This is a genomic window from Pseudomonas sp. MWU16-30322 (genome assembly GCF_020515535.1).
In the GTDB taxonomy this organism is placed as follows: Bacteria; Pseudomonadota; Gammaproteobacteria; order Pseudomonadales; family Pseudomonadaceae; genus Aquipseudomonas; species Aquipseudomonas fluorescens_H.
The window spans coordinates 1-57,671 of record NZ_JAIWYL010000010.1 but is presented as its reverse complement, the minus strand read 5'-3'; the positions used below and the strand labels follow the sequence as shown (position 1 = coordinate 57,671).

General features: G+C 60.9%; 50 protein-coding genes, 2 tRNA genes and 1 pseudogene (1 of these 53 running past the window's edge). 34 read left to right on the top strand and 19 right to left on the bottom strand.

The annotated features are described in order from the left end of the window. The 5 genes in view from LCH64_RS21020 to LCH64_RS21000 are tightly spaced (at most 52 nt apart) and all read left to right on the top strand, a layout consistent with a single transcriptional unit that may run on beyond the window. Positions 1-752: the 3' portion of an FAD-dependent oxidoreductase gene (locus LCH64_RS21020; RefSeq protein ID WP_226501158.1), read on the top strand. Its footprint begins 496 nt before the window's first position; the window shows 752 of its 1,248 coding nt (coding positions 497-1,248); its start codon lies beyond the left edge, outside the window; the stop codon is at positions 750-752. Continuing rightward, entirely contained in the window at positions 749-1,564 is an 816-nt protein-coding gene (locus tag LCH64_RS21015) for a DUF1365 domain-containing protein (protein ID WP_103485749.1), read from the top strand. The genes LCH64_RS21020 and LCH64_RS21015 overlap by 4 nt, the downstream gene beginning before the upstream one ends. Then, positions 1,551-2,816: a cyclopropane-fatty-acyl-phospholipid synthase family protein gene (locus tag LCH64_RS21010; protein WP_226501157.1), complete on the top strand. Its 1,266-nt coding sequence runs from the start codon at positions 1,551-1,553 to the stop codon at positions 2,814-2,816. The genes LCH64_RS21015 and LCH64_RS21010 overlap by 14 nt, the downstream gene beginning before the upstream one ends. Next, entirely contained in the window at positions 2,809-3,300 is a 492-nt protein-coding gene (locus LCH64_RS21005) for a DUF2878 domain-containing protein (protein ID WP_226501156.1), read from the top strand. Before LCH64_RS21010 ends, LCH64_RS21005 begins: the two co-directional genes overlap by 8 nt. A 52-nt stretch (positions 3,301-3,352) precedes the next feature. Then, positions 3,353-3,658 carry a YkgJ family cysteine cluster protein gene (locus LCH64_RS21000; protein ID WP_007967664.1) on the top strand — a complete coding sequence of 102 codons (306 nt, stop codon included), beginning with the start codon at positions 3,353-3,355 and terminating at the stop codon, positions 3,656-3,658. A gap of 133 nt (positions 3,659-3,791) precedes the next feature. Here LCH64_RS21000 and LCH64_RS20995 read toward each other — a convergent pair whose 3' ends face one another. The 6 genes from LCH64_RS20995 to hemA form a co-directional block, all read right to left on the bottom strand. Next, on the bottom strand, positions 3,792-4,310 hold the full coding sequence (locus LCH64_RS20995) for an acyloxyacyl hydrolase (protein WP_045122633.1): 519 nt from the start codon (positions 4,308-4,310) through the stop codon (positions 3,792-3,794). A 114-nt stretch (positions 4,311-4,424) separates the two neighbouring features. Continuing rightward, positions 4,425-5,216, bottom strand: a complete 792-nt coding sequence (murI, locus tag LCH64_RS20990; protein WP_226501155.1) for a glutamate racemase — start codon at positions 5,214-5,216, stop codon at positions 4,425-4,427. Next, positions 5,209-5,964 (bottom strand): molybdopterin-synthase adenylyltransferase MoeB, encoded by a 756-nt coding sequence (locus LCH64_RS20985; RefSeq protein WP_226501154.1) that lies wholly within the window; start codon positions 5,962-5,964, stop codon positions 5,209-5,211. Before LCH64_RS20985 ends, murI begins: the two co-directional genes overlap by 8 nt. Further along, the gene (gene prmC / locus LCH64_RS20980; RefSeq protein WP_226501153.1) at positions 5,958-6,788 is read right to left on the bottom strand and encodes a peptide chain release factor N(5)-glutamine methyltransferase; all 831 of its coding nucleotides are present in this window, start codon (positions 6,786-6,788) and stop codon (positions 5,958-5,960) included. Before prmC ends, LCH64_RS20985 begins: the two co-directional genes overlap by 7 nt. After that, positions 6,789-7,871, bottom strand: a complete 1,083-nt coding sequence (prfA, locus tag LCH64_RS20975; RefSeq protein WP_103520208.1) for a peptide chain release factor 1 — start codon at positions 7,869-7,871, stop codon at positions 6,789-6,791. Next, positions 7,868-9,154 (bottom strand): glutamyl-tRNA reductase, encoded by a 1,287-nt coding sequence (gene hemA / locus LCH64_RS20970; RefSeq protein ID WP_003228154.1) that lies wholly within the window; start codon positions 9,152-9,154, stop codon positions 7,868-7,870. The genes prfA and hemA overlap by 4 nt, the downstream gene beginning before the upstream one ends. 182 nt (positions 9,155-9,336) lie before the next feature. Here hemA and LCH64_RS20965 point away from each other — a divergent pair, with 182 nt between their 5' ends. The 8 genes from LCH64_RS20965 to ychF all read left to right on the top strand — a co-directional run bounded on the left by LCH64_RS20965 (position 9,337) and on the right by ychF (position 16,257). Continuing rightward, on the top strand, positions 9,337-11,061 hold the full coding sequence (locus LCH64_RS20965) for a tetratricopeptide repeat protein (protein ID WP_003228155.1): 1,725 nt from the start codon (positions 9,337-9,339) through the stop codon (positions 11,059-11,061). Positions 11,062-11,064: 3 nt separating this feature from the next. Beyond that, positions 11,065-11,682, top strand: coding sequence for a lipoprotein insertase outer membrane protein LolB (gene lolB / locus LCH64_RS20960; protein WP_003228156.1), 618 nt, complete (start codon positions 11,065-11,067; stop codon positions 11,680-11,682). Positions 11,683-11,685: 3 nt separating this feature from the next. Next, positions 11,686-12,537: a 4-(cytidine 5'-diphospho)-2-C-methyl-D-erythritol kinase gene (ispE, locus tag LCH64_RS20955; RefSeq protein ID WP_226501152.1), complete on the top strand. Its 852-nt coding sequence runs from the start codon at positions 11,686-11,688 to the stop codon at positions 12,535-12,537. A gap of 37 nt (positions 12,538-12,574) precedes the next feature. Further along, positions 12,575-12,649: transfer RNA gene (locus tag LCH64_RS20950), tRNA-Gln, on the top strand. Between the two features lie 45 nt (positions 12,650-12,694). Beyond that, positions 12,695-13,636, top strand: a complete 942-nt coding sequence (locus LCH64_RS20945) for a ribose-phosphate pyrophosphokinase (protein ID WP_003171603.1) — start codon at positions 12,695-12,697, stop codon at positions 13,634-13,636. 141 nt (positions 13,637-13,777) lie between these two features. Then, positions 13,778-14,380, top strand: a complete 603-nt coding sequence (locus tag LCH64_RS20940) for a 50S ribosomal protein L25/general stress protein Ctc (RefSeq protein ID WP_003228162.1) — start codon at positions 13,778-13,780, stop codon at positions 14,378-14,380. 169 nt (positions 14,381-14,549) lie between these two features. Continuing rightward, positions 14,550-15,134, top strand: coding sequence for an aminoacyl-tRNA hydrolase (pth, locus tag LCH64_RS20935; RefSeq protein ID WP_003228164.1), 585 nt, complete (start codon positions 14,550-14,552; stop codon positions 15,132-15,134). Between the two features lie 22 nt (positions 15,135-15,156). Beyond that, entirely contained in the window at positions 15,157-16,257 is a 1,101-nt protein-coding gene (gene ychF, locus LCH64_RS20930) for a redox-regulated ATPase YchF (protein WP_003228166.1), read from the top strand. Positions 16,258-16,442: 185 nt separating this feature from the next. On the opposite strand, the gene LCH64_RS20925 is transcribed toward ychF, so the two are convergent. After that, entirely contained in the window at positions 16,443-17,660 is a 1,218-nt protein-coding gene (locus LCH64_RS20925) for an MFS transporter (protein ID WP_226501151.1), read from the bottom strand. 442 nt (positions 17,661-18,102) lie between these two features. Here LCH64_RS20925 and LCH64_RS20920 point away from each other — a divergent pair, with 442 nt between their 5' ends. Then, entirely contained in the window at positions 18,103-20,160 is a 2,058-nt protein-coding gene (locus LCH64_RS20920; RefSeq protein ID WP_226501150.1) for a methyl-accepting chemotaxis protein, read from the top strand. Here LCH64_RS20920 and LCH64_RS20915 read toward each other — a convergent pair. Beyond that, a complete protein-coding gene (locus LCH64_RS20915; protein ID WP_226501149.1) occupies positions 20,153-21,055 on the bottom strand; it encodes a LysR substrate-binding domain-containing protein in 903 nt (300 codons plus the stop codon). The two genes, LCH64_RS20920 and LCH64_RS20915, sit on opposite strands and share 8 nt — an antisense overlap. A gap of 227 nt (positions 21,056-21,282) precedes the next feature. On the opposite strand from LCH64_RS20915, the gene LCH64_RS20910 reads away from it, so the two are divergent. The 6 genes from LCH64_RS20910 (at position 21,283) to LCH64_RS20885 (ending at position 26,896) form a co-directional block, all read left to right on the top strand. Continuing rightward, positions 21,283-22,401 carry an ABC transporter ATP-binding protein gene (locus LCH64_RS20910; protein WP_226501148.1) on the top strand — a complete coding sequence of 373 codons (1,119 nt, stop codon included), beginning with the start codon at positions 21,283-21,285 and terminating at the stop codon, positions 22,399-22,401. Positions 22,402-22,416: 15 nt separating this feature from the next. Next, complete coding sequence (locus LCH64_RS20905) at positions 22,417-23,337, top strand: ABC transporter permease (protein ID WP_226501147.1); 921 nt, start codon at positions 22,417-22,419, stop codon at positions 23,335-23,337. After that, a complete protein-coding gene (locus LCH64_RS20900; RefSeq protein ID WP_003228176.1) occupies positions 23,337-24,143 on the top strand; it encodes an ABC transporter permease in 807 nt (268 codons plus the stop codon). The genes LCH64_RS20905 and LCH64_RS20900 overlap by 1 nt, the downstream gene beginning before the upstream one ends. Before the next feature lie 27 nt (positions 24,144-24,170). Further along, positions 24,171-25,217, top strand: coding sequence for an extracellular solute-binding protein (locus tag LCH64_RS20895; RefSeq protein ID WP_226501146.1), 1,047 nt, complete (start codon positions 24,171-24,173; stop codon positions 25,215-25,217). A 61-nt stretch (positions 25,218-25,278) separates the two neighbouring features. Then, positions 25,279-26,733: an amidase gene (locus LCH64_RS20890; protein ID WP_226501145.1), complete on the top strand. Its 1,455-nt coding sequence runs from the start codon at positions 25,279-25,281 to the stop codon at positions 26,731-26,733. Positions 26,734-26,819: 86 nt separating this feature from the next. After that, positions 26,820-26,896, top strand: a tRNA-Met gene (locus LCH64_RS20885). A 105-nt stretch (positions 26,897-27,001) separates the two neighbouring features. Here LCH64_RS20885 and LCH64_RS20880 read toward each other — a convergent pair. Then, on the bottom strand, positions 27,002-28,114 hold the full coding sequence (locus LCH64_RS20880) for a M14 family metallopeptidase (RefSeq protein ID WP_226501144.1): 1,113 nt from the start codon (positions 28,112-28,114) through the stop codon (positions 27,002-27,004). Positions 28,115-28,384: 270 nt separating this feature from the next. Here LCH64_RS20880 and ggt point away from each other — a divergent pair, with 270 nt between their 5' ends. From ggt to LCH64_RS20865, 3 genes and pseudogenes are all read left to right on the top strand, one after another. Beyond that, on the top strand, positions 28,385-30,217 hold the full coding sequence (gene ggt, locus LCH64_RS20875) for a gamma-glutamyltransferase (RefSeq protein ID WP_226501231.1): 1,833 nt from the start codon (positions 28,385-28,387) through the stop codon (positions 30,215-30,217). Positions 30,218-30,612: 395 nt separating this feature from the next. Then, positions 30,613-30,981 carry a DUF6124 family protein gene (locus tag LCH64_RS20870; protein WP_201136587.1) on the top strand — a complete coding sequence of 123 codons (369 nt, stop codon included), beginning with the start codon at positions 30,613-30,615 and terminating at the stop codon, positions 30,979-30,981. 128 nt (positions 30,982-31,109) lie between these two features. Further along, a pseudogene (locus LCH64_RS20865) lies at positions 31,110-31,265 on the top strand (transcriptional regulator); the annotation flags it as partial. Between the two features lie 20 nt (positions 31,266-31,285). Here the strand turns inward: LCH64_RS20865 and LCH64_RS20860 are convergent. From LCH64_RS20860 to LCH64_RS20850, 3 genes are all read right to left on the bottom strand, one after another. Continuing rightward, a complete protein-coding gene (locus LCH64_RS20860; RefSeq protein ID WP_226501143.1) occupies positions 31,286-31,918 on the bottom strand; it encodes a LysE family transporter in 633 nt (210 codons plus the stop codon). A 75-nt stretch (positions 31,919-31,993) separates the two neighbouring features. After that, positions 31,994-32,593, bottom strand: coding sequence for a flavin reductase family protein (locus tag LCH64_RS20855; protein ID WP_226501142.1), 600 nt, complete (start codon positions 32,591-32,593; stop codon positions 31,994-31,996). Between the two features lie 152 nt (positions 32,594-32,745). Then, complete coding sequence (locus LCH64_RS20850; RefSeq protein ID WP_226501141.1) at positions 32,746-34,062, bottom strand: PAS domain-containing methyl-accepting chemotaxis protein; 1,317 nt, start codon at positions 34,060-34,062, stop codon at positions 32,746-32,748. A 239-nt stretch (positions 34,063-34,301) separates the two neighbouring features. On the opposite strand from LCH64_RS20850, the gene LCH64_RS20845 reads away from it, so the two are divergent. Continuing rightward, complete coding sequence (locus LCH64_RS20845) at positions 34,302-35,672, top strand: gluconate:H+ symporter (RefSeq protein ID WP_226501140.1); 1,371 nt, start codon at positions 34,302-34,304, stop codon at positions 35,670-35,672. Between the two features lie 6 nt (positions 35,673-35,678). Here LCH64_RS20845 and LCH64_RS20840 read toward each other — a convergent pair whose 3' ends face one another. Beyond that, positions 35,679-36,992, bottom strand: coding sequence for an MFS transporter (locus LCH64_RS20840; protein ID WP_226501139.1), 1,314 nt, complete (start codon positions 36,990-36,992; stop codon positions 35,679-35,681). A 312-nt stretch (positions 36,993-37,304) separates the two neighbouring features. Between LCH64_RS20840 and LCH64_RS20835 the strand changes: the two genes are divergently transcribed. The 6 genes from LCH64_RS20835 to LCH64_RS20810 all read left to right on the top strand — a co-directional run bounded on the left by LCH64_RS20835 (position 37,305) and on the right by LCH64_RS20810 (position 46,229). After that, positions 37,305-38,723, top strand: a complete 1,419-nt coding sequence (locus LCH64_RS20835; protein WP_027612248.1) for a TIGR00366 family protein — start codon at positions 37,305-37,307, stop codon at positions 38,721-38,723. Between the two features lie 199 nt (positions 38,724-38,922). Beyond that, a complete protein-coding gene (locus LCH64_RS20830; RefSeq protein WP_226501138.1) occupies positions 38,923-40,620 on the top strand; it encodes a molecular chaperone HscC in 1,698 nt (565 codons plus the stop codon). Positions 40,621-40,632: 12 nt separating this feature from the next. Continuing rightward, the gene (locus LCH64_RS20825) at positions 40,633-42,366 is read left to right on the top strand and encodes a J domain-containing protein (protein ID WP_226501137.1); all 1,734 of its coding nucleotides are present in this window, start codon (positions 40,633-40,635) and stop codon (positions 42,364-42,366) included. A gap of 173 nt (positions 42,367-42,539) precedes the next feature. Continuing rightward, positions 42,540-44,234: an acid phosphatase gene (gene acpA, locus LCH64_RS20820; RefSeq protein WP_226501136.1), complete on the top strand. Its 1,695-nt coding sequence runs from the start codon at positions 42,540-42,542 to the stop codon at positions 44,232-44,234. A 120-nt stretch (positions 44,235-44,354) separates the two neighbouring features. Next, positions 44,355-45,536 (top strand): hypothetical protein, encoded by a 1,182-nt coding sequence (locus LCH64_RS20815; RefSeq protein WP_226501135.1) that lies wholly within the window; start codon positions 44,355-44,357, stop codon positions 45,534-45,536. 177 nt (positions 45,537-45,713) lie between these two features. Then, complete coding sequence (locus tag LCH64_RS20810; RefSeq protein WP_226501134.1) at positions 45,714-46,229, top strand: lysine methyltransferase; 516 nt, start codon at positions 45,714-45,716, stop codon at positions 46,227-46,229. A gap of 6 nt (positions 46,230-46,235) precedes the next feature. On the opposite strand, the gene can is transcribed toward LCH64_RS20810, so the two are convergent. Next, positions 46,236-46,880, bottom strand: coding sequence for a carbonate dehydratase (can, locus tag LCH64_RS20805; protein WP_003228196.1), 645 nt, complete (start codon positions 46,878-46,880; stop codon positions 46,236-46,238). Positions 46,881-47,020: 140 nt separating this feature from the next. On the opposite strand from can, the gene LCH64_RS20800 reads away from it, so the two are divergent. Beyond that, a complete protein-coding gene (locus LCH64_RS20800; protein ID WP_003228197.1) occupies positions 47,021-47,425 on the top strand; it encodes a hypothetical protein in 405 nt (134 codons plus the stop codon). Between the two features lie 112 nt (positions 47,426-47,537). Here the strand turns inward: LCH64_RS20800 and rimI are convergent, their stop codons facing one another. Together rimI and LCH64_RS20790 are read right to left on the bottom strand one after the other, a co-directional pair. Beyond that, positions 47,538-47,990: a ribosomal protein S18-alanine N-acetyltransferase gene (gene rimI, locus LCH64_RS20795; RefSeq protein ID WP_003228198.1), complete on the bottom strand. Its 453-nt coding sequence runs from the start codon at positions 47,988-47,990 to the stop codon at positions 47,538-47,540. After that, positions 47,983-48,729, bottom strand: coding sequence for a hypothetical protein (locus LCH64_RS20790; protein WP_003228200.1), 747 nt, complete (start codon positions 48,727-48,729; stop codon positions 47,983-47,985). The genes rimI and LCH64_RS20790 overlap by 8 nt, the downstream gene beginning before the upstream one ends. 232 nt (positions 48,730-48,961) lie before the next feature. Here LCH64_RS20790 and mksB point away from each other — a divergent pair, with 232 nt between their 5' ends. From mksB to mksF, 3 genes are read left to right on the top strand one after another with little or no spacing between them, the layout of a single operon-like run. Then, positions 48,962-50,242 (top strand): Mks condensin complex protein MksB, encoded by a 1,281-nt coding sequence (gene mksB / locus LCH64_RS20785; RefSeq protein WP_003228202.1) that lies wholly within the window; start codon positions 48,962-48,964, stop codon positions 50,240-50,242. Continuing rightward, on the top strand, positions 50,232-50,945 hold the full coding sequence (gene mksE / locus LCH64_RS20780) for an Mks condensin complex protein MksE (protein WP_003228204.1): 714 nt from the start codon (positions 50,232-50,234) through the stop codon (positions 50,943-50,945). The genes mksB and mksE overlap by 11 nt, the downstream gene beginning before the upstream one ends. Beyond that, entirely contained in the window at positions 50,942-53,782 is a 2,841-nt protein-coding gene (gene mksF / locus LCH64_RS20775) for an Mks condensin complex protein MksF (RefSeq protein ID WP_003228206.1), read from the top strand. The genes mksE and mksF overlap by 4 nt, the downstream gene beginning before the upstream one ends. 182 nt (positions 53,783-53,964) lie before the next feature. On the opposite strand, the gene LCH64_RS20770 is transcribed toward mksF, so the two are convergent. The 3 genes from LCH64_RS20770 to LCH64_RS20760 are packed head-to-tail and all read right to left on the bottom strand — an operon-like array spanning position 53,965 to position 57,530. Next, entirely contained in the window at positions 53,965-56,268 is a 2,304-nt protein-coding gene (locus LCH64_RS20770; protein WP_003228208.1) for an MlaD family protein, read from the bottom strand. After that, positions 56,261-56,884 (bottom strand): paraquat-inducible protein A, encoded by a 624-nt coding sequence (locus tag LCH64_RS20765; RefSeq protein ID WP_226501133.1) that lies wholly within the window; start codon positions 56,882-56,884, stop codon positions 56,261-56,263. Before LCH64_RS20765 ends, LCH64_RS20770 begins: the two co-directional genes overlap by 8 nt. Further along, a complete protein-coding gene (locus LCH64_RS20760) occupies positions 56,871-57,530 on the bottom strand; it encodes a paraquat-inducible protein A (protein ID WP_045122636.1) in 660 nt (219 codons plus the stop codon). Before LCH64_RS20760 ends, LCH64_RS20765 begins: the two co-directional genes overlap by 14 nt. Between the last annotated feature and the right edge of the window lie 141 nt (positions 57,531-57,671).

The following is a 57,671-nucleotide window of genomic DNA, read 5'->3' as shown; positions in this document are numbered from 1 at the left end:
TGGGCTCGGCGATCTGGTCGATGCCAATGGCCGAGATGCTCAATTTCCCGCTGCAATTCTTCGTGCGCTTCTTCAAGAATCATGGACTCTTGTCAGTCAGTGATCGCCCGCAATGGCAGGTGATCGAGGGCGGCTCAAGTGCCTATGTCGCACCGCTGACCGCTGCGTTCAAGGACAAGATCCGCCTCAGTTGCCCGGTGACGCGCATCGATCGCGACGAACACGGTGTGGTTATCCACAGCCCGGCCGGCATCGAGCGTTTCGACAAGGTTGTGCTCGCCTGCCACAGCGACCAGGCCCTGCAATTGCTGGCGACGCCAAGCCAGGCGGAACGATCGATCCTCGGTGCCCTGCCCTACGCCGATAACGAAGTGGTGCTGCATACCGATACCCGTCTGCTGCCGACCCGCAAACTGGCGTGGGCCAGCTGGAACTATCGCTTGAGCGGCGCCGGCCATACGCACGCGGCCGTCACCTACGACATGAACATCCTGCAGGGCATTAAGAGCGACACCACGTTCTGCGTCAGCCTCAACCAGAGCGCCGGCATCAGCCCGTCCAAGGTGCTTGCCCGATACACCTACGCCCATCCGCAGTTCAGCCTTACGGCCGTGGCGGCGCAGAACCGTTGGGCCGAACTCGACGGTCAGCAGCACACCCACTACTGCGGCGCCTACTGGGCCAACGGCTTTCATGAGGACGGTGTCGTCAGCGCCTTGCGCGTGGCTGCCGCCTTCGGGGAAAGCTTATGAACAGCGCCCTGTACAGCGGCTGGATCGGCCATCGGCGCTTTTCGCCCAGACGCCACGAATTCCGTTACCGGATCGGACTGCTGTACCTCGATCTGGCGGAACAGGACGCCGTGCTCGGTCTGTCGCCGCTCGCCAGTCGTAGCCGCTTTGCGCCGTTTTCGTTTCGCGAAACCGACTACCTGAAAACCTTCACCGGCAATGGCATGCGCCTGATCGATGCGGTACGCCAGCAAGTCGGTGCCGCCATCGGCCACCAGCCGCAGGGTTCGATCTGTCTGTTGACCCAACCACGCAGTTGGGGTCTGGCGTTCAACCCGGTGAGCTTCTTTTATTGCCACGAGGCCGACGGGCAACTGGCGGCGATTCTCTGCGAAGTCACCAACACGCCGTGGCGCGAGCGTTATCACTACGTGCTGCCGGCCCGCACACCGACCGACCTGCAAGACTTTCACCAGCACTTTGCCGTGGCCAAGGCCTTTCATGTCTCGCCGTTTTTGCCACGCGATCTTGAGTACCGCATGAGCTTCAGCCCGGCGGCGCAAAAGCTCGGCGTGCACATGGCCGACTGGCAGGGTGAGCACAAGCTGTTCGACGCCACGCTCAATCTGCAGCGCGAACCCCTCGACCGCCACAGCCTGCACCGCTACTTGCGACGTTTTCCGTGGATGACCGCGAAAACCTGTCTGGCGATTTACTGGCAAGCCGTGCGCCTGTTGCTCAAGCGTGCCCCGATTTTTGCTCATCAGGCTGCCGACGGCAGCTTTCAAATCGCCACTGTGCCTCCCAAGGAGCACCGCCATGAAATCCTCTAGCCTGTCGGCCAGTCGCTTCAGCACCAACGGTTTGACCGGTTCGCTGCTGCGTCGTGGCGTTTTGCGGCAACTGAGTCAACTCAAACACGGGCAATTGCTGGTGGTCGAGGACGGCGAACGCCTGATGTTCGGTACGCCGGGCAGCCACCTGCTCGGCGAAATCCATGTCCAGGATGCCGCGGTCTGGGGCATGGTCGCCGGCAACGGATCGATTGGCGCTGGCGAAGCGTTTATCCACGGTTACTGGAGTTCGCCGGACCTGACGGCGGTCGTGCGCGTGTTCGTCAGCAACCTCGACGTGCTCGACGCCATGGAGCGCGGTCTGGCCCGCCTCAGCCGGCCGCTGGTGCAAGGCCTGCACTGGCTCAACCGCAACACGCGCAAGGGCTCGCAGAAAAACATCGCCGCGCACTATGACCTCGGCAACGATCTGTTCGAACAGTTTCTCGACCCAACCATGATGTACTCGGCCGCGCAGTTCCTCAGCCCCGAAGACAGCCTGGAACAGGCGCAGTTGAACAAACTGGAACGGATCTGCCAGAAGCTCGCGCTCAAACCCGAGGATCATCTGCTGGAGATCGGCACGGGTTGGGGCAGCATGGCGCTCTACGCCGCGCAGCATTACGGTTGCCGCGTCACCACCACGACACTGTCGAATGAGCAGTACGCGTTCACCGCCAAGCGCATTGAAGCACTGGGGTTGCAGGATCGGGTGACGCTGCTGCTCAAGGACTACCGCGACCTCACCGGCGAATACGACAAACTGGTGTCGATCGAGATGATCGAGGCGGTCGGCCATCGCTTCCTGCCGACCTACTTCAAACAGTGCGCGCACCTGCTCAAGAGCAACGGCCTGATGCTGTTGCAGGCAATCACCATCCGCGAGCAGCGCTACGAGCAGGCCAAGCGCGGCGTCGACTTCATCCAGCGCTACATCTTCCCCGGCGGCGCCCTGCCCTGCGTGCAGAAGATGCTCGAAGTGGTCAGCCGCGAGACCGACATGAACCTGCTGCACATGGAAGACTTCGGCCTGCACTACGCCCGCACCCTGCGCCTGTGGCACGAGAACTTTCGCCGCGCCCATGGCCGGTTGAGCGAGTTGGGTTACGACGATTACTTCCTGCGGCTCTGGGAGTTTTACCTGTGCTACTGCGAAGGCGGGTTCCTCGAGCGCACCATCGGCACCGCGCAATTGCTGCTGGCCAAACCTGCCGCGATGCCAGCGCCGTTGCTCGGGCGCTTCGATGCTTGAGCGGCTGATCAATGCCGTGCTGTTCCAGGTCGGCTGGCTGGCCTGCGTGGTCGGCGGCAACAGTCTGTGGTTGCTGGTGGCGCTGGCGGTGCTGGTGATTCATCTGGGCTGGATCAGCAGTTGGCCGGCGGAGGGCCGCTTGATTCTCAGCGTGGTGATTGTCGGCACAGCGGTGGACAGCCTGTTGCGCGCGGCGGGCGTGTTCGAATTCCAGGATCCGTCGCCGCTGATTCCGCTCTGGCTGATGCTGCTCTGGGCACTGCTTGCCACCACGTTGCGCCATTGCCTGCAATGGACGGCTCGCCCGTGGTGGCTGGCAAGCGCGCTGGGCGCGGTCGGCGGCGCTGTTTCCTATTACGGTGGCGGGCGCCTCGCCGGGGTGCAATTTCCCTATGGGGAAATTCCGACCCTGATCGGCATCGGCCTGCTGTGGGCGGTACTGTTTCCGGTGCTGCACGCGATGGCACGGCGGCTCAGCCACTGAGCGTCTGTCAGGCCTTTCACACAGCCACAGGCGACTGGCTTACACTGGCGCCATGAAAACCATTCCCCACCAGCAAATCACCGAGCCAGCGGTCACGTGTTCGACCTGCGCGGCGTGCTGCTGCCAGCTTGAAGTGATGCTGATCACCGACACTGGCGTGCCCGAACGCTTTATCGATACCGATGAGTGGGGTGGTGAGGTGATGCTGCGTCTGGACGACGGCTGGTGCGCGGCGCTGGACCGCGACAGCATGATGTGCACGATCTACGAGAAACGTCCGCTGATCTGTCGCGAGTTCGAGATGGGCGCGCCGGAGTGCATTGAAGAACGCAAAGGCATTGCCACTGCCTACCGCTGATTTCAACAGCAGCTCAAAACCAATGTGGGAGCGGGCTTGCTCGCGAATGCAGTGTGTCAGTCAATAGTGTTGTCGACTGACACACCGCATTCGCGAGCAAGCCCGCTCCCACAAAGATTTGTGCAAGCTGCAGTTACAAAGGCATCGAGTAATGCAGCGCGTAACTTTCTACACCGTCGTTGTTGCTGTTCAGACCGGCGTTGGAATAGTGCGTCGCGCGGATCCCCACTTCATGTCCGCCGTTGAAACGCAGGCCGAAACCAATACGGTCTTCGAACTGGAAGGACTGACCGATGTTGTTGCTTTCATATTTGGTGTTGGAAAAGGCCGCGACACCAATACCGGCCTCGACATACGGTTTGACCGACTGACCGGCAAACTCGTAAACAAATACCGGCGAGAACGACAGGCTGTTGTTGCTGGAAGTCTTGTCACCTTCCCAGTAAGTGTAAGCGCCGCTCCAGTAACCGGTCAGGCGACCGACGTCGCTTTGCAGCCAGCTCTTGTCCCAATCGAAATTCATGCCCAAGCGATAAGTCATCGTCGAATCGCTGGTTGCCCCCACTGCAAACTCAACGTTTGCCGCTTGTGCAGTAAAACTTTGCCCCATCAGTGCAGCCGCAATCGCGGCCAAGCAGAATAGTCGCTTCACGTTGAAAACTTCCTTTTCCGGAACGATCGTTTTGGTTTTCTAGTAAACCCAGCGGTATAGAAATCGGCGCTTGAGCAGAAGTTCAGCTGACTTTTTAGATATTTCACACTTTTTTTACAAGGTGAATTTTTCAACGTCACCGGCAACTTGGCCCAGCAGGGGCAAGGTTTTGCGAAAGGACTCGGGATCGGCGCTGGTCCAGAATCTGACCGGTTGGTTCGGGCCTTCGGCGAGCAGTTCACGCTCGGCCAGCAGTCGCTGCAATTGACGGGCGACGGCGGCACCGGTGTCGATCAGACTGATGTCGTCCGGGATCATCGACTTGAGCAGCGGCTTGAGAAACGGATAGTGGGTGCAGCCGAGAATGATCGTGTCGCAACCGTTGGCCAGCAGCGGATCGACATAATGCTTGAGCAACGTGCGCAACTCGGCACTGTGCAGATCACCGCTTTCAATCAGTTCCACCAGACCGGGGCACGGCTGGGTGACGACGCGAACGTCTGTGGCAAAGCGATCGAGCAACGCGGCGAACTTGGCACTCTGCAAGGTGCCGGTGGTGGCGAGTACGCCGACCACACCGCTGCGGGTGGCGGCGGCAGCAGGTTTGACCGCGGGTTCCATGCCGACAATCGGCCACTGGGGGAAATCCCGGCGCAGATCGGCAACAGCGGCCACGGTCGCCGTGTTGCAGGCGATCACCAGGGCCTTGGCGCCCTGCTCGCGGAAAAAACCGGCCATCACATTGCAGCGCTGACGGATGAACTCCGGGGTTTTCTCACCGTAGGGGATGTGCCCGCAATCGGCGAAATACAGCAGTGATTCATGGGGCAGCAAGCGCTGGATCTCGGCCAGTACCGACAAGCCGCCGACACCGGAATCGAACACCGCGATCGGTGCCTCACGCATGCTGCGAACCACAGACGCTGCACCCCGGATCGCGCTTGACCCGCAGTTCACGGAAGCGCGAACCCAGGGCATCGATCAACAGCAAACGCCCCACCAGTGGTTCGCCAAAACCGACCAGCACTTTCAAGGCTTCAAGCGCCTGCAGGCTGCCAACCAGCCCCACCAGCGGCCCGACTACACCGGCCTCGCTGCAGGTCAGTTCGGCTTCGCTGCCGTGCCCGTACAGGCAGTGGTAGCACGGACTTTCCGGGCGGCGCGGGTCGAACACCGACAACTGCCCTTCCAGACGAATCGCCGCGCCACTGACCAAGGGTTTGCGCGCCGCCACACACGCGGCGTTGACCGCTTCGCGGGTGGAGAAATTGTCGGAGCAGTCGAGCACCAGATCCACCGCGGCCACAGCGGCGGCCAGGGAATCCTCATCCAGCGCCTGACGATGGGCCACCAGTTGAATCTCCGGATTGATCGCGCTCAGGCGCTTGAGCGCCGAGTCGACCTTGCTCATGCCGACGCTGTCGCTGTCATGAATGATCTGGCGTTGCAGGTTGGTCAGGTCGACCGTATCGAAATCCGCCAGATGCAGTTCACCGACACCGGCCGCCGCCAGATACAGCGCAACCGGCGCACCGAGACCGCCGAGGCCGACGATCAGTACACGACTGTCTTTAAGCTTCAATTGCCCATCGATATCGATGTGTTGCAGCAGAATCTGCCGGCTGTAGCGCAGCAATTCCTGATCATTCAGCACGGCAGGCGCCCCAGGCTGATCCGTTGATGGCCGCCCAGATCGGTGCGGCTGTGGACTTCTTCGAAACCGCGGGTCAGCAACAGATCACGCACGGCTTCGGCTTGATCATAGCCGTGTTCGAGCATCAGCCAGCCGCCGGCTTCGAGATGATCCGGGGCCTGGGCGACGATCAGCCGCAGATCGTCGAGCCCGTCGACACCCGCCACCAGCGCACTGGCCGGTTCGAAGCGCACATCGCCCTCGACCAGATGCGGGTCGGCGGCGGCGATGTACGGCGGGTTGCTGATGATCAGATTGAAACGCTGGCCTTCAAGCGCGCTGAACCAGTGGCTGCTCAGCACCGTGGCGTTGTTCAGGTTCAAGCGCTGGCGATTGCGTTCGGCGAGGGCCACGGCTTCCAGTACACGATCCACCGCCGTGACCTTCCACGCCGGTCGCTCACTGGCGAGGGCCAAGGCAATCGCGCCGCTGCCGGTACCCAGATCGAGAACGTTCGCCGGCGTTGCCGCCAGCAGTTCCAGCGCGGCCTCGACCAGCAATTCGGTATCCGGACGCGGGATCAGTGTGTGCGGAGCGACTTCCAGATCGAGCTTCCAGAACCCCTGCTGACCAAGAATGTAGGCCACCGGCTCACCGCCACGGCGCCGTTGCAGGTACTCGGTAAAAATCAGCACCGCTTCGCTGGGCACAATGCGCTCGGGCCAGGTGTGCAGGAAACTGCGCGGTTTGCCCAGTGCCGCAGCCAGGAGCAGTTCGGCATCCAGACGCGCCGTCGGCGAGTCCGGCAGTTCGGCGGCGCGCAACAGACTGGCAATGATGGTCATTTATTCACCTATCGCTGCAAGTTGGTCGGCCTGGTATTCGGCCAGCAAAGGCTCGATCACCGCTTCAACGCCACCGGCGAGGATTTCATCAAGGGAGTACAGGGTCAGGTTGACGCGATGGTCGGTGACCCGGCCCTGGGCAAAGTTGTACGTGCGAATGCGCTCGGAGCGGTCGCCGGAACCCACGAGCAATTTACGTTCGCTGGCAATCGCATTGGCGGCAGCAGCGGTCTGCTGGTCGTTGAGCTTGGCCGACAACCAGGCCATCGCCCGGGCACGGTTCTTGTGCTGGGAACGTTCTTCCTGGCATTCGACCACGATGCCGGTCGGCAAGTGGGTAATGCGGATCGCCGAGTCGGTCTTGTTCACGTGCTGACCACCGGCCCCGGAAGAACGGTAGGTGTCGACGCGCAGATCCGCCGGGTTGATCTCGATCGCTTCCTGCTCGTCCGGCTCAGGCAATACCGCCACGGTACAGGCCGAAGTGTGGATGCGGCCCTGGGATTCGGTGGCCGGCACGCGCTGCACACGGTGCGCGCCAGACTCGAACTTCAGCTTGCCGTAGACATTGTCGCCTTCGACCCGGGCAATAACTTCTTTATAGCCGCCGTGTTCGCCCTCGTTTTCCGAGAGGATTTCCACGCGCCAGCCACGGCGCTCGGCGTAACGCGAGTACATGCGGAACAGGTCGCCGGAGAAGATCGCCGCCTCGTCGCCACCGGTGCCGGCGCGGATCTCGAGAAACACGTTGCGACCGTCGTTCGGGTCCTTGGGCAGCAGCATGCGTTGCAGATCGGATTCCAGGGTGATCAACAGCTCTTTGGCTTCGCGGACTTCTTCCACGGCCATTTCACGCATGTCCGGGTCGTTGTCCTTGAGCAGTGCCTGGGCACTCTCCAGATCATTTTGTACGCCGAGCAGCTTTTTATAAGCGGCGACGACCGGCTCGACTTCGGCGTATTCCTTGGAATAAGCGCGAAATCTGGCCTGATCGGAAATGACTTCAGCGTCGCCAAGCAGCGCAGTCAGTTCCTCGAATCGGTCCTGGAGGATGTCCAGCTTGTTGAGCAGTGACGCTTTCATTGCGGTTTTTTATCCGAAAAACTATCCGGTGAGCCCTCAAGGGCAAAGAGTTCCTGGGCCATGGCCAGCGCATCGAGGCGGCCTTCGGCAGAAAGCTTTTTCAGTTGCACGCTTGGAGCATGCAGCAGTTTATTGGTCAGGCCGCGAGCCAGTTGCCCGAGCACATCTTCGGCGTTGCCGCCGTTGGCCAGCAGACGCAGGGCTTTTTGCAGCTCCTCGTCGCGCAGGCGCTCGCTCTGTTGCCGATAGGCCTTGAGCACATCGACCGCGGCCAGCTCGCGCAGGCGCACCATGAAATCGTCGGCGCCGACCGAGACCATCTCTTCCGCGGCCTGGGCTGCGCCCTGACGACTCTTGAGGTTCTCGGCGACCACTTCGTGCAGATCGTCGACGCTATACAGGTAAACGTCGTCGAGTTCGCCGACTTCCGGCTCGATGTCACGGGGTACGGCGATGTCGACCATGAAGATCGGCTTGTGCTTGCGCTGCTTCAGCGCACTTTCCACCGCGCCCTTGCCGAGGATCGGCAACTGGCTGGCGGTCGAACTGATCACGATATCGCTGCGCACCAGCTCCGCCGGAATGTCCGAGAGCAGCACCGCATGAGCGCCGAACTGCTCGGCCAGCAGGCTGGCGCGCTCCAGCGTGCGGTTGGCGACCACGATGCGCTTGACCCCCAACTCATGCAGATGGCGGGCAACCAGGGTGATGGTCTCGCCGGCACCGATCAGCAGGGCCTGGCTGCGCTGCAGGTCGCTGAAAATCTGTTTGGCCAGGCTGACGGCGGCAAACGCCACGGACACCGGGTTTTCGCCGATGGCAGTGTCGGTGCGCACTTGCTTGGCGGCATTGAACGTCGCTTGAAACAGCCGCCCCAGCAGCGGGCCGATGGTCCCGGCCTCGCGAGCCACGGCGTAGGCCGACTTCATCTGGCCGAGAATCTGCGGTTCGCCCAGCACCAGCGAGTCGAGCCCGGAGGCGACGCGCATCATGTGACGAACTGCCGCATCATCTTCATGCACATAAGCACTCGCGCGCAGCTCATCGAGGCTTAAATGGTGATAATCGGCCAGCCAGCGCAGGACCAGATCAGCTGAAACCTGATCCTGTTCTATATAAAGCTCACTGCGATTGCAGGTGGAGAGGATCGCGGCTTCGCGGCTGTCGGTCATTCTGCAGAGCTGCTGCAAGGCCTCAACCAGTTGCTCAGGGGTAAAGGCCACGCGCTCGCGGACGTCTACTGAAGCAGTCTTGTGGTTAATACCGAGTGCGAGGAAGGCCATTCAAGGTCGCTGATAGTGACGTGAAGCCGGCAATTGTCCTACTTCGTCAGATTCAGAACAACTACCGCTGACTATTGTCCCAATGGTTGGTGCCTATAATGCTCACAACTGAGACTCGGTTATGTTTGGCCGAAGGCTTGTGTCATGATGATCCGACCGCAGGTTAGTCGTCCTCTTCCTATATGAATAGATCTTCCGCGTTGCTCCTAGCTTTTGTCTTCCTCAGCGGCTGCCAGGCCTTGGCCCCCGTTTCGCCGGACGGTACGCCGCCGGTCGAAGACACCACGCCCACGCCTGAAAAGCCCAAGGTTTACAGCTCGTTCAGCGAGGAAACCGTATACAGCCTGTTGACCGCCGAACTCGCCGGCCAGCGCAATCGTTTCGACATTGCCCTGGACAACTACGTGACCCAGGCCATCAACACCCAGGATCCGGGGGTTTCCGAACGCGCGTTCCGCATCGCCGAATACCTCGGTGCCGACCAGCCTGCGCTGGATACCGCGCTGATCTGGGCGAGAAACGCCCCGGACGATCTGGAAGCGCAACGCGCCGCCGCCGTGCAACTGGCCCGCGCCGGGCGTTATGACGACTCCATGGTCTACATGGAAAAAGTCCTGCAGGGCAAGGGCGACACCCATTTCGACTTTCTCGCGCTGTCCGCGGCCGATACCGATCAGGAAACCCGCAACGGCCTGATGAAGAGTTTCGACCGCCTGCTGCAGCGTCATCCGAACAACAATCAGCTGATTTTCGGCAAGGCCCTGCTGCTGCAGCAGGATGGCGACAATAAAGCGGCGCTGCGCCTGCTTGAAGACCATCCGCCGGAAGACGGCGAAATCGCCCCGATCCTGCTGCGCGCCCGCCTGCTGCAAACCATGAATCGTGGCGACGAGGCACTGCCGCTGCTGCGCAAAAGCATCAAGAAGTACCCGGACGACAAGCGTCTGCGCCTGACCTACGCACGTACATTGGTTGAACAGGACCGGATGGACGACGCCAAGGTCGAGTTCTCCACGCTCGTTCAGCAATACCCGGAAGACGACGAACTGCGTTACTCGCTGGCGCTGGTCTGCCTGGAAGCCAAGGCCTGGGATGAGGCCAAGGGTTATCTGGAAGACCTGATCGCCCGCGAAAGCCACGTCGACTCGGCGCACCTGAACCTCGGTCGCATCGCTGAAGAGCGCAACGACCCGCAGGGCGCGCTGATCGAGTATGCCCAGGTCGGCCCGGGCAACGACTATCTGCCGGCGCAACTGCGTCAGGCCGATATCCTGATGAACAACGGCAAGACCGCCGAAGCCCAGAGCAAACTGGCCGCCGAGCGTGACGCCCAGCCGGATTACGCGATCCAGTTGTATCTGATCGAATCCGAAACTCTTTCGGCCAACAAACAGGACGACAAGGCCTGGAAAGTCTTGCAGCAAGCCTTGCTGCAATACCCGGACGACCTGAATCTGCTCTACACCCGCGCCATGCTCGCGGAAAAACGCAATGACCTGGCGCAGATGGAAAAAGACCTGCGCCTGATCATCAAGCGCGATCCGGACAACGCCATGGCGCTCAATGCGCTGGGCTACACCCTGTCCGATCGCACCACCCGTTACGCTGAAGCCAAGGCGCTGATCGAACAGGCGCACCAGATCAATCCGGAAGACCCGGCGGTACTCGACAGCCTCGGCTGGGTGAATTTCCGCCTGGGCAATCTGGACGACGCCGAGAAATATCTGCGTCAGGCCCTCGAGCGTTTCCCTGACCACGAAGTCGCCGCGCACCTGGGCGAAGTCCTGTGGGTCAAGGGCAATCAGCGCGAGGCGAAGCAGATCTGGGGCAAATACCTCAAAGATCAGCCAGACAGCACCATCCTGCGCAGCACCATCAAGCGCCTGACCGGATCCGAGACTCTTTAACTCATGTTTTTGCGCCACGTTATTGTTTTCAGCTTCATCGCCCTGCTCGCCGGTTGCGCGGGCTTCGGCGCTCGCGAATCGGTCGAGGGCCACGGCAGTCCGGCTCAGTGGGCCGCGAACAAACAACAGCTGACCGCCCTCGACGGCTGGCAGATCGACGGCAAGATCGGCATCCGCGCACCGAAAGATTCCGGTAGCGGCACGCTGTTCTGGCTGCAACGCCAGGACTACTACGACATTCGCCTGTCCGGCCCGCTGGGTCGCGGCGCGGCGCGCCTGACCGGGCGCCCGGGCAAGGTCTCGCTGGAAGTTGCCAACCAGGGCCGCTATGACTCCGAATCGCCGGAAGCGCTGCTCGAAGAACAACTCGGCTGGAAACTGCCGGTGTCCAATCTGGCCTGGTGGGTTCGGGGCCTGCCGGCGCCAAGCAGCAAAAGCCGTGTGTCCCTCGATAACGACAGTCGCCTGGCCAACCTGGAACAGGACGGCTGGAAGGTCGAATACCTCAGCTATGCCGAGCAAAACGGTTACTGGCTGCCCGAGCGGATCAAGCTGCACGGCACCGATCTGGACGTGACGCTGGTGATCAAGACCTGGCAACCGCGTAAATTGGGGCAATAACGCATGACCGCTCCACGTCTGACGCTGCCGTCGCCGGCCAAGCTCAACCTGATGCTGCACATTATCGGGCGCCGTGCAGACGGCTACCACGAACTGCAGACGCTGTTTCAGTTTGTCGATTACGGCGACGAAATCACCTTCGCCGTACGCGATGACGGCGTGATTCAGCTGCACACCGAATTCGCGGGCGTGCCCCACGACAGCAATCTCATCGTGCGCGCGGCAAAAATGCTTCAGCAACAGTCCGGCTGCACACTCGGCATCGACATCTGGATCGACAAGGTGCTGCCCATGGGCGGCGGCATCGGTGGCGGCAGCTCCAACGCGGCGACCACCCTGCTCGGCCTCAATCACTTGTGGCAACTGGGCTGGGATGAAGATCGCCTCGCCGCGCTGGGCCTTTCGCTCGGTGCAGACGTGCCGGTTTTCGTCCGTGGCCATGCAGCATTTGCCGAAGGCGTGGGCGAGAAACTGACCCCGGTCGACCCCGAAGAACCGTGGTATCTGGTACTCGTGCCGCAAGTCTCTGTAAGTACGGCAGAAATTTTTTCCGATCCTTTGTTGACACGTAACACGCCGCCCATTAAAGTGCGCCCCGTTCCCGAGGGAAACAGTCGAAATGACTGCTTGCCGGTGGTTGCAAGGCGTTATCCAGAGGTACGTAACGCATTGGATTTGTTAGGTAAATTTACCGAAGCAAAACTCACCGGAACTGGAAGTTGTGTGTTTGGGGGCTTCCCAAGCAAAGCTGAAGCTGATAAAGTCTCGGCCCTTCTGACAGAGACCCTTACAGGGTTTGTAGCGAAAGGAAGCAACGTTTCGATGTTGCATCGCAAGCTGCAAAGTCTGCTCTAAAAGGAATCAAGTGCCAGGCACTTGAAGCAACAGATACAGGGGCGTCGCCAAGCGGTAAGGCAGCAGGTTTTGATCCTGCCATGCGTTGGTTCGAATCCAGCCGCCCCTGCCATTTTCTATACTCATCCAGGTTACCCTCAGCCTCTAGGTACTGCGCGTGTCCAAGATGATGGTCTTTACGGGGAACGCTAACCCCGATCTGGCTCGGCGTGTTGTACGTCAGCTGCATATCCCTCTCGGTGACATCTCTGTCGGCAAATTTTCCGACGGTGAAATTACTGCAGAGATCAATGAAAACGTTCGCGGTAAAGACGTTTTCATTATTCAGCCGACTTGCGCTCCGACCAACGATAACCTGATGGAACTGGTAGTGATGGCTGATGCCTTCCGCCGCTCCTCGGCTACTCGTATTACTGCTGTTATTCCTTATTTTGGTTATGCCCGTCAGGATCGCCGTCCGCGTTCCGCACGTGTGGCTATCAGCGCGAAAGTCGTTGCTGACATGCTTACCGTAGTCGGCATCGACCGTGTTCTCACGGTTGATCTGCATGCTGACCAGATTCAGGGTTTCTTCGATATTCCGGTAGATAACATCTACGGCTCCCCGGTTCTGGTGGATGACATTGAAGATCAGCGCTTCGAAAACCTGATGATCGTGTCCCCGGACATTGGTGGCGTCGTGCGTGCACGGGCTGTTGCCAAATCCCTGGGCGTGGATCTCGGGATCATCGACAAACGCCGTGAGAAAGCCAATCACTCTGAAGTGATGCATATCATCGGTGATGTCGAAGGGCGTACCTGCATTCTGGTCGATGACATGGTCGATACCGCCGGCACTCTGTGCCACGCGGCCAAGGCCCTGAAAGAGCATGGCGCAGCCAAGGTCTTTGCCTACTGCACACACCCTGTGCTGTCGGGTCGGGCCATCGAGAATATCGAAAATTCCGTGCTGGACGAGCTGGTGGTGACCAACACCATCCCGCTGTCCGCTGCAGCACAAGCCTGTGCACGTATCCGTCAACTGGATATCGCACCGGTTGTTGCCGAAGCGGTTCGCCGCATCAGCAATGAAGAATCGATCAGCGCGATGTTCCGTTAAGGGCCCTGCCCTTCTCGAAATGTCTCGTTGACGAAAAGCGCCCCGCCCCGGCATTCCTGTCGGGGCGGGGCTTTTTTGCCCATACCGTGTTCGGCGCTGGTCGCAAACGCCACTCGGTCATGGCTATTTTGGAGATACAAAATGAACGATTTTACTCTGAATGCTGAAGTGCGTTCCGACCTGGGGAAAGGTGCGAGCCGCCGCCTGCGTCGTCTCGCAAGCCTGGTTCCAGCTGTAGTTTACGGTGGCGACAAAGCCCCTGAATCCATCAGCATGCTGGCCAAAGAAGTTGCCAAACTGCTCGAAAACGAAGCGGCTTACAGCCACATCATCGAGCTGAACGTTGGTGGCAAGAAGCAGAACGTCGTGATCAAAGCTCTGCAACGTCACCCGGCCAAAGGCCACGTGATGCACGCTGACTTCGTACGCGTTGTAGCTGGCCAGAAACTGACCGCTATTGTTCCTGTGCACTTCATCAACGAAGCTGCTCCAGTGAAGAAAGGCGGCGAAATCTCGCACGTTGTTGCCGAGATCGAAGTTTCCTGCCTGCCAAAAGATCTGCCTGAGTTCATCGAAGTCGACCTGGCTGACGCTGAAATCGGCACCATCGTTCACCTGTCGGACCTCAAAGCTCCTAAAGGTGTCGAGTTCGTTGCTCTGGCACACGGCGATGACAAGGCAGTAGCCAACGTCCACGCTCCACGTGTTGCTCCAGAAGCTACCGAAGAAGGCGCAGCAGAGTAATTTCACTCTGTTCGTCGGAGTGAGTGAAACATCGCGGACTGGAACGTAGCGAGAAAGCGGGCGAGAACGCGGAGTTTACATTCATGGTAAATGAGCAATTTTCGTCCACTTTCGCCGCCTTCACTGCTTGCGGCGATGTTATCCACCACTCCAAGGAAGGGCCCCTATCGTGACTGCCATCAAACTGATCGTTGGCCTGGGAAATCCAGGCGCTGAATACGAACAGACCCGGCATAACGCAGGGGCCCTTTTTGTTGAGCGCATCGCTGCCGCGCAAGGTGTGAACCTTGTGGCCGATCGCAAATATTTCGGCCTGACCGGGCGCTACTCGCATCAGGGTCAGGATGTTCGTCTGCTGATTCCCACCACCTACATGAACCGCAGCGGCCAGGCCGTGGCGGCACTCGCCGGTTTCTTCCGCATCAAGCCTGAAGAAATCCTGGTGGCGCACGACGAACTCGACTTGCCTCCGGGCGTCGCCAAGCTCAAGCAGGGCGGCGGCCATGGCGGTCACAACGGGTTGCGCGACATCATCGCGCAACTGGGCAATCAGAATACTTTCTACCGCCTGCGGCTTGGCATCGGCCACCCGGGCGTCGCCAGTATGGTTTCAAATTTCGTCCTGGGTCGTGCGCCACGCGCCGAACAGGAAAAACTCGATGCCAGCATCGACTTTGCCCTCGGCGTGCTGCCGGATATCCTCGCCGGTGAATGGAACCGCGCGATGAAAAACCTGCACAGCCAGAAGGCCTGACTCTAATCCGAGGGGAAACACCATGGGATTCAATTGCGGCATCGTCGGCCTGCCTAACGTCGGCAAGTCCACCCTGTTCAACGCCCTGACCAAATCCGGTATCGCGGCCGAGAACTTCCCCTTCTGCACCATCGAGCCGAACAGCGGCATCGTGCCGATGCCGGATCCACGTCTGGAGGCTCTGGCGGCGATCGTCAATCCGAAGCGCATCCTGCCGACCACCATGGAATTCGTCGACATCGCAGGCCTGGTGGCCGGCGCGTCGAAAGGTGAAGGTCTGGGCAACAAGTTCCTGGCCAACATTCGCGAAACCGACGCCATCGCTCACGTCGTGCGCTGCTTCGAAGACGACAACGTGATCCACGTGTCCAACAGCGTCGACCCGAAGCGCGACATCGAGATCATCGACCTGGAACTGATCTTCGCCGACCTCGACAGCTGCGAGAAGCAACTGCAGAAAGTCGCGCGCAACGCCAAGGGTGGTGACAAGGACGCCGTGGTTCAGAAGGCTCTGCTGGAGCAACTGATCGCGCACTTCACCGAAGGCAAGCCTGCGCGCAGCCTGATGAAGAACATGAGCGCTGACGAAAAGGCCGTGATCAAGGGCTTCCACCTGCTGACCACCAAACCGGTCATGTACATCGCCAACGTCGCTGAAGACGGTTTCGAGAACAACCCGCACCTGGACGTGGTCAAGGCCATCGCCGAAGAAGAAGGCGCCATGGTCGTTCCGGTGTGCAACAAGATCGAAGCGGAAATCGCCGAGCTCGACGACGGCGAAGAGAAAGACATGTTCCTCGAGGCCCTGGGCCTGGAAGAGCCTGGCCTGAACCGCGTGATCCGCGCCGGCTACGAAATGCTGCACCTGCAGACCTACTTCACTGCCGGTGTCGAAGAAGTCCGCGCCTGGACCGTCCGCGTCGGTGCCACCGCACCACAAGCCGCTGGCGTGATCCACACCGACTTCGAAAAAGGCTTCATCCGCGCCGAAGTGATCGCCTACAACGACTTCATCCAGTACAAGGGCGAAGCCGGTACCAAGGAAGCCGGTAAATGGCGCCTGGAAGGCAAGGACTACATCGTCAAGGACGGCGACGTGATGCACTTCCGCTTCAACGTCTAAGCGACACGCCGAAGAAAAAGCCGCGTTTGATACGCGGCTTTTTTGTGCCTGACAGATTTGTATGCAACACCAGCAATACCCTGTGGGAGCGGGCTTGCTCGCGAAAGCGGTGTGTCAGCCACATTAATATCGACTGATACACCGCATTCGCGAGCAAGCCCGCTCCCACAGTTTGAACTGTGTAGTCAGGCCTTCTTGGTTCGCGGCAAGAAAATCGCCAGCACGCCAAACAACGGCAAAAACGAGCACAGGAAATACACGTATTCGATGCCATGGACATCCGCCAGATGCCCAAGCAGCGCCGCGCCAATCCCGCCAAACCCGAACATCAAGCCGAAGAACACCCCGGCAATCATCCCGACATTGCCCGGCACCAGCTCCTGCGCGTAAACCACAATCGCCGAGAACGCCGAAGCCAGAATGAAGCCGATCACCACGCTGAGAACGGTGGTCCATAACAGATCGACGTGCGGCATCAGCAAGGTGAACGGTGCCACGCCGAGGATCGAAAACCAGATCACCGCCTTACGCCCGATCTTGTCGCCAATGGGCCCGCCAAAGAACGTCCCCGCCGCCACCGCGCCGAGAAACAGGAACAGGTGCAGCTGCGAACTGGCCACCGACAGGTCGAATTTCTCGATCAGGTAGAAGGTGAAATAGCTGGTGAGGCTGGCCATGTAGAAATACTTGGAGAACACCAGCAAGCCGAGCACCACCAGCGCACTGGTCACCCTGCCCTTCGACAGCCCGTGAGTCGCCGCCTGCCCGGCCTTGAGCTTGAACAGGTTCAGGTGATGGGCGTACCAGCGGCTGATGCGGTACAGCACGAACAGCGCAAACACCGCGAACAGACCGAACCACGCCACGTTGCCCTGACCGAACGGAATGATGATCGCTGCCGCCAGCAACGGGCCGAACGCAGAACCGGCGTTACCACCGACCTGGAAGGTCGACTGCGCCAGACCGAAGCGCCCGCCCGAGGCCAGCCGGGCAATCCGCGAAGCCTCGGGGTGGAAGGTCGAGGAGCCGATACCGATCAGCGCCGCCGCCAGCAGAATCAACGGGAAACTGCCGACCATCGACATCATCACGATGCCGATCAGCGTGCAAACCGAACCTGCCGGCAACAGCCACGGTTTCGGATGGCGGTCAGTGTGATAACCGACCCACGGCTGCAGCAACGATGCTGTCAGTTGAAAGGTCAGGGTAATCAAACCGACTTGGGTGAAGCTCAAACCATAGTTGGCCTTGAGCATCGGATAGATCGACGGCAGCACCGACTGAATCAGGTCGTTGATCAAATGCGCCAGCGCCACCGCGCCGATGATACGCATCACCAACGGGCTGCTTTGGGGAGGAGCGGACGCCGAGGCAGCGGCGGTCTGAGCGTTGCTGATAGCCATGAAAGTTTCCGTACAGCAGATGGGTGCACGCAGGCAGGTGCGCCAATGTGCCATTTTTCGGTGCGCCAGCGCCATCCCCTTAGCCAGCTAACTAACGTCCAACTCCATAACTCATCAATCCCTGTAGGAGCTGCCGCAGGCTGCGATCTTTTGATTTTGTTTTTAAGGGTAAGATCAAAAGATCGCAGCCTTCGGCAGCTCCTACATGGGATAAGCGATTGCTCAGGTGATAGCGCAACGCCATGGTCTGAATCTTGCCTTGCTTCTCTCCTCGAACGCGGCCGCCTTACAAAGGCAGCCGAGAATGGGAATTTTCGCTACAGAGCCGGCCTACAGAGCGGGCGAGAGTGAACTTTCGAGGCCTTTTAGCAGGGCACGACATCGAGGTCGCACGACCGCGATGCACGCCATTGGTGCGTGGTGTCCAGAGGAGTCATGAGGCATGCAGGCTTTCTTGTCACCGGGGATCAAATTGCTGGGGCGGTTTGGATTCGCACGTAAATTCCAGCTGTTGTTTCTGCTGTTCATTCTGCCGTTGGCCGGCAGTCTGTTGATGATCGGCCAGGACTATCGCGACAAGCTCAACCTGATTTCCGGCGAACGTGCTGGCGTGCGCCAGTTGCTCAGCCTCGATGCGCTGGACAACCTGCTCGCCGCCCAGCGCGACCGCGCCGCTCGCTGGCGCGCCACCGAGACCAATCGCCAGCCGACTCCGGCCACCCTCGCTGCGATGGCCGCGTTCGACGCCGTACAACCGGCGCTCGTGCAAGCCACCAGCGACCTGGGCAATGCACTGAGCAAGGAAGGCGCCGAAGGTGAAACCCTTGCCCGCTTTCAAGCCCTGCAAAGTGCACTCGGCGGCCTGGATTCGAAAAGCCTGAGCAGCGTCGGCTGGTGGCCGGATGGCTACGACCGCTTCACCAACGCCCTCAGCGCCCTGCAAGCATTGCGCGAGCAGATCGTCATGGACAACCGCCTGACCCTCGCGCCATGGCTTGAAACCTACCTGCTGACGCAGATCTCCACGCAACACGCCCCGGACCTGATCGAGCGCGTTGGCCGCCTCGCCGCTGTCGGTCAGGCTTCGGTGGTCTCGGGCCAGTTCACCCTGCAGAGCCGCCTGCAATTGCGCGACCTGCGCGGACGGATTGGTGATGCCCGCGAACAACTGGTGAAAACCGCCGGCCTGCTCGAAGCGCGTTTGCCGAGTGATCTGCAGACCTGGGCCGGCCAGTACCACGACAGCCTGAAACGCCTTGATGCCGGTCTCAAGGTGCTGGATGACGGCGTGTTCGGCGGCAGCATCAGCCTCAAGCCCGAAGACTTCGAACGCAGCCTCGATGCACTGCTCGGCGATCTTGCCTCGTTGCGCCAGCAATCGCTGGTATCGCTGGATCAGCGCCTCGACGCCTATCACACCTCGGCGATTCGCCAGTTCATGCTGGTCGCCGCGGTGTTCGGCTGCCTGTTGCTGGCGGCGCTGTATCTGTTCGTCTGCCTGCAAGCCTCGATCCGCCGCAGCGCCAGCGGCATCACCTTGCTCGCCGAAGCCCTGCGTGACGGCAACCTGAGCCTGAAAGTGCCGGTGGTGGGCCGCGATGAGCTGGCGGCGATCAGCACAGCGCTGAACGTCGCCGTGGTGCAACTGCGCAACAGCATGCTTGGCGTCGATCACGAAACCTTGCAACTGAGCCACGCCGTGCGCAGCCTCAACGATCACTCCAGCGGCGCGCTGAGCGAAGTCGAAGCGCAACAATTGCAGATCAGCCAGATCGCCGCCGCCGCGACACAACTGGCCGCCACTTCGCAAGGTGTGGCGCAGAGTTGCGAACAGGCTTCCGGCAGCGCCCAGCACACCCGGCGCATCGCTGCCGACAGCAGCCGCGACAGCCAGCGCACCACGGCGAGCATTCAGCAACTCAACCAACGCTTGAACGACACCGCAGCGGCACTCGGTCGAGTCAGCGAACAGGGCCAGCAGATTCAACTGGTGGTCGACACCATTCGTGGCGTCGCCGAACAGACTAACCTGCTGGCACTCAACGCTGCGATCGAGGCAGCACGCGCCGGCGAACAGGGACGCGGCTTTGCCGTGGTCGCCGATGAAGTGCGCAGCCTGTCGCAGCGCACCCAGTCATCGACCGCGCAGATTGCCGGCACGGTCGACAGCCTGCGCGCCACGGTCAATGAAGCGGTGAGTCTGATGGAAGCCGCATGCGGCCAGGCGCAATCGGATGCCGAAGCGGTGACCGGTCTTGGTGAACGTCTCGGCGAAATTGCCAGCGCGGTGCAGAGCGTCACTGACACCCTGGCGCAGATCGCCACCGCCGTGGAAGAACAGGCGAGCACCGCCGATGAAGTCAGCGGCAATATCCAGCAGGTCGATCAGGCCGCGGTGCGTCTGCTGGAAGGCGCCCGTGCAGTGAATCTGGCGGCGGACACCCTGAGCCAGGGCAGCAAGGCCCTGAGCGACAACACCGCACGCTTCCGACTCAGCTGATCCGCGCCTCGGGGAAGTCCGCTTCCAGCTCGGTCTTCAGCCACTGAATAAACCACGCCGCATCCGCCGACAGTTCGGCGGACGGCGTGAGGACCCGATAGCTTTCCAGCTTCACCTGGGCGTCCACCGCGCGCACCAGTTTGCCGGATTTGAGTTCCTCGCGAACCAGCACTTCGTTGGCCAGGGCAATGCCCTGCCCGCTCTCGGCCACCGACAGCGCGTGATCGTTGTTGACGTAGAGCATGTCGGAATTGAGGTGAATATCCAGGTCGTGCGCGGCGAACCACAGGTTCCACCATTCGCCGTCATCGACGTGGATCAGCTCATGCCGAACCAGATCCGCCGGGCCGGCCACAGGCCCGATACTGGCGAGATAGTCCGGGGTGCAGATCGGAAACACGCGCGGGCAGATCAACGCTTCACGGGAGTCGGCGTACTGCCCGTCGAGGCCATAGACAATGCCCAGATCGGCGCTTTTGCCATCGACTTCGGTGAAGGTCGAATTCGGCTCGATGGCGAACTTCAAACCCGGACGCAAATGGCGCATCGCTTCGATGCGCGGCATCAACCAGCGCTTGGCGAACCCCGGCACCACCATGATCCGCAACCAGCGCTCGGCCTCTTTGGGCTGCGCTTCCTTGCCGGCCTCGATGATCAACTGCAGGGCGGCGGCGATCTTGCGGTGGTACTTCTCCCCCGCCGACGTCAGGTTGACCCCGCGCGAGGTACGCTCGAACAACTGAATGCCCAGCCACTCCTCCAGCAACTTCACATGCCGACCAATCGCCGGCTGGGTCACGTGCAGGGCTTTCGAGGCTTCGACGTAGCTGCCCAGGCGCGCGGCGGCATCAAACGCACGCACCGCGTTGAGCGGCGGCAAACGGTGGTCGGGCATGATTCCTGGCACCTTTGGCTGTTAAATTAACTAACACCTGCCATGTTTAAATTGAAGTTTCGCCCCGCGCAAGCCCTCGCTGATAATCGAGCCACAGCAGAACAAAAAAACAGCTGGTTTCACCCCGAACGCAATCTCGATCCTGCCCAGAAAAATAATATCCATGGCCCGACGACGTCGCTGATTCACAGCGCCATCGCAGGCGATGGGGGAATCGGAGGTAACGCATGAATGCCCTGCATTCGCTGCAAACGCTGGCGGTGTCGATCCGCTCGGTGCGCAAGGTTTACGGTGATCCGAACACCGGTCCGGTGGCGTTGAAAAACATCGACCTGGACATCCGCGACAACGAATTCTTCACCCTGCTCGGCCCTTCCGGCTGCGGCAAAACCACCCTGCTGCGGATGATCGCCGGCTTCGAGTTTCCTACCGAAGGCGAGATCCTGCTGTACGGCGAAAACATCGCTGATCACCCGCCGTTCCAGCGGCCGGTCAACACAGTGTTCCAGCATTACGCACTGTTCCCGCACATGACCATCGCCGAAAACCTGGCCTTCGGTCTCGAATCGCAGCCGATGGGCAAGGTGCTGAACAAGGCACAGATCGCCGAGCGCGTGCGCGAGATGCTCGCGCTGGTGCAGATGGAGCGCTTCGCCCAGCGCAAACCGGCGCAGCTGTCCGGCGGTCAGCAACAGCGTGTCGCCCTCGCCCGCGCACTGGCGCCACACCCCAAAGTGCTGCTGCTCGATGAGCCACTGTCAGCGCTCGATCTGAAGCTGCGCCAGGCCATGCGCGAAGAGCTGAAATCGATTCAGGCCAAGACCGGCATCACCTTCATCTTCGTCACCCACGACCAGGAAGAAGCGCTGACCATGTCCGACCGCATCGCCGTGTTGTCCGAAGGCGAAGTGCAACAGGTCGGCCGCCCCGAAGACATTTACGAACGCCCGCGCAATCGCTTCGTCGCCGACTTCATTGGCGAAACCAATTTCATCGAGGGCACGGTCACGCAAGTCGAAGACGGCATGGCCTGGTTCGCCGGGCCGGCCGGGCATCCGTTGCCGGCGCAAGCGTGCAGCGATGTGGCGGTCGGCGCCAGCGTGACGTTGTCGGTGCGTCCGGAACGCCTGCATCTGGTCGCAGCCGACATGGAAAACGCCTTGCCGTGCCGGATCGAAGCGCAGATCTACCTCGGCACCGATCTGCAATATCAGGTCAGCCTCAGCGACGGTTCGCGCCTCACCGTGCGCACGCCTAACTGCGTCGACCAGAGCCTGCGCTTTGCCGTCGGCAGTCAGGCCGGTCTGTTGTTCGACCGGGGAAGCGCCAGCGTCCTGCACGATTGAGCCCGAGGAGTTGCCATGCACGCCATACCGATTGCCAACACGCTGGAACGCCGCAAGGCTTTCCAGAGCTTCCTCGGAGTGAGCCCGGCGCTGCTCGCCATCGGCTTGTTTCTGGTGGTGCCGATCCTGATCGTCATCGGCTATTCGCTGATGGAAGCCAACCCCTACGGCGGGGTCAATAAAGTCTTCAGCACCGATGCTTACACCTCGTTGCTGTTCGAACGCCAGATGGACGACAGCCTCGCGTTCGCCGACTCCTACCTGATCATCGCCCTGCGCTCGATCGGCATCGCCGGGCTGACCACGATCATCACCCTGCTGATCGGTTTCCCGGTCGCGGTGTGGCTGGCGATGCAACCGGCGCACCGGCGTGGCTTGCTGATCTTTCTGATCACCGTGCCGTTCTGGGCCAACCTGCTGATCCGCACTTACGCGTGGATTCTGCTGCTGCGCAACACCGGAGTGATCAACAACAGCCTGATGGGCATGGGCGTCATCCATGAACCGTTGCAGTTGTTGTACACCGACGGCGCGGTGCTGCTGGGGCTGGTTTACACCTACGCCCCGTTCGTAGTGTTGCCGATCTACGCGACGCTGGAAAAGATGGATATCCGCCTGCTCGAAGCGGCGCAGGATCTGTATGCCGGACGCGTGCGCACCTTGCGCAAAGTGGTGCTGCCGATTGCCAAACCGGGGATTCTCGCCGGCGCCATCCTCACCTTCGTGCCCTGTCTGGGCGCAATGATCGCTCCGGAATTGCTCGGCGGCGGCACGCGGATGATGCTCGGCAATCTGATTTTCCGGCAGTTCAGCGATGCCCGTAACTGGCCGTTCGGCGCCGCACTGTCGCTGGTGCTGATGGCCGCCGTGATGCTGGTGCTGACCGTGTATGCCCTGCGCGCCGAGCGCCAGCGCATCGCCAAGGGAGGTGCGTGATGCTCGGATTATTCAAACGCAAAGGGCTGGGCGTGCAGGACTTCCCCGGCTTCGGCGGCTTCAGTTTCCTGTTCTATCTGTACCTGTATGCGCCAATCGTGGTGCTGGTGGTGTTCTCGTTCAACGCCAACCAGTCGGCGACGGTGTGGACCGGGTTCAGCCTCGACTGGTACCGCGCCGCGTTCGCCAATCAGGCCCTGCGCCAGGCCGCCGGCAACAGCCTGTTGATCGCGGTCTGCGCAAGCATGATCGCCACCGCGATTGCCACCCTCGCCGCCCTCGGTACTTCGCGCGGCGCCAGGTTCAAGGGCCTGCAACTGTCGATGGGCGCAATCATGCTGCCGCTGGTGCTGCCGGAAATCGTCGTCGGTGTGGCGACGCTCGCCCTGTTCTCCACCATCGGCCTGTCGCTGGGTTACGGCAACCTGATCATCGCCCATACGGTGTTCTGCATTCCGTTCGCCTACCTGCCGATCCGCGCTCGCCTCAACGACATGGACCTGTCGCTGGAGCAAGCCTCCGCCGACCTCTACGCCGGCCCGTGGCGCACCTTCCGCAAAGTGACCTTGCCGCTGCTGATGCCGGGGATTTTCTCCGGGCTGATGCTGGCCTTCATCGTCTCGCTGGATAACTTCGTGATCTCGATGATGGTCTCCCAGGCCGGCACCACCACCCTGCCGATCTTCATCTTCGGTCTGTTGCGCATGGGCGTGACACCCGACGTCAACGCCGTCTCGACCCTGATCCTCGGCGTCTCGGTGCTGTTCGTCAGCCTCTCTTACCTGCTGGGCAAAAAGCCCGCCTGAACCTTCTACGAACCGTGGGGAAATAACATGAGCAAGTGGATGAAAAGCGTCGGCACCGGGTTGTTCCTGACTGTGCCGCTGGTGATGACCGGCAGCGTTCAGGCCGCGGAAAAACTCAACGTGGTGAGCTGGAGCGGGTACTTCTCGCCGGAGATTCTCGCCAAGTTCCAGAAGCAGACGGGCATCGAAGTCACGGTCGATTCCTACGACTCCAACGAGACCCTGCTGGCCAAGCTGAAACAGGGCGGCGCGGGCTATGACGTGGCGATTCCGTCGCACCAGTTCATCCCGATTCTTATCAAGGAAAACCTGCTCGAGCGTTTCGATCCGGTCAAGGAACCGTACTACGCCAGCGTTGTGGATAACCTGAAAAAACCGAGCTGGGACCCTGAAGGCGCGTATTCGGTGCCATTCATCTGGGGCACCACAAGCGTGGTCCTCGACAGTGCGCGCTACCAAGGGCCGGCCGATAGCTACAAAGTTTTGTACGAGCCGCCAGTCGAGTTGCAGGGGCGGATCAACATGTTCGATTCAGTCAGCGATATGGTCGACATGGCCAGCCTGTATCTGAACATTCCGCTGTGCAGCGAAGACCCGAAACAGATGCAGCAGATCCTCACGCTGCTCAAGGCGCAGAAGCCGTTCGTGAAGACCTACAGCTCCAAGGCCGGTTCGATCCGCGAAAACCTTGCCTCGGGTGAAATCGACATGTCGATGTTCTGGGGCGGCTCGTCGATGCGCGCCCGCGAGATGAAACCGAGCCTGAAATACCTGTACCCGAAAGAAGGCGTGCTGGCCTGGGTCGACAACATGGTCATCCCCACCGGCAGCAAGAATCCGGCGAATGCCAAGGCGTTCATCGCGTTCCTCAGCCAGCCGGAGAACTCGGCGATGACGCAGAACTTCCTCAAGCACCAGAGCCCGATCAAAGGCGTCGAACCGTTCCTCGATGCGGCGCTCAAGGATGCGCCGGAATTGCACATTCCCGAAGGCACTAACGTGGTGTTCAGCAAGACCTGCGGTGAAGGCGCGATCCGCCTCGCCGACCGTCTCTGGACCAACCTGATGCGTTGATCCCTGCCGCCCCGGCATGCAGCCGGGGCGTTTCTCCAGCCGTCTGAAAGGCGCCGTTGTCATGAACTCCAATAAAATCAGCGAACTGGTCCTGCTGCAGGCCCACGCCCTCGCCGACCGCATCCGCCTGCGTCAGGTGTCCTGCCGCGAAGTGATGCAGACTTATCTTGCCCATATCGAACGTTTCAACCCGCAGGTCAACGCGCTGATCAGCCTGCAGGCGCCCGATGTTCTGCTGGCTCAGGCCGATGCGCGCGATGCCGAACTGGCGCGCGGTGAATACCGTGGCTGGATGCACGGCCTGCCCCACGCGATCAAGGATCTGTCGCTGACCCAAGGCATCCGCACCACGCTGGGTTCGCCGCTGTTCAAGGACTTTATTCCCGAGCGCGACGGCATCATGGTCGAGCGGATCAAAGCGGCCGGCGCGATCATCATCGGCAAGACCAACACCCCGGAATTCGGCCTCGGTTCGCAGAGCTATAACCCGCTGTTCGGCGCCACCGGTTGCGCCTATGACCCGAGCAAAACCGCGGGCGGCAGCAGCGGCGGCGCGGCGGCAGCGCTGGCGATGCATCTGGTGCCGGTGGCCGATGGCAGCGACATGATGGGGTCGCTGCGCAATCCGGCGGCGTTCAACAACATCTTCGGGTTCAGACCTTCTCAGGGCCGCGTGCCGTTTGATGACAGTGCTGATCTGTTCTTCGATCAGTTGGGGTACGAAGGGCCGATGGCGCGCAGTGTGAAGGATGCAGCGTTACTGTTGTCGGTGCAGGCCGGGGGCGATGCACGGGCGCCGCTGTCGATCAGCGAATCGGGCGCGGTATTTGCCGCGCCGCTGGAGCGTGACTTCAAGGGCACGCGCATCGGCTGGCTCGGCGACTTCAACGGTTACCTGCCGATGGAGAGCGGCATCCTCGAACTGTGCGAGAAAACCTTTGCCGACTTTGAAAGCATCGGTTGTCAGGTTGAATCGGTTGCGCCTGATTTCGCGCCTGAGCGGCTGTGGAGTAGTTGGCGGACGTTGCGGCACTGGATGGTCGCGGGGTCTTTGGGCGCGACGTATGCCGATCTGCAAAAACGTGCGTTGTTGAAACCGGAAGCGATTTGGGAGGTGGAAAACGGCTTGAAGCTTTCGGCCAGCGAAGTGTTCGCCGCATCCGCGGTGCGCAGCGATTGGTATCGGGCGATTTCGCGGTTGTTCGAACGATACGATTACCTGCTGCTGCCAAGCGCGCAGGTCTTCCCGTTCGACAAGACGCAGCCATGGCCGAGCGCTATCGAAGGCGTAACCATGGACACCTACCATCGCTGGATGGAAGTGGTGATCCCCGGCACGCTGTCCGGCTGCCCGGTGGCCAGCGTCCAGGCCGGCTTCAATGCACAGGGGTTGCCGATGGGGCTGCAGATCATCGGCCGGCATCAGGCAGACTTCGCGGTTCTGCAACTGGCGCACGCGTATGAACAGGCCAGCCGCTGGTTCGAACGCTGTCCTTCACCGCTGCTCGGCCAATGATTTTGATAAACGGTTGAAAGCGTAGAAAAAATTTTTAAATTTACGCTTGACGCTTTTCCATTTCAGGGGAATAATGCGCGCCACTTGGCTACATAGCTCAGTTGGTTAGAGCATAGCATTCATAATGCTGGGGTCCGGGGTTCAAGTCCCTGTGTAGCCACCAAGTACTAAAAACGGCTTACCGAAAGGTAGGCCGTTTTTTTATGCCTCGAAAAAACATCATCTGTGGTGAGGGGCTTTATCTCCTCACCACAATGCCAAACCTGACCTATTCAGGCTGCTCTGCCGACAAGGCCATCAACCCCCTCGCCCAGATCTGCCGAGTGCGCAACCCGACCATCGCCCGCCAGTCCGGATCAGCCGGATAGAACTGTTCCAGCAGTTTCAACTTGATCGCCCGCCCCGTCGCATCCAGCGGATCGCCATGCAGATGCAGCCAATGGTCATCACGCAAATAACGATGCACCTGCGGCCCCGGGTACGTTCCGCACTCGATCACGAATGGCATCAGTTGCACGCCCGGCAACGCATCGAGCAATGCCTGTGAGGTGTAGCCGGTAGCCGTCGCTGCGACACCGGTTTCGCTCAGCGTTTCGGCACCGGTGTGCAAGGTGTACAGCCACGGGCCGTAGATCGATTGCGCCTGGGCCAGTGCCCGGTAAGGCGCTTCGGTGATGGTCAGCAACATTGGATGGCCGTATTCGCCGGCGCCGGTGTGCAGGTCGAAACACATCACGGTTTCCGCGCCCGCCAGATGCGCGTCGATGATCTGGTGCAGCGTGCGATTCGACCAGCTCGGCGCGCGGCCGCCGTAGAACAGACCATCGGGGTGACTGTGCTGACCGCCCTCGACTATCGACATCACCGCCGGCCAGCCGTGTTCGGCAATCTGCGCATCGAGCAAGGCATCGGCCCGCGCGCGCTCCGGGCCGTGCAAATCGGTGCAGGCGTAAATATCGTGCAAGGCCGCGTAAGCGCGGTTGTCCGGCAACGGGGCGGTGAAATCCAGATGATTGCGGTTGAGGTCGATGTTGTCTTCGTTGACCCGGCGCAGCCACGCGGTGCCCCATGGGTTGATCAGGTGGATCATCACCACTGCGACATCCTTTGGCAGCGAGCCGGGAACGAAAGCCTGCAGCCAGTCGATCTGACATTCCGAACCGTAATAGCCCTCGACCCCATGGGTGCCGCTGAGTGCGACCAGCCGGCGTTTGGCTTGCGGGTCTCCGAGCACCGCGACATCGGTGCTCAGCGGTTCGCCAAAAGGGCCGCAACGCGGATGTGCGTAGGAGGTGAGCGTGGCTCCGGCAGCTTGTGCGGCGGTCAGAAACTGTTCGCGTTGATCGCGGTAACTGGACTCGGTTGGAAACTCGCTGTGCATATCGGCCTCTTGTGATTTTTATGGCTTGACCTGTGTAGGAGTGAGCCTGCTCGCGATAGCGGTGGGTCAGTCAGCAATGATGTTGAATGTACTGACGCTATCGCGAGCAGGCTCACTCCTACAAGGGATCGTATGCGTCCGATCAATTGCGGTTGACCCTAGCGAACATCCGCCCCGAAAAGAAAGACAAAAATGCCCACCGGTTTGCGTCGCGACCGACCGGTCGATAAAGTCCGTCAGACCTTTCATCCCACGGACGGAGAGCCCCACGTGTTTCCAGCCCTGCCCCTGAGCCGCTTTCGCCTGCCTGCCCTGACGCTGATCATCAGCGCCCTGACCCTCACCGCGTGCAACGCCCCGCCCTCCTCGACCTTGCCACTGGCGCCGGAAGCCGCTTCCGGCTACCGCACCGACCTGCAGACTCGCCACGCCAGTCAACACATGGCCGCTGCCGCCAACCCACTGGCCGCCGAGGCCGGTCGCGAGATGTTGCGCAAGGGTGGTTCGGCCATCGACGCGGCGATTGCCATGCAAGCGGTGCTGACTCTGGTAGAACCGCAATCCTCCGGGATCGGTGGCGGTGCGATGATCGTGTTGTGGGACGGCAAACAGGTGCGCACCTACGACGGACGCGAAACCGCCCCGGCGGGTGCCACCGAGAAGCTGTTCCTGCAGGCCGACGGCAAACCGATGCCATTCCCGCAGGCGCAGATCGGCGGTCGGTCGGTGGGTACTCCGGGCGTGCTGCGTGCGCTGGAAATGGCACACAAGCAACACGGTCGCCTGCCATGGGCCACGCTGTTCGAGCCGGCGATCAAACTCGCCGAGCAGGGTTTCGCGATTTCGCCGCGCCTGCATTCGCTGCTGGAATCCGACCCGGTGATCCGTAAATCACCGGACATGGCCGCCTACTTCCTCAACCGCGACGGCAGCGTCAAAGCCATCGGCACCCGTCTGCAGAATCCGGCATTGGCCGCCGTGCTCAAGCGCATCGCCAACGAAGGCCCGGACGCGCTGTACAAAGGTCCGATTGCCGAGGAGATCGTCGCCAAGGTGCAGGGCCACGCTAACCCCGGCAGCCTGTCGCTGAATGATCTTCAGCGCTATCAGGCCAAGGAACGCGCACCGCTGTGCACCGACTACAAGCGCTGGCAGGTCTGCGGCATGCCGCCGCCGTCATCGGGCGGGATCGCCGTGGCGCAGACTCTCGGCACCTTGCAGGCGCTGGAAAGCCGCGACCCGCGCCTGTCGCTGACGCCGCTCAAACCCGTGAAAACCAACAAACCGGCCGGTATCGAACCCGATCCCCAAGCGGTGCACCTGATCGCCGAAGCCGAACGCCTGGCCTACGCCGACCGTGCGCAATACGTCGCCGACACCGATTTCGTTCCGGTACCGGTCAAAGGTCTGGTCGACCCGGGTTATCTGGCCAGCCGCGCCAGCCTGATCGGCGAACGCAGCATGGGCAGCGCCCAACCGGGCACCCCGCCGGGCGTGCAAGTGGCCTACGCGCCGGATCGTTCGCCACTGCGCATTTCCACCTCGCAAGTCGTTGCCGTGGATGACTTGGGCGGTGCGGTGTCAATGACCACCACCATCGAAGCGGCGTTCGGCTCGCACCTGATGGTGCAGGGCTTTTTGCTGAACAACCAGATGACCGACTTCTCGTTCATCCCCGAAGAGCACGGGCAGAAAGTCGCCAACCGCGTCGAACCCGGCAAACGCCCACGCTCGTCGATGGCGCCGACGCTGATCTTCGACCGCAACAGCGGCGAATTCCTCGCCAGCGTCGGCTCGCCGGGCGGTTCGCAGATCATCGAATACGTGGCCAAGACCACCGTCGGCCTGCTCGACTGGAACCTCGATCCGCAAAGCGCCATCAGCCTGCCCAACTTCGGCAGCCGCAACGGCCCGACCGAACTGGAACAAGGCCAGTTCAGCCCGGCATTGATTCAGGCGCTGAAAGACAAGGGCCACACAGTCAATGAAATCGACATGACCAGCGGCACCCAGGCGATCGTTAGGGTCAAGGATGCGCAGGGTAAAGCGTCTTTGGAGGGGGGCGCGGATCCGCGGCGTGAAGGGGAAGCGTTGGGGGATTGAGGCGACAAGGGTTGAAGAAAAGGCCTGCCGCAAGGCAGGCCTTTTACGCAACACACTGCGTATTTCAAATCGGGATGTTTAATAGCGGCCAAGCAAACGCAGAACCGTCCCACAAGGTTTTCAGGTTGTCCGTCGGACGTCAGCTCTCTAGCCTGTGAACGTCGCTGCCAATTCAGCGGCCGGGATTGGAAACCCCGAGTAGAACCGAGCGCACAAGCTCCTTTCATAACGTATCCTTGCGCACTTCAATGTGTGCACTCCGTTATGGCGGCTGTGCGCGGGAGACCTTCGGGTCAACCGGGTTCTCCGTTCCCCGGGTTTCCAACCTGCGTACAGCTGCCACCCTTTCGTTCGGAAACCGAATGGGTCAGCTCCAATCCTGATCGGAGAGCACCATGAAAAAGCCAACACCCAATCCCCCCGAAACAGATATCGACCCAACCTCTCCTTACGCCTCCATCGACAGCAAAAAGCTCCACGAAGCCGCCGACCGTGCCCTTGATCATTACCTCAAACCGGCCGCCCACATCATGGCGTCCACGCGCAGTTACGAACCGATGTACCTTGCCAACCCGGTGTATGACACCGAATCCCTATTGGCCAATGCCAGTGAAACACTAGGCTCGGTCACCGAGATGCTAAACAACTTCGCCGCCGTACTGGACACCTCGCACCGCAAGACCGCGCTAGGCATCGCGCAAATCGTCATGCTCAGTGAGCTGGCGGTGAATCAGGCGCTGGATAACGTTCAGCCGGTCGCGTAGTTATCGCAATGCATAAAAAATCCGATGCCGGGCAGGCATCGGATTCTTAATTCCTGGCGTTGTCCAGAATAGACCTGGCGTGCCTTATTGCCCTAGAGGCAGCCCCCCACTTTGAAGTGAAGTAATCCATGAACGCACGCCCAATTCATAACGAAGAAGACTATCGTGCGGCGCTCAAAGACGTGTCTGCACTTTTCGACAACGAGCCAGTACCGGGTACTCCTGAAGGTGATCACTTTGACAGCATGATCAGCCTTATCGAAGCTTACGAGGCCAAACAGTTTTCCCATCCAGGAACTACGGCTCAGCGATTAGCCACCAGATGCGCCCCAAACAGCAGATAACAACCACCGGCCATGCGATCCAGCCATTGCCGTGAACGCTCGTAAACACTCGCGATCCGGCGGCTGGCGAAGAACAGCGCGACGCTGCAATACCAACTGAACGACAGCGTGGCCATGGTCAGCACGGCCAGTGTCAGCAGTAGCGGCGGGACGTGGGCCGGCATTGCGGTGGCGAAGATGGTGGCGACGAACAGTGCCGACTTGGGGTTGGTCATGTTGCCCAGAAAGCCCCGCCCGTAGGCGCCGAGCAGGGTCTGTTGCGACTCATCCAGCGTACCGGCGGCAATCGGTGCTTTGCGTTTGAACTGCTTGAGGCCGAGGTAGATCAGGTAGCAGCCACCGGCGATCTTGAAGCTCAGGTACAGGGTTGGCGCCGCGCTGAACAAGGTCTGAATCCCCAAACCGCCGGCCAGGCCCCACAACACGGTGCCGGTGGCGACGCCCAGCGCCGCGACCACGCCATGGCGTCGGGAACGGCTGACCGCCAGTTGGGCGATGTTGAAGAAGTTCGGGCCGGGGGTGACCACCGCGACCGTCCACAACAGCGCCAGCGACAGCAACGGGGCGAGATAGCTGGAAAGCGAAAGGTCCATGGGGCGAGCGCCTGATTGGTTCGACAATGCCCCACACCTTGCTACATCCGGCGCGTGTTTTCCATCAGATGCAGGTCACAGCGGCAGGGTTTTACCGTCCACCGCATCGCCAATCGTCAGGAAATGCCCGCCGGCCACGTGGTGCAGCGTGCGCAAGCCATCATGCCCTTCGAAATGCCAGCGGCCGTCGCTGAACACCCGCTCATCGGCCTGGGCGGCGATGACTTCGGCGAGGAACAGGTCGTACTGCTCGTGGTTGCGCGGTTCGGGCAGCAAGCGGCATTCGAGCCAGGCCACGCAGCCTTCAAGCAGAGGCGCCTCGACGGCTTCACCGGCGAAGGTTTGCAGGCCATAAGCCTGAAACTTGTCCTGCCCCTGATTCTGCTGGATCTCCAGCCCCGAGGTATTGCCGACGGTTTGCACGATGTCAGCCTGATTGACGCACGGCACGTTGAGCACAAACGTGCCGGACGCTTCGAGCAACTGGCGCGTCCAGGTGGACTTGTCGAGGACGACGGCGACTTTCGGCGGTTCGAAATCCAGCGGCATCGCCCAGGCGGCGGCCATGATGTTGCGCTGGCCGTCATGGGCAGCGCTGACCAGCACGGTCGGCCCGTGATTGAGCAGACGATAGGCTTTGTTCAAGGGCACCGGGCGGCGGTGAGAAGCACTCATGGGGATCTGCTCCGGGGAAAAGGAACAGATTGTAGCGCCACCTGCACCTGTAGGAGTGAGCCTGCTCGCGATAACGGTCTGACATTCAATATCCATGTTGATTGATCTATTGCGATCGCGAGCAGGCTCACTCCTACAGGGTTTAGTACAGGTCAGTTAGACAGTTGATTGGCAAACTGACCGACCGCATCCACCACTTTCTGCGCGCCGTCCTGAATCTCGACAATCACCGTGCCCGCTTCCGCCGCTAGCGCCAGGCCTTGCTCGGCCTGCAGCTTGCCGTCGGTCATCAGCGCCACAGCATTGCGCGCCATCTCCTGGTTCTGTCGCACCACGGTGACGATCTCTTCGGTCGCCTGACTGGTGCGCGAGGCCAGTTGCCGCACTTCGTCGGCCACCACCGCAAAACCTCGCCCCTGTTCACCAGCGCGAGCCGCCTCAATGGCGGCGTTGAGCGCCAGCAGGTTGGTTTGCTCGGCAATGCCGCTGATGGTTTTGACGATGGTGCCGATCACCTGCGACTGCTCGTTCAGCGCCTCAATGCCCTCACCGGCCGCCTGCATGTGGCGCGACAGATCACGCATCACATTCACCGCCTCGGTGACCACCGTGGTGCCCCGTTGCGCGGTGTTGTCGGTTTGCTGCGAAGTGCTGTAGGCAATGCTCGCCGCGTCGGCAACCGCTTGTTCGCGGTTGACCTGATCGGTGATCACCGTGGCGAATTTCACCACTTTGTACAGTTTGTTGTTGGCATCGACCACCGGGTTGTAGGACGCCTCCAGCCACACCGTACGACCATGGCTGTCGACCCGCTTGAAGCGTTCGGCGACAAACTCACCGTTGTTCAGGCGACGCCAGAAATTCTGGTACTCGGCGCTGTTGTACTCCTCGGGTGTGCAGAACATCCGGTGATGTTTGCCTTTGATCTGCGCCAGGCTGTAACCCATGCCATGCAGAAAGCGCTCGTTGGCATTCAACACGTTGCCATTGAGGTCGAACTCGATCACCGCCGTCGAGCGCACCAGCGCACCGATCAGGTTTTCGTGTTCGCGAGAGGCTTCGATGGTGCGGGTCAGGTCGCTGGAGAAAATCGAGAAATGCCTGATCCGCCCGTCCGAGGAACGCACCGGTTGCACGATGGAGCGCAGCCACGCCTCTTCGCCATTACCGCGCGAGAGGCGCACGGCCCCGGCGAAATGCTCGCCCCGCGTCAGTGCGGCCTTGAAGCGATGATGGAATTCGTCGGACTTCACATGCGCCGGGACGATGTCTTCAATGGCACGCCCCACCAGGTCCTGGCTCTTGTAGAGCATCTCGGTCAGGAAGTTCTGGTTGACCGACTGGATCCGCCCATCGGCCTCCAGGGTCAGCACCAGCATCTCGCTTTCCAGGCTTTCCTTCACCTGCAGCAGGCTGGAGAGTTCTTCACGAAGAGTGGCCAGCTCTTGCTTGAGGCGTTTGTTGAACATGGGAAAGTACCGATAGGCAGGGTAGAAAGCGGGATGCAGCCTAACCATCGGCCTTGGAAAACTTTTCTGAAGAGCTATTGAGACTGGTCAGTCAAAAATAATCTCAATAGGCCATTGGTCTAAACCGTCACCCCGCAACACGGTTACAAAAGCGGCCGCTCTGGCCCGGTCACTTCAGGTATTCTCAGGGCAAATTGAAACAACATGTTGCCGGTAACTGCCCGATAAGGAGTCCCGTTTTGGATTTATCGACCGCTGCCTGGATGGTTCACGACACCCGTCTGATTCTCTGCTGCCTGTTGGCGATTGCCACAATTATCGTGTTGATCAGCGCCACCAAACTTCCGCCCTTTCTCTCGATCCTGATCGGCACTTTTATTGCCGGTGTCGGCGCCGGTTTGCCCCCGGAAGACGTGGCCAAGGCGTTCAGCAAAGGCGCGGGGGCGATTCTCGGTGAGGCCGGGATCATCATTGCCCTGGGCTCGATGCTCGGCGCACTGATGGCCGAGTCCGGCGCTGCCGACCGCATCGCTTCAACCTTGCTCGGCCTGGGTAAAGGCAAGTCCCTGCCGTGGGTCATGGCGCTGGTGGCGATGGTGATCGGCCTGCCGCTGTTCTTCGAAGTGGGCCTGGTGATGATGGTGCCGATCATCTTTGTCATGGCCCGTCGTTCGGGTCAGCCACTGTTGAAAATCGCGATTCCGGCACTGGCCGGGATGACCACCCTGCACGCCCTGATGCCGCCGCACCCCGGGCCGCTGATCGCGGTCAGCGCGTTGCATGCCGACCTTGGGCTGACCATGTTGCTGGGCTTCAGCATCGCGATTCCGGCGGTGATTCTGGCGGGGCCGCTGTACGGCAACTGGCTGTCGAAACGCATGCACGTCGAGGAACCGGCAGAGCTCGGCGCACTGTTCAGCGCCCCACCGAAAGCGCCGCGCCAGCCGAGTTTCGGCATGTCGCTGCTGATCATTCTGTTGCCAGTGCTGCTGATGCTCGGCAGCACCCTGGCGAAAGTCGCGATGAGTCCGGAAAGCAACGTCGCCCTGACCCTGAAGTTCCTCGGCGAACCGTTGGTGGCGCTGGGCATTGCGGTGATGGCGGCGGTGATCTGCCTTGGTTGGGCCAACGGCATGCCGCGCGAGCAAGTCGGCGGCACGCTGCGCAAAAGCCTGGCGCCGATTGCCGTGTTGCTGCTGACGATTGGTGCCGGCGGCGGCTTGAAGCAAACCTTGCTGGATGCCGGCGTCAGCCAGACCATCAGCAAAGTCGCCGAAGGTGCGCACATGCCGTACCTGTTGCTGGCCTGGCTGATTGCCGTGGCACTGCGTCAGGCTACGGGTTCGGCGACAGTCGCGACCACGACGACGGCGGGGATTCTGGCGCCGATGATGGCCGGACTCGCCGCGACGCAGAGCTCGTTGGTGGCGCTGGCGATTGGCGCCGGCTCAGTGTTCTTCTGCCACGTGAACGACGCCGGCTTCTGGATGGTTCGCGAGTACTTTGGCTTGCAGCTCAAACAGACGATCTGGGTCTGGTCGATCCTGCAAACCATTGTCTCGGTGGTGGGACTGGTCGGGACGTTGCTGTGGTGGCACTGGCTGACCTGACACTCGTCAGGAACAGGGCGCCACGGATTGGCGTCCGACAGCGCTCATGCGCGAACCGAAATACGCTGCACTGACAATGCCGACAGCACCCATCACCGCACAGAACATCACGCAGATCCATGGGCTCCACGGCATCAGACCGATCAGCAACAGCGGGGTGATGCTCGCCCACGCGGCGTAGGCAATGTTGTAGGTGAAGGAGATGCCCGACACGCGAATCCGCGCCGGAAACAATCCGACCATCACCGACGGCACCGCGCCGACCACACCGCAGGCCAGACCGGCGATGGCGTATGCCAGGCCCACCCAGTTGCCGCCCGTGATCAAACAGCTGTAAAGCACGCCAACGCCCAATGGCAGCAGCAGGCTATAAAGCATGACCGTGCGCCAGGCACCGATGCGATCGACCAGCAGCCCGGCAATCACACAGCCGACGTTGAGGAAGACAATGCCCAACGCGCTCAGGGCAAAGGTGTGGCTGGCGCTCATGCCGAAGGTTTTCTGCATCATGGTCGGGGTGATAACCACGAACACCACCACCGCCGACGTCAGCACGCAGGTCAGCAGCATCGCTGGCAACATTGCCAGACGATGCTCGCGCAGCACCGTGCGCAGCGGCAGTTCGACCCGCGCTTCACGCTGGGCTTCCATGGCCATGAACACCGGGGTTTCGCTCAACCAGCGGCGCAAGTACACGCCGATCACGCCGAACACACCGCCGAGCAGGAACGGATAACGCCAGGCGTAATCGAGGATTTCTGCCGGGGTAAACACCTGCGCGAGGAACGTCGCGGTCAGCGCGCCAATCAAGTAACCGAAGGTCAGCCCCGCCTGCAAAAAGCCCAGCGCGTAACCGCGATGCCCGGCAGGCGCGTGCTCGGCGACGAACACCCAGGCGCTCGGGACTTCGCCGCCGACCGCCGCGCCTTGCAGGATGCGCAGCGCCAGCAACAGCAGCGGCGCGAAATAGCCGATCTGGGCATAAGTCGGCATGATCCCGATCAGCAGGCACGGCAGCGCCATCATCAGGATGCTCAGGCTGAAAACCTTTTTTCGGCCCAGGCGATCGGCGAAATGCGCCATCAGAATTCCGCCCAGCGGGCGCGCCAGATAACCGGTGACGAAGATCCCGAAGCTTTGCAGCAGACGCAGCCACTCGGGCATTTCCGGTGGGAAGAACAATTGGCTGAGGGTCAGGGCGAAGAACACGAAAATGATGAAATCGTAGATCTCCAGCGCCCCGCCGAGGGCCGCAAGGCCGAGGGTCTTGTAGTCGGAACGGCTGAACGGCGCCGGTCGCGCTGTGGATTGGGCAGTCATGGCAAAGAACTCTGGCAGGCAAAAAACCAAGGCGCTCATGGTCTACGCAAATCCACTTGGGGACAACCCGTTAGACCATAGTCCCGGATGGGCAAAACCTGCTCACAAAATGGCGGCGGTTGATTTACTGTTGAGGCTTGTCTGCAGCCACAGTCCAGTGAAAACCTGTGGGAGCGGGCTTGCTCGCGAATGCGGTGTGTCAGCCAAATCAGCGTCGACTGACACACCGCATTCGCGAGCAAGCCCGCTCCCACCCAAAGCACTCAGCGTGCTGCAGACCTGAAAATAACCATAAAAATCGAGGTACTCCCTGTGGCCGTTGATATCGAAGATAGCCGCTCCGCGCGCTTTGCCTTGCGCTGTTCAAGCTTTGCCGAACGCTGGTTCCCCGATTCCTGGGTGTTCGCTGCCCTGGCGGTGATCATTGTCGCGCTGGCCACTTTGGCCATGGGCGCCAAACCCACCGATGCCGCGATGGCCTTCGGCGACGGATTCTGGAGCCTGATCCCGTTCACCATGCAAATGGCTTTCGTGGTGATTGGCGGCTACGTCGTCGCCAGTTCGCCGCCGGCGGTCAAGCTGATCGACAAACTGGCGCGCATCCCGAAAAACGGCCGTTCTGCCGTGGCCTGGGTCGCGCTGATCTCGATGGTCGCCTCGCTGTTGAACTGGGGCCTGTCGCTGGTGTTCGGCGGTTTGCTGGTGCGCGCCCTCGCCCGCCGCACCGATCTGAAAATGGATTACCGCGCGGCCGGTGCGGCGGCGTATCTGGGCCTGGGCGCGGTCTGGGCGCTGGGCCTGTCATCATCGGCGGCGCAGTTGCAGGCCAACCCGGCCAGCCTGCCGCCGGCGATCCTGTCGATCACCGGGGTGATTCCGTTCACCCAAACCATCTTCCTCTGGCAGTCCGGCGCCATGCTGCTGGCGCTGATCGTGATTTCGATCATCGTCGCCTACGCCACCGCACCCGGCCCGAACTCTGCGCGCGATGCCAAGGATTGTGGCATCGACCCGGCGTTCAACCTGCCACCACTGCAACCGCGCACCCGGCCCGGCGAATGGCTGGAGCACAGTCCGCTGCTGATTATCTTGCTGGTGCTGCTGGCCGCCGGCTGGCTGTTCCACGAGTTTTCGACCAAACCGGCGATCACCGCGATTTCCGGGCTCAACACCTATAACTTCCTGTTCATCATGCTCGGCGCCCTGCTGCACTGGCGGCCACGCAGCTTCCTCGATGCGGTGGCCCGGGCGGTGCCGACCACCACTGGCGTGCTGATCCAGTTCCCGCTGTACGGCTCGATCGCTGCGCTGCTGACCACGGTCAAAGGTGCCGACGCACAGACCCTGGCGCATCACATCTCGACCTTCTTCGTCAGCATCGCCTCCCACGACACCTACGCGTTGCTGATGGGCGTGTACTCGGCGATTCTCGGCTTCTTCATCCCGTCCGGCGGCGGCAAGTGGATCATCGAAGCGCCGTACGTGATGCAAGTCGCCAACGATCTGCAATACCACCTCGGCTGGGCGGTACAGATCTATAACGCCGCCGAAGCCCTGCCGAACCTGATCAACCCGTTCTACATGTTGCCGCTGCTGGGCGTGCTTGGCCTGAAGGCGCGCGACCTGATCGGCTTCTCGTTCGTGCAATTGCTGGTGCACACGCCGCTGGTGCTGTTCTTGCTGTGGGTGCTGGGAACGACATTGGCGTATACACCGCCGGTCATTCCTTGAGTCAGTGCGGGGCGCGGTCAATCGGCCGACGCCCCGCCTTTCCCTTCCTGACAGCGCTGTGTTGAGGCCGACATGGCTTTCTGTCGCAAATAATGGCTCAGCGCCATCATCGTCCTTTACCGCATTACCGCCTCGGTAATATCCTTGCGCGCCGAAAATATGTTTCATTTTTTTGCCAAGCGCCAAGGGAGTTGTTGCAATGATCGTAGGGATTGACCTGGGAACCACCAACAGCCTCGTCGCCGTCTGGCGTGGCGAATCCTCCGAATTGGTGCCCAATGCCCTCGGTCAGTTCCTGACACCGAGCGTGGTGGGGCTGGATGATCAGGGCCGGATTCTGGTCGGCCAGGCTGCGCGCGAGCGTCTGCACACCCATCCGCGCCTGACTGCGTCGCTGTTCAAGCGTCACATGGGCAGCGCCACGGAAGTCTATCTGGCCGACAAGGCGTTTCGTCCGGAAGAGCTGTCCGCGCTGGTGCTCAAAAGTCTGAAAGAAGACGTCGAACGGGCTTATGGCGAAACCGTAACTGAAGCGGTGATCAGCGTCCCGGCCTACTTCAGCGACGCCCAGCGCAAAGCCACGCGGATCGCCGGCGAGTTGGCCGGGCTGAAAGTCGAGAAGCTGATCAACGAACCGACTGCCGCCGCCCTCGCTTATGGGCTGCACCAACGCGACAAGGAAACCTCGTTCCTGGTGTTCGACCTCGGGGGCGGCACGTTCGACGTGTCGATTCTGGAGTTGTTCGAAGGGGTCATGGAGGTCCGCGCCAGCGCCGGCGACAACTTCCTCGGTGGTGAAGACTTCGACAGCGTGCTGCTGGAACACTTTATCGACCAGCACCGCTCGGTCGCCGACTTTCCTGATCGCAACAGCGTCATCCAGCCCCTGCGCCGCGAGGCTGAGCGCGTGCGCAAGGCCCTGGGTCAGGACAGCAGCGCCGAGTTCCGGCTGCAACTGGGTGACCGCCACTGGAGCCACACCATCACCCAGCAAGAATTGGCGACGCTTTACATGCCACTGCTCGAGCGCCTGCGCGCGCCGATCGAACGGGCTCTGCGCGACGCACGCATCCGGGTCAGCGACCTCGATGAGATTCTGCTGGTCGGCGGTACTACCCGGATGCCGCTGGTGCGCAAACTTGCCGCCGGGTTGTTCGGCCGCTTTCCGTCGATCACCCTCGATCCGGATCAGGTGGTGGCGCAAGGCGCAGCCATTCAGGCAGCACTCAAGGCCCGCTCGGCCGCACTTGAAGAAGTGGTACTGACCGACGTCTGCTCCTACACGCTGGGCATCGAAACTTCGACTCAGATTGGCCGCAATTATGAGGCCGGTCACTACCTGCCCATCATCGAGCGCAACAGCATCGTCCCGGTCAGCCGGGTCAAGACCGTGTACACCTTGCAGGACAATCAGGAGCAGGTGGTCGTGCGGATCTTCCAGGGCGAAAGCCGTCTGGTAAAAGACAACGTCGCGCTTGGCGAACTGGCGATCAAGGTGCCGAAACGCAAGGCCGGCGAAGTGTCCCTCGATGTCCGTTTCACCTATGACAACAACGGCCTGCTGGAGGCCCAGGTGAATATTCCGCTGACCGGGCAACAACATTCGCTGGTCATCGAAAACAACCCCGGCGTGCTCACGCCTGAAGAGATTCAGCAACGCTTGCAGAACCTCGCTCAGCTCAAGATTCATCCGCGCGAGCAACAGGTCAACACGCTGCTCAGTGCCCGTCTCGAACGGCTCTACCAGGAAAGCCTGGGCGACCTGCGCGATCAGATTGGCCATTGGGCCAAGCAATTCCAGATCGCGCTCGACTCGCAGGACGAGCGCCAGATTCGTGAAGTGCGCACCGAGCTGAGCAGGCACCTGAGCGAACTTGATCGCACACCGTGGCAATAAGGGAGCGCTGACATGGATTGCTGGTCCGTCCTGCACCTGCCCGATGACGCTGACGTCCGCGATATCAAGCGCAGCTATGCACGCCTGCTGAAAACCTTCAGGCCCGATGAAGATCCCGAAGGCTTCCAGCGCTTGCGCGAAGCCTACGAACGCGCGCTGGCGATTGCCCAATGGCGCCTGGAAAACGCCGAACAGGAAGACGAGCAGGACGCCGACGTCGCTGTCGCCACGGCGTCCAGCGCCTTTGCTGCGCTGGCGCTCGATAATGCCCTGGCCAACAGCTCCAGCCAGGCGCAAAACCAGGCGTGGGATTTCGCCTCTCTGGAGGTTTCGCCCGTCAGTCCGGCAGCCCCGGAGCCGTTTGTGCCGCCATCGAAGGACGACGCCCTGCGTGTCGAGCCGCTGGCGGCGGACGCGGGCGCCGACGCGCAGAGTCTTGAAGCGCACGCCGCATGGCAACTGCTTGAAGATCTGTCGCCCGACAACCTCGGCGAGCGCTGGGAGCAGGCGCAACAACAAGGCTGCGCCAAGGCATTCGAAAGGCTGTTGCTGCAATTATGTTTTGAGCATCCACAACTGCGCGGCCCGGTACTGCACTGGGCCGTCGAGCAGTTGGGATGGTTGGGCCCCTGGCAAGAAGTGCTGATGAATGATCGCCAGCGCGACATGCTCGCCGAGAGCCTGATGTCCGACTATCGAAACGCCTTGCAGGCGCTGCTCGAAAGCCAGAGCGAGCGCGAATTCCTCAACTTGCTCAAACACTACAGCGGCCAGCCGTGGCTGCAGGTATTCGATCGCCGCGAGCAATGGCAACAAAATCTGCTGCATCTGCTCAACGAGCATGAGTGGAGCGTGCCGCTGTTCGACCGTATCGGCCAATTGTTCGGCTGGGATCACACCAAAGGTCTGCACCCGCAACCGGACTGGCTCTGGGAAAGGTTGATCGAACGCTGCAATCAGGAAAGTTTCTACGACAACCTGCGGGCCAAGGCTGAAAGCGATCGTACGTGGGCGGCCGATGTGCAGGCAGCGCATCTGTTGATCAACCCGCTCAAACCGATGCAGCAGAAGAAGATCATCGACGGCTTTGGTCAGAATGAATGGCAGGCCTGCCACGATCTGTCGGAAAAGCTCAAATGGCGCTTCCCGGAGCTGCTCGCGCGATTGCCCTACGCCGACGTTTTTTACTGGCGGCGGTTTTTGCCACGGCCCATCGCCGACGAAACCTGGGTGCGGGTATGGACGGCCATTGTCTTGGCGCTGTTCCTGTTCTATCTGGCTTCGCCACAAAAAGATGCGGCAACCCTGGCCTTCATTCCGCTGGGGTTAGCGTGTGTGCCGGTGTGGTTTTTTCGTTTTGCGCTGAGTTGGTGGGTGGTGCTGACGTCTCACGTGATCGTTGCGGATCTTTGGCTCACCGAAGGGCTGATTCCGCGCCGATGGAACCCTGACACCCGCTGGCTGGTAATACGCCACGGGCTACCGCAGGTGGTCATGGTGCTGCTGTTTTCGCTGCTGCTCGGGCCACTGGGCGCGCTCACTTACGTGGGCGTGATCCTGATCGGACTGGTGCACAAACGACGAATCGGCTCGCTCGACCCGCAGTTGAGCAATAACCACCCTTGGCTGACCGCGCTGCACTGGGCGCACTTCAGTCCGCTGCAACTGCTGTTTCTGGTGGTGATGACCGCGATAACGGCGGCCAGCAGGCTCGGCTATTCCTTGCACTCGCTGATGCCCGGCTAGAACAGCAGCGAGCTTGCGTTGCGCCTGTTGTAATCGAGTGAATCGTTGTGGGAGCTGACCTGGTCGCTCCCACATTTGTTTTGCTGCACCTGAAAGTGTCACCCAACTGTCACAGTGCCTTGCTAGCGTCCGCCCGAAACAAACTGAAACAATTAAGCAGAACGGGCTGACAGATGAAAGACGAGACAGACGGCACTGACGCACCTGAATCCGACAACCCCACCGACACCAGTCGCCGCCGCTTTCTCGGCGGTGTCGCCGTCCTCGGCGTGGGCGCGACCCTGGCCGGCTGCGGCAACGCCAGCGATCAACCGGGCAAACCAGTCGAGCGCCCGCTGACCCCGACCGAGCTGGACAAGGCCCTGCGCGATCAGGTGAAAACCGTGGTGGTGATCTACGCCGAGAACCGCAGCTTCAACAACCTGTTCGGTGATTTCCCCGGTGTCGAGAAACCGCTGTCGGCGCTCAAGCCTGCCGATTACCAGCAACGTGACCGCGACGGCAGCCTGCTGCAGACGCTGCCGCCAGTCTGGGGTGGCGTGCTGCAGATCGGCCCGCAAACGCTTGATGGCGTGACCTACCCCAGCGCCACGCAGTTTCAGGAAAACCTGCCCAACGCGCCTTTCGCCCTCAAGGGCCCGAATGCCGAAGACTTGCCGTTCGGTCTGGTGACCCGCGATTTGTGGCACGTGTTCTATCAGAACCAGATGCAGATCAATGGCGGCAAGAACGATGGTTTTGTCGCCTGGGCCGACTCCGGTGGTTTGACCATGGGGCACTACGCCCAGAGCCGCTACTCGCTGCGCCTGTGGGATGTGGCGCAGGAATTCGTGCTGTGCGACAACTTCTTCCAGGGTGCCTTCGGCGGCTCGTTCCTCAACCATCAGTACCTGATCAGCGCCACCCCGCCGTTCTATCCGGACGTAGCCAATTCGGTGGCCAAGTCACAGATTGCCGCCCTGCAAAGCGATGATCCGACTGACCCGCGCCTCAAGCCACTGGAACAGTCACCCGCCAGCGCCATGACCGGCCCGCCGCAGTTCGGCCCGAGTGCGCTGACCCCGGACGGCTTCGGCGTCAACACCCTCGCTCCGCCGTACTGGCCGACGTGGATTCGCGATCCGGAACGTCCGGAATATTCCAAGGCCGATCTGCCGAACGTCATGGTGCCGCAGACCCACGAGCACATTGGCGACAAGCTGTCGAAGAGGAACGTCGACTGGGCCTGGTACGCTGGCGCCTGGCAGGCGACGCTGGAGCAGTACAAGGATTCGGGCGGCATTCCGAAAATCCCCAACTTCCAGTATCACCACCAGCCGTTCAACTACTTCAAGCAGCAAGGCCCGGAAAACCCGGACGAGCGCAACAAACGCCTGCGCGATGCCGGTCTGGGCGATGAATCAAGCACCAACAAGTTCTTCGCCGATGCCGAGGCCGGCAAGTTGCCGGCGGTGACGTTCTACAAGCCCCAGGGCAACCTGAACATGCACGCCGGTTATGCCGACGTCGCCTCCGGTGACCGGCACATCGTGCGCGCCCTGAAGGTGCTGCGCGAAAGCCCGCAGTGGAAAAACATGGTGGTGATCGTCACCGTCGATGAAAACGGCGGCTGGTGGGACCACGTGGCACCACCCAAGGGTGATCGCTGGGGCCCGGGGTCGCGGGTGCCGGCGCTGGTGGTGTCGCCATTCGCCCGCAAAGGCACGGTGGATCACACGGTCTACGACACGGCGTCAATCCTGCGCCTGATCACCCGAGTGTTCCAACTGGAAACCCTCGACGGCCTCAAGCAGCGCGATGAAGCGATGATCGCTCGCGGCCAGAAACCCATGGGCGATCTGACCAACGCCCTGCATTTTCAGGTCTGAAAAATGAGTTCTGCGGGCTGACGCAAAAATCCGTGAATGACGGCTTCTCTGTGCAACACGGCTGATCCACTATGAAGCGCCCCGAAACCCCGGGGAACCCACGCTGAAAAGGATCTGAGCATGTTCAAACTCGCAGGATTTACCCCCGCAATTCTTACCCTCGCCGCGCTCACCCTGAGCGCGGCTGCCCACGCCGATGTCGACCTGAAGCTGGGCAGCACCGAGCGCGTCACTCGCCTCTTCGCCTACCCCAACAACTGCAGTGTGATCTGCTATCGCAACTGGTCGCTGGAGCAGACCGTCGCCCATTACCTGAGCCAGAGCGTGCAGCGCGATGGCTACACAAACGCCAAAGTCCTGGTGAAGAACGATAACGGGCAGGTTTACGCCGAGATCAGCGGCGTACCCGAAGGCTACGACAAACCGCTGTCGGCGCTGCTGGATGCCGGTGACCTGGCCTATACCGGCGCCAGCAAACTCAATGCCGATGGCAAATGGGCGTACAGCTGGTATCTGTTCCTGCCGCTGGGCATGGCCCTGGAAAACCGCAAGAGCGTCGAACTGCTGCACTTCCCGCCGGATTACTCGCTGACCCAGGCCCAGGATTATCTGCGCTCGAACACCACCGATCGCTGGGCCACCCTGCTGACCGTCAACGGCATCCCGACCGACCAGACGCCGGCCTATCAGACCATCATCGACATTGCGCCAATCGCCGCGCCATCCAACGCCGGCAGTGATCTGGAAGGCGTCTACGACTACTTCAAGGACTACCAGACCACGCTGGTCAAGCAGTTCAGCCAGACCAGCGCCGGCACCACCCTGCCGATGGTCGCCTTCGGTGCACCGGTGCGTAACTGGATCAAGCAGCAATACGGCCCGACCGTAGCCGTATTGGGTCTGGCGACCATCAGCCCGAGCGCAGGGGTGAACGTGCCGGTGCTGGGTTCGAACCATCCGAGCTACATCTGGTACGCCGCCGACCCGGCCAGCTACGGCGGCGATGAAGCGAAAGCCGATGCCGCCGGTTTGAAGGTCATGGGTCAGGACTTGAGCGCTGCTTGCTGGCAAGCCGGAATGGGCAGCAAACCCGGCACCGATGCGAAAACCCTGCTCAACAGCTGTACGCAGACCTGGCAAGTGACGCAAAAGGTCAAGACCTGCGAGCTGTTCTACACCTCGATCCGCAACCTGACCCCGGCTCAGGCTGCCGCCAAATGCTCGACCACGCCGATCAAGGCCCAGTTGCAACAGCTTCAGGGCGAATTGCCGGATACCGCCGTACCCGCGCCGCATCTTTGATTCGCGGAAATTGCTTCCTGTGTCAGTCAACGCTGACGCGGGAAGCAGCCAATCACGCCTGTCAGATCTGACAGTAGACGGTTGGAGTGATAAAGCGGAACATCGGATCCAAACATGTTGCAGCGCTGACAGGACGTCAGACCAGGGAAGTCGCAGCATTTGCCGACAGGGATTGTTATGAACAACCAGGCACAGCAGCACCACATCCCCCGCGACGCACCCGGTATCTACCCGTTTGCCGGGTTGCCGGTACGTCTGGGATTCCCGTCGACTGCCGATTTCGAAATCGTTCAGGACGCACATGGCCGCGCGGCGGTGATGGCGCGCCGGGCGTTCTTGCGCATTACCCGAATGTGCCGGATTTCCGGGCAACTGCTACCCTATCGCTGTCGCCAGACCCGTCAGTTGCTAAGCGGCATCCATATCTACGACCCGCGCTTTTGCGGGTTGCTCGAACATGCCTGCGATCCGAATGTGTTTCTGGACATGAGTGAACTGTGGCTGTGGGCGCTGCGCGACATTCAGCCGGGTGAACGCCTGAGCATCGACTTCGCCTCCACCGAAGACCGCTTGCTGCAGCAGTTTGCCTGCGACTGCGGCTCGCCGCGCTGTCGTGGATGGATCACCGGTTACGATGAACCACCCACGATCAAGGGCCAGCACTTTTTGCAGTGCTGGCGAGGTGCGCACTGATCGGGATTACAACGCGCCGACCGGACGCAGACGATATTGCGGCGGCAGTTGCTCGAAACCGCTGATGGTGGTGTTCAGGCTTTTCCAGCGACCGTCCTTGATGCCGTAGATGCAGCCGTGAATCGACAGGCTCTGGCCGCGATGCCAGGCGTTCTGGATGATGCTGGTGTGGGCGACGTTGGCCACTTGCTGGACGACGTTGAGCTCGCAGAGGCGGTCGACCTGCTCTTCCTCGGTCGGCAGCTTGGCCAGTTCTTCACGTTTTTCGTAATACAGGTCACGGATCGAGCGCAGCCAGCCATCGATCAGGCCGAACTGGCGATCCTGCATCGACGCGCGCACACCGCCGCAGCCATAGTGGCCGGTAACGAGGATATGTTTGACCTTGAGCACGTCGACCGCGTACTGAATCACCGACAGGCAATTGAGGTCGGTGTGCAGCACCACGTTGGCGACGTTACGGTGGACGAACAGATCGCCCGGCAGCATGCCGACGATCTCGTTGGCCGGCACCCGTGCGTCGGAGCAGCCGATCCACAGATATTCCGGGGTCTGCTGGCGCGCCAGCTTGGCGAAGAAATCCGGGTCTTCCTTGGTGATCGCGTCAGCCCAGCGCTCGTTGTTATCAATCAGGTCTTGTAAGTCGTGCATGGTTAAGGCCTCAAGAAAGATGCGCAGGTATGACAAACGACCGCCCGTCGGGGTCACGCAAGGATCGCAAGTGTTTTCGTTGGAATTCTCGTGTGCCCGGTGTGTCCACCTCAGTAAGGCCCACAGTATGAGGATTTGCCATGACTGATTCACGACGTCCGTTCGATGCGGTGCAACCGGAACCCATCGATGATAACGAAGACCGCATGGGCTCGGTGCATGAGCTGGATTTCGATGAAGACGAACCCAGCGCAAAAATCGGCGACGAGATTCCCGAGCGCGAGCGCGAGCAACTGATGCCCGACGAACGGGTGCGCGAGGCGGGTTTTACCGGCGCATCAACCGCTGACCATGAACCGACCGACGATGACCTGAGCCCGGAAACCCTGATTCATGAGGACGGTGCACGCGATGCCGAGGAGGCTGGCGAAGGCAATCAGGCGGATTGGGATCTGAGCATTGTCGACGAGGACGACATTGGCGGGGGTAACGGCCTGGATGAGGCGGAGCTGGCGCGGCGTGATCCGCTGGATGGCAATCGCTGATCTGTATTGCCTGTAAGGATGCCTTCGCGAGCAAGCCCGCTCCCACAGGGAATTGAGACACGACTCAAAACCAATGTGGGAGCGGGCTTGCTCGCGAAGCTTTCAAATAAGTTCAGTCGACCAGGGTGCAGGCCATCACTACGGCATCTTCACGCCCGCCCACCGCCGGATAGTAATCCCGCCGCCGGCCGATCTCGTTGAAGCCATAGCGCTCGTACAACCTGAACGCTGCAGTATTGCTGTCGCGCACTTCCAGGAAACACTCCCGCGCCGAGGCCGCGTATGCCCGCGACATCAGATGTTCAAGCAGCGCCAGCCCCAGTCCACGCCCCTGATTCTCCGGTTTGACCGTGATGTTCAGCAGGTGCGCCTCGTCGAGAATGATCTGCACCACCCCGTGGCCGACCTGTTGCTGACCTTCGAACATCAGCCAGATCTGGTATTTGCCCAGCCCGTCGAGAAAAATCCCGCGGGTCCAGGGATGGCTGTACGCCGCGTATTCGATCTTCAATACCGCGTCCAGGTCCGCCTCGGTCATCGGGCGGAACGATACAGCTTCACTCATTCGATGGTTTCCAGCGCGCCATCAGCCGACGCATGGCTTGCCACACAGCAGCTTTGCGCTGTGGCTCTTCCATTAACAATTCCAGACCGGGGATGGCCCAGGCCAGGCCCAGGCCTTCGATCTGCAATTCACTATTGAACGCTTCGGCGTCCGCTTCACCGGCAAAACGCACCGCCGGCAGGCCGATCAGCCACAGGCAGGCGCAAGGCGCCGCTTCCATTTGTACCGAGAGAAAACCCTGAACGAAGTCGCGTGCCGCTTCCGGGCCCTGATCCAGGGTGCCGCGGTTCAGCCACGGCCAGCGCACCGGCTCGCCGACGATCTGCGGCGCATCCGGCAGACCGGCGGCGCGCAACATGTCCTTGAGCAACAGATAAGCCGGATCGCGGCTCTGGAAGGCCTCGCCTGTGGGTAACTCGACCAGCAGCAGGCAAGCCCCGGCGCGCAGCAGTTGCAGGGCAAACCGCGGTGGCGGCACGGGGGCGGGTTTGACCACCACTGGCGCCTCTTCGACCTCTGCCACCGGTTTGGCACCGGTACGGGTACTGGCGAGCGACGGGCGCGGCACTTCGATTTTCGGCCGTTCGACCGGGCGCGGTGCACTCTGCACCGGGGCTTCGGCCTGAACAACCGGCACCGCCGCCACCTCTGGCTCAGGCTCGGGCATGTCCAGCAGCTCGGGCCGCGATGGGGCGGCGAAAGGCAATTCGGTGCGCGGCAGCCAGTTGACCACCTGCATGGCGTTCAAATAGGCGCGGCGGCGGGACTCGATAAGCAAAGGTCGGCCACTTGTGGATAACTGAAAGTGTGCTGATTCTACCGCCCTTCGCTCAAGATCGCCCGTTGTTGATCGATAGTCTTGATCCCGTCTTTAATCCGGGAAAAAGCGACAGCCCGTCCCGAGAGTGAATCGCATCCCTCCTGATGCAGTACAATCGCGGCTTTTAATCGCCAACCAGCCGGCCATTCCGATGATCGAACCCAAGCGCGTCTTGCGCGCCCTCGCTGAACACTGGGCACTTCTGGAGCCACTGTGCGAGCACTTCGACCAAGGCACCCTGAGCCTCAACGAACTGCGCACGCAACTGGCCGCCCAACAACTGGACAGCACGCCGCAGGACATCACCAGCCTGCTCGACGTGTGGATTCGCCTCGACATTCTGGTGCCCGTGGCGAAGAGCCCGAACCGTTTCGAGCTGAACGCGCAGATCCACGACTTCCTCGCCTACCTGCGCCGTGAGCACCGTCTGGGCCTGTGCCTGGAAATCGAAGCCTATCTGCGCCACCTCGAACGGCTGGCCGGCTACATTCAGGACGCGTTCGACGTTCGCGACGGCAACGATCTCGCCCGTCAGCTGCGTTTGCTCGACATGCGCGTGCGCGACGTGCTGAAGAAACTCGACAACGACGAACAGGCGCTGGTGGCCGTCGCCGAACGGGCCAAGACCAGCGACCGGCAGATTCCGCTGCGTCAGCGTTACGCTGAAGTCCTGGCGACCTGGGACGAATACGTCGAGCCGATGATCGATCTGGTGAACGCCGACGGCGCCTTCGAACAAGGTGTGCGCAAGGTTGAAACCGTGCTGTTGAAGATGCTCAGCGAACAGCAGCGCCTCGGCCATCTGGTCGACGACGACATGCTGCTGCGCACCCACGCGCGCATCCTCGAAATGCAGACCAGCGCCCAGTTGACCCTGCGTCACGCCCGTGAACTGCTGCTGCCGCTGCGTGAAGAAGCACGCCGCCACAACGCCGTGACCCGTGGTGCCGCGCTGGCGCTGGCGGCGATTCGCCGTAAAGGCATCGATGCCGTGCCGCAAGCGGCGATGCCGCTGTTCACCCGGCCGCAAAGCACCTTCCTCGGCAGCGCCAGTCAGGTCGAGGCTTACGTCTACGCTCTGGCGCGTTTCGAACCGAAACCGGCGCGTTTCCCGAAGGCGCACAAAACCCAGAAGTCCGGCGATGCCCCGCGTGCACCGCGCACCGTGCGCGAGATGGTCGAGCGTTGCGAAGAGTCCCTGCCAATGCCGGATCTGATGACCTGGCTGCTGGAGCAGGAACCGGACGGCGCTACCGACGAATTGCTCTACTGGTTCTCGCGTCTATCGCGGGAAAAACGCTTCAAGCGCGAGCGTCTGGAACGCCGCGAATACCACACTCACGAGCACCAGGTCAGCCTGCGCTCCTTCGCCCTGCTCTCGGCCCGCGACTCCGCCGCCGAGGATTCTGCGAGCATCCCCAATGCATCTTGATCTATCCGAACTGTCCCAACTGGCGCCGATCTTCCGCGAGCTGTTCAAGGGCTATCACGTCAGCCGCCGCGACCCGGAACTGTACGCGCAACTGTCGAACTTCCAGGATCAATACCGCACGCTGTTCAAGGCGCTGGGGTTCGAGCTGGTCTGCGACACCCGTGGTTTCTACTACTTCGTGCCGGACATGGCGGCGGCGGCGGTGAACAAGACGGCCCAGCGTCTGGCGCTGTTCACCTTCATCCTCGTTGAGCATCTGGCCGATCAGGGCCGCGACCCGATTGCCGTGCTCGACGGCGGCAGCCTCGGCCGCGAAGAGCTGCCATCGCTGCTGGAGAAATACCGCGACCTGTTCATCCAGGCCGAAGTGCAGACCGTTGAAGAGCTGGAAGAAAAAATCATGCGCCGCATGACCCAGCTCGGTTTCGCCGGTGAAGAAAACGGCGTGTACCGTTTCCTGCCGCCGATGCACCGCTTCCTCGATGTGTGCCTGTCGGTGCAGCAGGACCGCGATCTGGCGGCCAGCGTGCACAGCGTGCTGCCGCTGCCGGCACCGGTGCTGATCGACGAAGCCGCCGAAGCCAAATTCCTCGAAACCGACGATCCGCTTGATCTCAGCGAATTTGAGGAAGAGAGCGAAGAAGAGAGCGAAGAAGACGCACTGGCTAGAGCCATTGCCGAAGAACAGGAGTCCGACGCATGAGCCAGGAACGCTACGGCATCCGCCGCTTTGCCCTTTTGAACACCGCCGGTTACAGCCTCGGCCTGTTCCCGCTGGAAGAACCGTTGTCGGTCTACGGCGCGAACAACCTCGGGAAATCGGCGTCGATCAACGCCTTGCAGTTCCCGATTCTCGCGCGCATGTCGGACATGAGTTTCGGCAAGTACAGCCTAGAACAATCGCGGCGTTTCTACTTCGCCTCCGACACCAGTTACATCCTCGTCGAAGTCAATCTGCCCCACGGTCCACACGTGATCGGCGTGGTCGGTCGTGGCCCGGGTGGTGGTTTCGGTCACCAGTTCTTCGCTTACGCCGGCAAGCTCGACCTGGCGCATTACCAGAAGAACGACACCTGCCTGCGGCAGAAAGAGCTGTTCAGCAACCTTGAGAAGGAAGGCCTGAAAGCCTACGAACTCAAGCCGGACGAATTGCGTCGCTTGCTGGTCGGCGGGCACACGTCGATCCCGCTCGACCTGACCCTGATCCCGCTGCGCTCCACCAGCGAGCAGAGCCTGAAGACCTTCCGCGCGCTGTTCATCAACCTGCTGCACATGCGCGAAATCACCGCGGCCAAGTTGAAGCAACTGTTCCTCGATGCCTTCGAGCACAGCCTGCGTTCCGGCAGCGTCGACTACATCGCCGCGTGCGAAGAAGCCTTCCGCGATGTACGCCGGATGGAGCAGGACTACAACTCGCTGGTCGCCGCCGGGCCGCTGGTCGAAGCCTTGGCCAACGGCGTGAAGCAGCGCGATGTGCTGCGCGGCAAACTGCATCGCCTGTCGCCGCTGCTCGATTCGTTGCTCGGCACCTGGTCGGACTACGCCACGGCGCGCAAGGAAGAGCTGACGATCCAGGCCGAACACTACCGTCGCGAGCAGGACGATCTGCAAAACGATCAGCGCGGTGGCACCCAGGAACTGATGCGTCTGGAGCGGGAAATCTCCGGCATCCAGCGCTGGCTCGGTGAGTTGTCGGTGCTGAAGAACCGCTTCGCGCTGGTCGATGACGTCAAGGTGCTGGAGCAGCAACTGCTCGCCGCCAAGGACGCGCACGACGAACTGGCCGGTGCGCTGGCACAGTCCCGGCAGTTCAGCGCCGAGGATCTGGAAGAACGTCTGCGCGATCTGGAAAAACGCCTGAAGTCGGTGAAGCAGCAACTCGATCACGCCGATAACAACAGCTACGCCCGCCTGCGTGAGGAGTTCTCGCAGCAGGACGTCGAGCGTCTGATGCGTCTGTTCAACAGCGCGCTGTTCAGCCTGCCGCTGGGCGAACACGGCATCACTCTCGACGAGGATGGCGAGTGGGTCAAATCGGTCGAGCTGATCCTCGATGGCTTCAAGGGCGAGCGCTTCGAAGTGCCGGGCCTGTCGATCGACATCTCGCATATCGAGCCGCCGGCTCTGCAAGCGCTGGCCGACCGCGCCGCGCTGCGTGACCAGAAAGAACGTCTGGAAAAAGAGCTCAAGCAACTCAAGACCCAGCAAGCCGTGGCCGCCGACCGCGCCGCGAGCAAGACCCAGACCGAAGCGCTGTACCAGCAAGTGCTGGATGCGCAGAAAGCCCTGGAAGATTTCCGTCGCACCCAGACCCTGAGCGCCGAAGAAGGCGACAAGCTCGAGCAACTGGCGCAGATGGAAGCCGCGCAAGACGAACTCAAGCGTTCCAGCGATGCGTTCACCGAGCGCGTCCAGCAACTGTCGGCCAAGCTGCAACTGGTCGGTCGGCAGATCGCGGATATGGAAGCCAAGCAGCGCACCCTCGACGACGCCCTGCGCCGTCGTCAGTTGCTGCCGGCGGACCTGCCGTTCGGTACGCCGTTCATGGATCCGGTCGACGATTCGATGGACAACCTGCTGCCGCTGCTCAACGACTATCAGGACAGCTGGCAAGGCTTGCTGCGCGCTGACGGGCAGATCGAAGCGCTGTACGCGCAAGTGCGCCTCAAAGGCGTGGCCAAGTTCGACAGCGAAGACGACATGGAGCGCCGTCTGTCGTTGCTGATCAACGCTTACGCGCACCGTACCGACGAAGCCCTGACGTTGGGCAAGGCGCGGCGTGCGGCGGTCACCGACATCGCCCGAACCCTGCGCAACATCCGCAGCGACTACGACAGCCTCGAGCATCAACTGGCGCTGTTCAACCGCGAGATCAACAAGCGTCAGGTCTCCAACCTGCAGAGCTTCCGCATCGTCCTGGCGCCGAACAAGGAAGCGCTCAAGCACATCGACCAGATCATCCACAGCGCCGGTCAATACGAAGAAGGCGAAACCCTGTCGGTGTTCGACCTGAGCCAGAGCGCCGAACAGGACAACAAGAACGAAGAGGCCAAGGAATACCTGGCGCGGCTGGTGGCGGCGAACCACAACCAGCTCGGCCTCAAGGACTTGTTCGAACTGGCGTTCGAGATCACCAAGGTCAACGGCCAGCCAGTGATCCACACCGACATCGACGGCGCGGCGTCCAACGGCACCACCATGACCATCAAGGCGCTGACCAACATGTACTTGTTGCTGCATTTGATGGATCGCGATCTGGCCGGCCGCGTACGCCTGCCGTACTACCTCGATGAGGCGGCGGACATCGACGAGAAGAACCAGGCAGCGCTGCTGGAAACCAGCCTGCAATTGGGCTTCGTGCCGATTCTGGCGAGTGTGAAGCCGCAGGTCTGCGCCAGTGTCGCCATCGACCTGGAAGGCGGCAGCGGCCCGGCGGGGATCTACATCGACGAGGCGGACTGGAAGTACATCCGCCGCCATGACGTGGTGAAAGCCACCGTCAATGTGCAAGCCGATGAGCCGGAACTGGATGAAGTTTGACCGGCTTTAGCTGAAAACCAAAAAGGGCCGCGATCTGTTGGGATCGCGGCCCTTTTTTATGGCTTTGGATTTGTGCGGACTTTTAGTGCCCTATCGCGAGCAGGCTCACTCCGACCATTTGGAACGCGTTCCCCTGTAGGAGTGAGCCTGCTCGCGATGGCGCCACTACAGACACTACAGAATTACTTACCGAGCGAAATCTTCGGCGCCCAGGTCAGCCACTCATCCTCGAACTTGTCGAACAGCGGGAACGTCTGCTCAGGCCGTGCCGGGTTGCCCATGCGCTCACCGTCAGGCGTAGCGAAGGCGATGCCACCCTGAATCGCCGTCTCCAGCGACTCCGTGCGCACCGTCAGGCCATTGAACAGGCCGATGTCGAAACCGACGCCGCTGGTGTTCCAGAAGCGGCTGCCGCTACGCACCAACGGCGCGTATTTCGGTTCGATCAAAATGTGCACCAACACCCGGTCAGCCGTCTGCCCCAGTTCATAACCGGTGACCTTGCCCACGGTGATTTCGCGGTAGGTCACGGGCACACCCGGTTTCAGCGAGCCACGGCGCGCGGCGCTCAAGACCAGACTCAAGCCGGCTTCTTGCTTGCTCACTTCCGGCGGATTGGCCAGTGCGACGAAGTTCTTCTGCGGTCCAAGATTTTTCGCCGCCGGCTGCACTTCCACATACTGCCCGGTGACCAGGGTTTCCAGGTTGGAAGTCTTCATCAGACCCAACTCAGGCTTGACCACCCAGAACTGACTACCGACCCGCGCAATGCGCTCCGGCACTTCGGTGATGCGCGCAGTGAGCAGCACCGATTGCAAGTCATCAGCCAGATCAACGCTTTCGATCTTGCCGACGTCCAGCCCCTTGAATCGAACCGGGGTACCGCTGCGCAGGCCATCGGCGCGATCAACCTTGATCGTCACTAATGTGCCTTTCTGGTTCGCCTCATCGTGGTTGGCGAAAAGACGGAAGCGCGGAATACGCTTTTGCAGCGGCGCCTTGGCTTGCGGTGTTTCAAAGGCAATGCCGCCGGCCATCAACGTCTGCAACGACTCGCTCTTCACTTGAATCCCGCCCGTCAGACCACCGGTGAGGGTGATGCCGCTGACATTCCAGAAGCGTGTCGACGCGTTGACCAGGTTTTCGTATTCCTTCTCGATATGCACGCCGATGACGATTTGTTTTTTGGTCTTGGAGAACTGATAGCTCTGTACCGAACCGACCTTGACCTGTTTGTACAGAATCGGACTGCCGACTTCGATCGAACCCAGAACATCGGTGAACAGCACCAGGTGCAGCCCAGGTGAACGCAGATCCAGCGGTGGCGCTTTTGGCCGTGCCTCGAATTCGCGTTTCGGCGCGGCACCTTTGTCGCCCGGACGCACGGCGATGTAGTTACCTTTGACCAGCGCTTCGAGCCCGGTGATACCGGCCAGGGAAATCGACGGTTTGACCACCCAGAACTGCGTGCCCTCGACCAGATAGTCTTCCGCCAGAGGATCGAGCGTCAGCTCGGCCGTGGCGCTGTTCAGATCCGGATCGATTTTCAACGCTTTCATGTTGCCAACCTGAATGCCCTTGTACATCACCGGCGTACGGCCGGCCTGCAGACCTTCGAAGTCACTGAGTTTGACCTTGACCCGAATGCCGGCAGCGGCGGCGTCGAAGTCTTCATAGAGACGGAACGGCAGGCTTGGATCGGTGGGCGGACTGTCCTTGCGATTCTCTGGTGTGGCGAAGGCGATGCCGCCGGCGACGATGCTCGCCAGAGACTCGCTGCGTACTTTCACCCCGGACAGGTTGGCGTCGATGCTGATGCCGCTGGCATTCCAGAAACGCGTGTGTTTGCGCACCAGTTTGGCGTAGGTCGGCTCGATGAACACTTTGAGCTCAACGGTACTCTGGTCTTCAGACAGCACGTAGCTTTTGATCTGACCGACTTTGATCTGCTTGTAGAACACCGGGCTGCCACGGTTCAGCGAACCGAGGCGATCGGCCTTGATGGTCAGGTGCAGACCCGGCTTGGAGTCCGACAGCGGCGGCTCTTCGGCCAGCGCCTTGAACTTGCGGGTGGGCTCGCCTTCGCCGGGGCTGATAGCCACGTAGTTACCCGAAACCAGGGTTTCCAGACCGGTGATACCGGCCAGCGTCACGCTCGGTTTCACCAACCAGAAGCGAGTGCTGGTCTTGAGGTATTGCTCGACGTCCTTGTTCATCTCGACGGTGGCAATCACCCCTTTGGAGTTGCCCTCGTCATCAAGCTTGAGCGTCTTCACCTTACCCACCGGCATGCCCTTGTAGACCACTTCGGTCTTGTTGGCCTGGATGCCTTCACCGCTTTCGAAACGCACCTGAATCTCGATGCCGGTTTCGTTGTAGGCACGCCAGCCGAGCCAGCCGCCAATGATCAGGGCAATCAGAGGCAGTACCCAAATGGCAGACCAGTTGGAGGCCGGTCGGGTTTTCGCTACAGGCAAATCAGTCATGGTCGTCGTCCGACTCCGTGTTATCCCAAATCAGTCGGGGATCGAAAGTTACTGCGGCAAGTATCGTCAGAATCACCACACTGGCGAAAGCGATGGCGCCAAGATTGGCTTCGACACTGGCAAGCCGGCCGAAATTGACGACCGCCACCAGAATGGCGATCACAAAGATATCGAGCATCGACCAGCGACCGATGAACTCGATAAAGCGGTACATCCAGATTCGCTGCCGCGCCGACAACGGCTGACGTCGCTGCACCGAAAACAGCAGCAGCGCGATGCCCACGAGTTTGAAGGTCGGCACCAGAATACTGGCGATGAACACCACGGCGGCAATCGGGATCATGCCGTGTTGTACCAACTGGATCACGCCGGACATGATGGTGCTCGGATCGCCCTGACCCAACGAGCTGACCGTCATGATCGGCAACACATTGGCCGGGATATAGATAATCGCAGCCGTGATCAGCAGGGCCCAGGTGCGGGCCAGACTGTTCGGGCGACGAGCGTGAACCAGCGCACCGCAGCGGGTGCAGGTCTGCTCGTCAGTGTCCGCATCCTGTTTGTTCAATTCATGGCATTCGGTACAGATCAGAATGCCCGCATCAATCGCCCGCATGGGCATCCTCTCCTGATAACGCCTGCCAGATCTGGTGCGGTGACATCACCACTTCCAGCCAGACCTGAACCAACAACAAACCGATGAAACACGCCAGACCGAGGCCGACGGTGATGGCCGCCATGTCCGCCAGTTTGACGATCGCCACGAGGACGCCCATGAGGTAGACCTCGAGCATTCCCCAGTCTTTGAGGTGGTGATAAATGCGGTAGAGCAGCAAGCCGTAACTACGGCCGATATCAAAACGGATCGACAGCAATACCATGAGCTGACACAACAGCTTGAGCAGTGGAATCGCCATGCTGCAGAGGAACACAACCACCGAAACGCCGCGCATGTCGGTATTGAACAACCCGACAACACCAGTCCAGACCGTGTCCTGCGAAGACTGCCCGAGTACATTGAGCTTCATGATCGGTAAAAAGTTCGCCGGCACGTAGAGCAACAGTGCGGCAATGACCAGGGCCAGGCTGCGTTGCACAACATTGTGACGATGGGCATACAACTCGTAACCGCAGCGCGGGCAGAGCGCTTTCTCGCCATGAGCAAGCTTGGGCTTGCGCATCAGGAGGTCGCACTCATGACAGGCCACCAAGTCTTCCAGCGGTAAATCTGACAGCCCTGGGGCGTCAACCGGATCTGACATAAAGGCTCTGGCTCCGAAAAAGATGGGGGCTATTCTAGTGTTCTGATTCGAAAATAACTGTGCAAAATTGTTCGCTGGCTAAGCAAAAATACTTTCCTGCGGGCAAAACAAAACCCCAACTGCTTTCGCAATTGGGGTTTC

Excerpts from the sequence above, each read along its gene's own strand:
- LCH64_RS20905 (WP_226501147.1), top strand. The coding sequence starts at position 22,417 with ATGCACGCCATACCGATTGCCAACACGCTGGAACGCCGCAAGGCTTTC.
- LCH64_RS20880 (WP_226501144.1), bottom strand. The coding sequence starts at position 28,114 with ATGCACAGCGAGTTTCCAACCGAGTCCAGTTACCGCGATCAACGCGAA.
- lolB (WP_003228156.1), top strand. The coding sequence starts at position 11,065 with ATGTTTTTGCGCCACGTTATTGTTTTCAGCTTCATCGCCCTGCTCGCC.
- LCH64_RS20890 (WP_226501145.1), top strand. The coding sequence starts at position 25,279 with ATGAACTCCAATAAAATCAGCGAACTGGTCCTGCTGCAGGCCCACGCC.
- murI (WP_226501155.1), bottom strand. The coding sequence starts at position 5,216 with ATGCGTGAGGCACCGATCGCGGTGTTCGATTCCGGTGTCGGCGGCTTG.
- LCH64_RS20915 (WP_226501149.1), bottom strand. The coding sequence starts at position 21,055 with ATGCCCGACCACCGTTTGCCGCCGCTCAACGCGGTGCGTGCGTTTGAT.
- LCH64_RS21000 (WP_007967664.1), top strand. The coding sequence starts at position 3,353 with ATGAAAACCATTCCCCACCAGCAAATCACCGAGCCAGCGGTCACGTGT.
- LCH64_RS20920 (WP_226501150.1), top strand. The coding sequence starts at position 18,103 with ATGCAGGCTTTCTTGTCACCGGGGATCAAATTGCTGGGGCGGTTTGGA.
- LCH64_RS20860 (WP_226501143.1), bottom strand. The coding sequence starts at position 31,918 with ATGGACCTTTCGCTTTCCAGCTATCTCGCCCCGTTGCTGTCGCTGGCG.
- LCH64_RS21015 (WP_103485749.1), top strand. The coding sequence starts at position 749 with ATGAACAGCGCCCTGTACAGCGGCTGGATCGGCCATCGGCGCTTTTCG.
- hemA (WP_003228154.1), bottom strand. The coding sequence starts at position 9,154 with ATGGCCTTCCTCGCACTCGGTATTAACCACAAGACTGCTTCAGTAGAC.
- LCH64_RS20810 (WP_226501134.1), top strand. The coding sequence starts at position 45,714 with ATGAACAACCAGGCACAGCAGCACCACATCCCCCGCGACGCACCCGGT.
- LCH64_RS20830 (WP_226501138.1), top strand. The coding sequence starts at position 38,923 with ATGATCGTAGGGATTGACCTGGGAACCACCAACAGCCTCGTCGCCGTC.
- LCH64_RS21010 (WP_226501157.1), top strand. The coding sequence starts at position 1,551 with ATGAAATCCTCTAGCCTGTCGGCCAGTCGCTTCAGCACCAACGGTTTG.
- prfA (WP_103520208.1), bottom strand. The coding sequence starts at position 7,871 with ATGAAAGCGTCACTGCTCAACAAGCTGGACATCCTCCAGGACCGATTC.
- LCH64_RS20855 (WP_226501142.1), bottom strand. The coding sequence starts at position 32,593 with ATGAGTGCTTCTCACCGCCGCCCGGTGCCCTTGAACAAAGCCTATCGT.
- LCH64_RS20765 (WP_226501133.1), bottom strand. The coding sequence starts at position 56,884 with ATGCGGGCGATTGATGCGGGCATTCTGATCTGTACCGAATGCCATGAA.
- LCH64_RS20870 (WP_201136587.1), top strand. The coding sequence starts at position 30,613 with ATGAAAAAGCCAACACCCAATCCCCCCGAAACAGATATCGACCCAACC.
- prmC (WP_226501153.1), bottom strand. The coding sequence starts at position 6,788 with ATGACCATCATTGCCAGTCTGTTGCGCGCCGCCGAACTGCCGGACTCG.
- ychF (WP_003228166.1), top strand. The coding sequence starts at position 15,157 with ATGGGATTCAATTGCGGCATCGTCGGCCTGCCTAACGTCGGCAAGTCC.
- ispE (WP_226501152.1), top strand. The coding sequence starts at position 11,686 with ATGACCGCTCCACGTCTGACGCTGCCGTCGCCGGCCAAGCTCAACCTG.
- LCH64_RS20965 (WP_003228155.1), top strand. The coding sequence starts at position 9,337 with ATGAATAGATCTTCCGCGTTGCTCCTAGCTTTTGTCTTCCTCAGCGGC.
- mksF (WP_003228206.1), top strand. The coding sequence starts at position 50,942 with ATGAGCCAGGAACGCTACGGCATCCGCCGCTTTGCCCTTTTGAACACC.
- LCH64_RS20925 (WP_226501151.1), bottom strand. The coding sequence starts at position 17,660 with ATGGCTATCAGCAACGCTCAGACCGCCGCTGCCTCGGCGTCCGCTCCT.
- acpA (WP_226501136.1), top strand. The coding sequence starts at position 42,540 with ATGAAAGACGAGACAGACGGCACTGACGCACCTGAATCCGACAACCCC.
- LCH64_RS20815 (WP_226501135.1), top strand. The coding sequence starts at position 44,355 with ATGTTCAAACTCGCAGGATTTACCCCCGCAATTCTTACCCTCGCCGCG.
- LCH64_RS20850 (WP_226501141.1), bottom strand. The coding sequence starts at position 34,062 with ATGTTCAACAAACGCCTCAAGCAAGAGCTGGCCACTCTTCGTGAAGAA.
- LCH64_RS20895 (WP_226501146.1), top strand. The coding sequence starts at position 24,171 with ATGAGCAAGTGGATGAAAAGCGTCGGCACCGGGTTGTTCCTGACTGTG.
- LCH64_RS21005 (WP_226501156.1), top strand. The coding sequence starts at position 2,809 with ATGCTTGAGCGGCTGATCAATGCCGTGCTGTTCCAGGTCGGCTGGCTG.
- LCH64_RS20840 (WP_226501139.1), bottom strand. The coding sequence starts at position 36,992 with ATGACTGCCCAATCCACAGCGCGACCGGCGCCGTTCAGCCGTTCCGAC.
- LCH64_RS20900 (WP_003228176.1), top strand. The coding sequence starts at position 23,337 with ATGCTCGGATTATTCAAACGCAAAGGGCTGGGCGTGCAGGACTTCCCC.
- rimI (WP_003228198.1), bottom strand. The coding sequence starts at position 47,990 with ATGAGTGAAGCTGTATCGTTCCGCCCGATGACCGAGGCGGACCTGGAC.
- LCH64_RS20770 (WP_003228208.1), bottom strand. The coding sequence starts at position 56,268 with ATGACTGATTTGCCTGTAGCGAAAACCCGACCGGCCTCCAACTGGTCT.
- LCH64_RS20790 (WP_003228200.1), bottom strand. The coding sequence starts at position 48,729 with ATGCAGGTGGTCAACTGGCTGCCGCGCACCGAATTGCCTTTCGCCGCC.
- LCH64_RS20940 (WP_003228162.1), top strand. The coding sequence starts at position 13,778 with ATGAACGATTTTACTCTGAATGCTGAAGTGCGTTCCGACCTGGGGAAA.
- LCH64_RS20800 (WP_003228197.1), top strand. The coding sequence starts at position 47,021 with ATGACTGATTCACGACGTCCGTTCGATGCGGTGCAACCGGAACCCATC.
- can (WP_003228196.1), bottom strand. The coding sequence starts at position 46,880 with ATGCACGACTTACAAGACCTGATTGATAACAACGAGCGCTGGGCTGAC.
- LCH64_RS20760 (WP_045122636.1), bottom strand. The coding sequence starts at position 57,530 with ATGTCAGATCCGGTTGACGCCCCAGGGCTGTCAGATTTACCGCTGGAA.
- LCH64_RS20910 (WP_226501148.1), top strand. The coding sequence starts at position 21,283 with ATGAATGCCCTGCATTCGCTGCAAACGCTGGCGGTGTCGATCCGCTCG.
- mksB (WP_003228202.1), top strand. The coding sequence starts at position 48,962 with ATGATCGAACCCAAGCGCGTCTTGCGCGCCCTCGCTGAACACTGGGCA.
- mksE (WP_003228204.1), top strand. The coding sequence starts at position 50,232 with ATGCATCTTGATCTATCCGAACTGTCCCAACTGGCGCCGATCTTCCGC.
- LCH64_RS20825 (WP_226501137.1), top strand. The coding sequence starts at position 40,633 with ATGGATTGCTGGTCCGTCCTGCACCTGCCCGATGACGCTGACGTCCGC.